The organism is Rhizobium sp. BR 317 (assembly GCF_047445835.1).
Classification (GTDB): Bacteria; Pseudomonadota; Alphaproteobacteria; order Rhizobiales; family Rhizobiaceae; genus Rhizobium; species Rhizobium paranaense.
The window spans coordinates 130001-176759 of sequence record NZ_JARWLB010000013.1 but is presented as its reverse complement, the minus strand read 5'-3'; the positions used below and the strand labels follow the sequence as shown (position 1 = coordinate 176759).

Genomic DNA, 46759 nt, shown 5'->3' with positions numbered 1-46759 from the left:
GGCGCGATCCGCCCCCATGGCAAGCGCGGTGCGCAGCGTCTCCTCGGCCTTCGCAGGCCCGATCGACACCACCACCACTTCCTCGGCCTTGCCGGCCTCCTTCAGGCGCAGCGCCTCCTCGACCGAAATCTCGTCGAACGGGTTCATCGACATCTTCACATTCGCAAGCTCAACGCCCGATCCATCCGGCTTCACCCGGATCTTGACGTTGTAATCCACTACCCGCTTAACAGGGACGAGAATCTTCATGGAATCCTTCCTTCAACACTGCGCCCACAGAACATGGCCTGTTCAGCGCCTCTCCGTTTGTCGAATGGCGACATGGATACGCGTTTTTACCCCAATTACAACGCTCGCATGACGCAGAATGGCAAATTGCTCTCGGGACATAAATAACGTTTACGTCAACGTCAATAGGATGGATGCCGGCAGGCACAATTTGCCTCACCCTACCGATTCTTACCCGGAACCCACAGCACATCGGCACGCCCCTGATCATTCGCGTGGCGCGCCGCGACAAACAGGAAATCCGAAAGACGGTTGACGTATTTCATGGCCGCCGCGCTGACGCGTTCGCCCTCGCTGCGCGACAGGGCCACCATCAGCCGCTCGGCGCGCCGCGCGATCGTGCGGGCGAGGTGGAGGTGCGCAGAGGCGGGGCTGCCGGCAGGCAGAATGAAGGATCTCAGCGGTTCGAGATGGGCATTGAGCGTATCGATATCCTGTTCGATGCGCTCGACCTGGCTTTCGATGATGCGCAGCGGCTCGTAGGAGAGTGGTTCGTCCGTTTCCGGTGTGGAGAGATCGGCGCCGAGATCGAAAAGGTCGTTCTGGATGCGCATCAGCATGGCATCCAGTTCGGGCATGTCGGCGGTATGCAGCCTGACAACGCCGATGACCGAGTTGGTTTCGTCGATCGTGCCATAGGCTTCGACGCGCAAATCGTGCTTCAGCCGGCGGGGGCCGGCGACAAGGCCAGTGGTGCCGGCATCGCCGGTTTTGGTGTAGATCTTGTTGAGCTTGACCATGGTGATCCCGCCGTCAGGTCGGACGGCCGCCGCCGGTCAGCCACAGCGTCAGCATGATCAGGATGACCGCGATTGCCTGCAGCAGCACGCGAAGCTGCATCAGCCGGTTGGAGAGATTCGGATTGTCGCCCTTCATCATGTTGAACAGGCCGCGAATGAGGACGATCACGACCAGGCCCATGACGATGATGGCGGCGATATAGGTAACGGTAGACATTGCTTCGGGCCTTCGTCTTTCAATCCAACCGGCGCATCAGACGATAGAAAAGGTTAGCCGGCAACAGCCTTTTCAGAAGAACACCCTGTTTTGCAGGCGTGGTCACAACATAATGCGGACGGGGATTCTTGGCGTTCAATGCGGATTTTAACACGTCATAGACCGCTTCGGGTCCCAATTTGTGCCTGTTGACCGGGCCTGTGCCATTCAGCCGCGCCAATTGCCGCCGATATTCGACAGCATGGGCCGAATGTTCGAGGTCGATATGCTCCTTGATCTTGGCGAGCGCATTGGCGGTAAAGCGCGAGGTGATCGGGCCGGGCTCGATCAGGCTGACATGGATGCCGCTATCCTGCAGCTCCATCCGGAGGGTGATCGTCAGGCCCTCCAGCGCGAATTTCGAAGCCGTGTAAGCGCCGCGGAAGCGATAGGGAACCAGGCCAAGAATGGAGGAAACATTGACGATGCGGCCTCGGCCCTGCCTGCGCATCAGCGGGATCACCTGCCGCGTCAGCTCATGCCAGCCGAAGAAATTCGTCTCGAACTGTTCGCGGAGCACATCCGTGGAAAGATCCTCGACCGCGCCCGGCTGGCCATAGGCGCCGTTGTTGAACAGGGCGTCGATACGGTCGCCGGTCCGTTCGCGCACGGTTGCGACCAGCGCCGAGATCGTTTCCGGCAGGGTATAGTCCATCAGCAGCGTTTCGATCCCATCGGCTTCGAGGGAAGCACGGTCGGCCTTCTTGCGCACGGTTGCGAAAACCCGCCAGCCGTCCGCCTTCAACGCGCGGGCGCAGAAAGCGCCGATGCCGGAAGAACAACCCGTGACGATGATGGTGCGTTGATCTGCCATGGAATGATTCCTGTACAAACGAAGAGTCGTTTCCCATATTCAAGGACCCGACACAATCGACAACCGGCAGACGAGAACCGGGCTCAAGCGGAGATGGAATGCCGATATTCGTTCGTACGCTCTATAGGGTCGTCTACGACGCGGTGTTTCATTTCGTCGAGGACGACGGTTTCGCGATGGCAAGCCATGTGGCGCTCTCGACGCTACTCGCTGTTTTTCCGTTTCTGATCTTCGGCACGGCGCTTGCGAGTTTCCTCGGAGCCAGCCAGTTTTCCTCGACGGCGGTGCATCTGATTTTCGATACCTGGCCGGAGGCGATCGCCAAGCCGTTGGCGGATCAGGTGGTGCAGGTGCTGACCATTCCGCGCGGCGGGCTGCTCACCATCTCCGTGCTGGCCGCGGCCTATTTCGCTTCCAACGGTGTGGAGGCGTTGCGCATCTCGCTCAACCGCGCCTACCGCGTGCCGGAAAACCGGCCCTGGTATTTCAATCGTCTTGCGAGCCTCGGCTATGTGCTGATCGCGGTTTTGATCTTTGCCCTCCTCAGCATCATGCTCGTCGCCGTGCCGCTGGTGCTGAATTATACGCGGGAGTGGGTGCCGCGGCTTGCCGATATTCTGGAGGTCGTCTTCAGTTGGCGCATCTATGGCACTGTCTTCCTGCTGCTTGCCGGGCTGCTGATCCTGCATCTGTGGCTGGCAGCCGGCCGGCGGCGGCTGTTGGATGTCATCCCCGGCGTGTTCCTGACATTGCTCTTCTGGTCGCTCGGCGCATTGATCTTTGCCTATTACCTCGCGACCTTCGCCAATTACACGGCCACCTATGCCGGTCTTGCCTCGGTCATGATCGTGCTGGTTTTCCTCTACATGCTCGCGGTGATCTTCATTCTGGGCGCGGAGTTCAATGCGGCGTTGATGAAGTTCAAGGTGCGGCGCATGCTCTTCGGCAAGGGCGGTCCCGAGGCGGATAAACAACGATTGGAAAACCAATCACAGGCCGAGGCGGCGGCGAAGCTCCGCCGGTGACCAGCCCTGCCGGCGCCATTCGGCAATGCCGGTATCGCCCTGGCTCTTCGAGAGCTTCTTGCCGTCTTCGCCGAGAATCAGCCGATGATGATGGTAGAGCGGCTGTGGCAGGTCGAGCAGGGCCTGCAGCAGGCGGTGGACCGCGGTGGCGTGAAAGAGGTCGAGACCGCGAATGACATGGGTCACGCCCTGTGCCGCATCGTCGACGACCACGGAGAGATGATAGCTTGACGGCGCATCGGAGCGCGACAGCACGACATCGCCCCAGGCAGAGGGATTGGCAAGAATATCGCCCCTCTCGCCATCGCCGTTTTCCTGCCAATGCAGCGCCCCCCCGACCTCGGTGATGGCTTTTTCCATGTCGAGCCGCCAGGCGTGTTTGAGGCCGGCGTCGAGCAAGCGCTTTCGCTCCGTGGTGCTACGCAGGCGATCGTCGGGCGGATAGAGCGGCGTGCCGTCCGGATCACGCGGCCACGGGCTGCCGCTGGCAAGGCCTGCCGCGACCCGTGCCTTCACTTCCCCGCGCGTCAGAAAGGCGGGGTAGACGAGGTCGCGCGCGATGAGCGACTGCAGGGCGGCTTGATAGGCCGGGAGGTGTTCGGACTGCCGGCGCACCGGTTTTTCCCAGGAGAGGCCCAGCCAGGCGAGATCGGCAAATATGCCCGCTTCGAATTCGGGTGTGCAGCGGGCCTGATCTATGTCTTCGATGCGCAGGAGGAAACGGCCGCCGGCCTGCTCCGCCATGTCGTGATTGAGGATCGCCGACAAGGCGTGGCCGAGATGCAGCGGGCCATTCGGGCTCGGCGCGAAACGGAAAATCGGCTTTTGACGGGGAATCGCGTTCATGCTTTCTTCTGCCACGAATTTTAATCCCGCACTACGAGAAGCCATGCACATCATCCGCGGCGAAGACGATATCAGGGAGGGGCTGGCGGCGCTGGTCGAGCTCGATCCGCGCCTGCGGCAGATTGTCTCCGAGGCGGGGCCTGTGCCGCTGCGCCTGCGCGAGCCGGGCTTCGAAGGGCTTGCCCATATCATCGTGTCGCAGGTCGTGTCGCGGGCGAGCGCCGATGCGATCTGGGGGCGGATGACGGCGAGGACCGGGCGGGTGACCGCCGAAGCCTATGCCGGGCTGGAGCCGGATGCCTGGCGTGGTTTCGGCCTGTCGCGAATCAAGGCGGATACGCTGGAGCGCGTTGCCGACGCCGTAGTCAGCGGCGGCCTCGATCTTCAGTCGCTGAGTGCCGAAAGCCCGGAAAAGGCGCTTTCCGGGCTGACTGCCATCAAGGGAATCGGCCCCTGGACGGCGGAGGTCTATCTGATGTTCTGCGGCGGTCACGCAGATGTGTTCCCGGTCGGCGACGTCGCCTTGCAGGCGGCTGTCGGCATGGCATTTGGGCATGAGGTCAGGCCCTTGCCCAAGGCTTTGGCCCGGGAAGCGACGGCTTGGATGCCCTGGCGCTCGGTCGCGGCCCGGCTCTTCTGGGCCTATTATGCCGTCAAAACCCGGCGTGACGCGCTGCCTATCGACTGATCGGACGCTCTCGTCGATTCGACGCTATGCACTGAATTTATTGGACTTCACAATCCTGTAACAACCGGCCTAATATACAGATACAGATGCCGAATCGATCAGGAGGGTTCCTTGACGATTGCAGTCTCGCCGCAGTCCTTGCCAGCGCTCGTGTTGAACGCTGACTATAGACCGCTAAGCTATTACCCCTTGTCGCTCTGGTCCTGGCAGGACGCGATCAAGGCGGTTTTCCTTGACCGTGTGAATATCATTGCTGAATACGATCAGTCCGTATCGTCGCCCAGCTTCTCGATGCGGCTGCCAAGCGTCGTCTGCCTCAAGACTTACGTCCAGCCCTCCCGCAACCCTGCCTTTACCCGGTTCAACGTCTTCCTGCGCGACCGGTTTGAATGCCAGTATTGCGGTAATCATGACGATCTGACCTTCGACCACGTCATCCCGCGCGCCCATGGCGGCGAGACGACTTGGGAAAATGTCGTCGCGGCCTGTTCCCCATGCAACCTGCGCAAGGGCAGCAAGCTGCCAAAGCAGGCCGGCATGTTCCCGGCGCAGAAGCCCTACCAGCCGACCGTGCAGGACCTGCACAACAACGGCCGCCTGTTCCCGCCGAACTATCTGCACGATAGCTGGCTCGACTATCTCTACTGGGATACGGAACTGCAGCCGTAAGGTTGATTGTCTTGGAAGGTCGGGCGAGTTCCGCTTTGCCGCGCTTATTTGCATGGCCCCTCACCCTAGCCCTCTCCCCGCAAGCGGGGCGAGGGGACGACAGCGCAAAATAATTGGCCTCACCATATGAACATAGGCGGCGTCGGGCATTGTAGAGCTCCCTCGCCCCGCATAGGCGGGGAGAGGGCTGGGGTGAGGGGCCAGGCACGTAGCTGCAACAGCCGCTCGCTCGCCTGACGAGCTCAGTTCAATCAACCCGCCTTCTTCACACCCATAAACGCAATCGCCGCCAGAATGACGCTGGCGATCACGTTCCAGCCGGCCATCGACAAGCCGAGGACGCGGAGTGCGGCTTCCGTGCAGGACGGGCCCTTGATGGTGCTGAGTTCGTTCAGCAGGTCGCCGGCATTCTGCGTCATGCTGCTGGCAGTCGTGGAGCAGGTCGTCGGGCCGGCCCAGAAGTGCCATTCGACGCCGGCGTGATAGACGCCGATGCCGCCGCCGACCACCATCAGGATGCCGGCAATGGCGAGCAGCGCGCGGGTGATCCACGAGGGCAAGCCGGCCACCGCCGTCAGAGCGGCAACGATCGCGACGGGAATGCCGTAATAATAGGGCTGGCGCTGCTCAAGGCAGAGCGCGCAGGGAATATAGCCGCCGATATATTGGAAGCCGAGCGCCGAGCCGATGACGATGATCATGCCGACGGCAAGCAGCGCGGAATAGGTGAGGCCGGCGCGAGAGGTCAAGGTCTTAGACATGCAAGGGCTCCGTGCTCAGTGCGCCAGCACATAATGGAAGAGGATATAGAGAAGAATGAGGACGACGGCGGCCGCCATGGTGATCTGGCCCAGGCGCTTCTCGATGAAATGCCGGATCGATTCGCCATAGCGGCGCAGCAAAAAGGCCAGGAAGAAGAAGCGGGCGCCGCGGGCGACGATGGCCGAGATGATGAACAGGCCGAGATCGATATGGGCGACGCCGGAAAGGATGGTGACCACCTTGATCGGCGGCAGATGCGCCAGGCCCGACGTGACGAGCAGCAGAACGACCCATCCGTAGGTGACGCCGGCGCTCATCTGGTTGAAGGCGTCGAGCTTGCCGTAGAAGATAAGGATAGGCTTGGCGATCGCCTCGAAGGCGTAATAGCCGAGCGCCCAGCCCGCAATGCCGCCGAGCACGGAAGCGACCGTCGCCGTCAGCGCATAGCGCCAGGCGCGCTCGGGCTTTGCGAGAGACATCGGCAGGAACAGGACGTCGGCGGGCACGAGGAAGATCGAGCTTTCAACGAAGGCGATAATGGCCAACCAAACTTCCGCCGATTTGCGGCGGGCCAGCGACATGGTCCAGTCGTAAAGTCTACGAAGCATTCTGCCCCCTTTTGCTGCGTTGCACACCTTTAGGGGGGAGGATTATGGCTGTAAATGGTCGGGGGATGACGGAAAGGGCACAAAATCAAAAATTTTCGTGATGGTGGGTGTTCGGCGCTGAGACTTTGCCCGGTCGTCAGTGCCCAAACCAAAATCCAACACCCTTGAAGTGCAGCGCATTGAATGCTCAATACTCGGTGTATCCAAGGGGGGCATCGATGCGTCACTTACTCTTTGCGGCGTTATTTTTGTTTTCTTCTCTCGCGGTCGGTCACGCAGCCCAAATAACCAGCGAGCCGGGTGTGAGCGGGATTGACCTAATTACTGTGAAGGGCGTGATCAACGTTGGTGATGACGCGGTGTTCCGCAGGTTGGCGACGGCATCTGATAAGGCCCTCGTCGTGCTGAACAGCGAGGGAGGCGCGCTCAGCGCGGGGATTGAGATAGGCCGCGCTATCCGCTTGCGTGGTTTTGCAACGGTGGTCGCGCAGCAGACATTATGTGCTTCTGCCTGTGCCCTCATATGGCTGGCCGGCTCTCCGCGCTTTCTCGATCGGGCATCGAAGATTGGCTTCCATGCTGCTTTTCGCTTGGCCGATGGAAAGGCGAGTGAAAGCGGGGTCGGCAATGCTCTGGTAGGTGCCTACCTTGATCAGATCGGGCTTCCAGAAGCGGCAATCATATATGTGACGACGGCCCCACCCGAGGGGATTGAATGGTTGACGCCAGAGAAAGCCACGCGGGTTGGCATAGCGTATCAGCCAATAGAACCGGAGACTGCAGCACGTGCACCGCGGTCGGAGTCGGAGAGTGTCTTTGACCCCATGACCACGGTAAGTGCCTTCTATTCTGCTCTGTCGGCGGCCGATGGAGAAAGGGCGTCAGCGCTGGTCGTGCCTGAAAAGCGCGGTAAAGGCCCCTTCAACGAACGGTCGATACAGGATTATTTTGGTGACATGTCGATGCCGTTAACTCTGCGCAGCGTCACTAGGTCAAACGATGAGGTTCGTGTCGCCTACGACTATGTAACGAATGCGGGGAGAACTTGCCATGGTCGCGCAGTCGTTCAGACTGTCTTTGTTTACGGAAAGACGCTCATTTCGCGCATCAAAGCTTTGGATGGTTGCTAAACTGGTCGAGCGCAGCGGTGTTCCGCTATTTGGCTGAACAGCATACCTTTTTAGCATAGGCATTTCCGTAAGTCGCAATGGAGTCGTCCGGGATAGAGCCATTTGCCTTCATCGTTTCCAGGAGGGTCTTCGCTTCATTGGGCTCAAACGTTCTGTCCAGCGCGATGGCGAACCATCCGTTTCTCGATATGTATGCAACAAGGGGCAGACCAGAGGAACGGACGTACTGCTCAGTCTGAGCCAGATTGTCAAAGCTCTTCACCTGCACGAATTGCCTGCCAAAAGGTGCTGCGTCGAATTGGTCCACCCAGACCCAATCGCGGAACATATACCCAACTCTTGAGCCCACCCTTACACGGTACCACTTGCCGGTGTCGCCAAGGATAGTGGCAGGCGAACCGTTGGCGAAATTCTCAACAGTTGGCGACGCCATCGTAGGGGTCGCCTTAAGAGGTGCCATCCCCTTGTAAGTCTGCACCTTCCCTGATCGCGCTGCGGGGATTGACAGGTCCAGGGTCGGTGCGAGGACCGGTGGAAGGCTTGCTACTGCCGGGGCAGTCTGTGCGTTCGGCCAGGATGTCGACGGAACTGCAGGAGTACCTGACGGATTGACCTGTGCAGAGGCGCTGGGCAGTGGTTTCGCCCCATTTAGGGCAACGCGATACTGTTCCATCTCGCTACCAGACAAATAGCGGATGTCGTCGCTGTCGTACTTCAAAGCGAGCTGCATCAGCGCGGGGTCAATGCCCATCTCAGTCATGTAGGTCATGACGTCGGCGGTGAGTTGCTGGACTGCGGAAACTGCGTCAGAGACATTCATCCCACTAGTGTCGGCAAATGACGACTTGTGCACGCCAATCGAGCCGGGGTCTGCAAAGCGAATGACACCGCCCATGAAGGCAAGCGCACACGCGGACTCGCACTCTCCGGCCCTCACTTGAACGGTCGCTAGCCGTAGCGAGCGGATCAATCTACCAAGCTCCATGGCTTTCAGGACATTGCCGCCCGGTGACTTGAAAAGGATCACGCGCGTATTGTTTGCTTGGACGGCCGTCACGAACTTTGACAAGTCTTCGTTTGCGTCAATCTCGCCAGCAACCAACAGGAAGTTTCCAGCCTCCGCGGTTTGTCCGGGAACATAAGAGAGGCTCGCCTGCGCGGTTCCACATCCTAGCATAAGCGCCATTAATGCGCCGGGCGCCCATCTCCACCAATACCGCCGGAACATAATACGCCCCCCACGCCATGCGACCTGACCCACCTTGATAGTGCGCCAGAGTAGGTTGAAGCGCAAGCTGCGTGTATTGGTGGAATATAATCGCCAAAAGGCTGCATATATCCTCCGGAAGTTTTAGCCGTGAGCGTCTTCGAATAAATCGCGACATCAGCCCGTGAACCGCATAACTCCTGTAAGCCACTAGCGGGTTCGGTAGAACGGCGTCAAAATAGGCGCGGCACCTGCCGCCTGTGTTCGAGGCTGCCGGTCTTTATCACGCATTTCACGGTAATTCTTTCGCACTCCATCCGCCTTCAGTACCGGCAGGACGAATTAGCGCGTTATTTCCAATGATATAGGGTTCTCAGTCTGTAAGATGGTGCCCCATGCCGGAGTCGAACCAGCACTTCTTTCGAAACTCGATTTTGAGTCGAGCGCGTCTACCAATTCCGCCAATGGGGCAACGGATCGCAACGAGGCGGGTGTCTAACATGTGATTGGCCGGACGCGCAAGACGGGTTGCGAAGGAATGCGTCTTGTTTTCCGGGACTTGCAATTCGGCCCATGGCGGCAGCGGACGCCATGGGCCGTTTTGTCTCTCGAGGCGCTGGCCTCAGTGGGCCATTGCCGGGGCCTTGTCCGTCGAGCCGGAGCGGCTGATCGTCAGTGCCAGGATGGCGGCGAGCACGCAGAAGGCGCCGGCGATGAAGAAGGCGGGCAGGTAGGTGCTGAGTTCGGTGCGCGACAGGCCTGCACCATAAGCCGCTGTGGCGGCGCCGAGCTGGTGGGCGGCGAAGACCCAGCCAAAGACGAGGCCGGCTTTTTCGCGGCCGAAGCGGTCGGCGGCGATCTTGACGGTCGGCGGTACGGTGGCGATCCAGTCGAGGCCGTAGAAGACGGCGAAGATCGACAGGCCATAGAAGGTGAAATTGCTGAAGGGCAGGTAGATCAGCGACAGGCCGCGCAGGCCGTAATACCAGAAGAGCAGCCAGCGATTGTCGAAGCGGTCGGACAGCCAGCCGGAGCCGATCGTGCCGAAGAAATCGAAGATGCCCATGACGGCCAGAACACTGGCGGCGGCCACCGGCACGATGCCGAAATCGCCGCAGAGTGTGACGAAATGCGTCTGGATCAGGCCATTGGTGGAAAGGCCGCAGATGAAGAAGGTGGCGGCGAGGATCCAGAAGGTGGAACTCGCGGACGCTTCTTTCAGGATGACGAGGGGCGAGGCCAAGGCCGCCTTGAGATTCTTGGTGGCGGGCGGTGTTGGCGAGACATGGATTTCACCGACGAGCGGCAGATTGACGTCGGCGGGACGGTCGCGCATCAGCAGCAGCACGACCAGAGCGGCAACGACGATCATGCCGCAAACGAAGAGCACGGTGGTACGCCAGCCATAGCGTTCCGTCAGCTCCGCCATCAGCGGTAGGAAAACGAGTTGGCCGGTGGCCGAACTCGCCGAGAGCATGCCGACGACGAGGCCGCGATGCTTGATGAACCACCGCGTCGACACCGTGGCGGCCAGCACCATGGCGGTGAGGCCGGTGCCGAAGCCGATGACGATGCCCCAGCAGAGCAGCAACTGCCAGACCTGCGTCATGAACAGCGAGCCGATGAAGCCGGCGCAGATGGTGATCAGCGCGAAGACGATGACCTTGCGGACACCGAAATGGTTCATGAAGGCAGCGGCGAACGGCCCCATCAGGCCGAAGAGCAGCAGGCGAACGGCAAGCGCGGAGGAGATGGAGGATGTGCTCCAGCCGAACTCATCTTCCAGCGGCTTGATGAGCACGCCAGGCGCGCCCATGGCACCGGCGGTGACCAGCATGGTCAAGAAGGTGGCGCCGACGACGACCCATCCATAGTGGATGTTGCGCCGGGCAAGCGTCGAAGCAAGGACTGTGGAAACCATGAGGTGCGTTCCGATAAAGTTGTGTGTCTTGACGTCTGGATCAGAAGGGTGGCGAAAGCGCTGGATCGCAGACGCCCAGGAGTGGCCGTGTCCGCTTCTAGCGCCATGCCGTTCTCCCGGCTTGAACGTTTGTGTAAAGGCATTTACATGATTGCTGTCATATTTGTTGCATATTGATGATGGTCATCATATAAATTGTCAATACAGATTTATTGATGCTCTGATGGAGTTTTTTGATGAGAGTGAGCCGGGAAAAATTCGCTGAGAATCGCGAGAAGATCCTTGCTGTCGCAGGCGAGCTCTTTCGCGAGAAGGGTTTCGACGGCATCGGCGTCGCCGACATCATGAAGGCGGCCGGGCTGACGCATGGCGGCTTCTACGGCCATTTCGAATCGAAGGACGAGCTGGCTTGCGAAGCCAGCAAGGCGCTGGTGGCGCGCTCGCAGGAGCGCTGGCAGCAGGTGGTCGAGGGAGCGCCGGAGGCGCCGCGCGATGCATTACTCACGCATTATCTCTCGCATCGCAACGTCGTCGAGCATGGCACCGGCTGCGTCTTTGCGGCGCTGACGCAGGAGGTCAGCCGTTACGGCCCCGAAATGCAGTCCACCTTCACCAACGGCCTGATGGGAATGGCGGCGATCCTGGAAGAGATCACGCCCGGAGAAACCCAGGAGGAGCGGCGGCGCAAGGCGCTTGCCGATCTCTCCACCATGGTCGGCGCGGTCATTCTTGCCCGCGCCATGGATACGCCCGCGCTTTCCGAGGAGCTTCTGGCCGCAACCCGGCAGGAGCTTGCCTCGCGCTAAAGACTGATTCGATCAGCCGCGGAAGGCGAGCAGACCGTTCGATTCGACGATCTCCGTGATTTTCCCGTCAGGGGCCGTGTCCAGCAGCTCGGCGCGCAACGCCGCCTCGAAATCCGCAAGCTTGTCGCCCAGCGCCTGCGGCGAGGTGGAGGACATCGAGAAAACGCGGCCGACGATATCCTCGATATCTTTTTGATATTCGCTGACAATGCCGATGCGCTCAAGGTTGTTGAAGGGCGAGGCGAGTAGCATGGCCTCATGCGGCGCCCAGGCCTTGCTCTTGCGCAACAGGCGCTGCTCATGGCGTTCCGGCGAAAAAGTTTCCGTCAGTTTATCAACGATGGTGCGCCAATCCGGGCTCGCCTCTATGTGTCTGTCGCCGAACAGTACGACGGCGCCGCCGGGCTCGATCAGCGTGTCGAGAGCCGTAAGCGTCGCCGGGCGATCCATCCAGTGGAAGGAGCGGCCCATGACGCAGAGATGCAGCCTGCCGATATCCGGCCCGAGATCATAGGAAGAACCCTGACGCAGGGTGATCTCGACGCCAGCGTCCTTCGCGCCGGCTTCGGCCGCGGCGAGCATTTCCGGCTCCGGGTCCATGGCGGTGACGGCGGCGCCCTGGAGGCGCGCAAAGGCGATGCCAAGCTGGCCGGGGCCGCAACCAAGGTCCAGCACATGGCCGCCGGCCTTCAGGCCGCTTCGCTCGGCGACACGGGCGATCAGGCTGTCCGGATAGGGGATGCGATAGCGCAGGTAATAGGCCGCGGTCGACTGAAAGCGCCGCGCTTCGAAGGGAGCTGTGATCATGGATTGCCATCCTCGGGGTGGGGGAATCTTGACCTGTTAAGCCTCACCGTGACCTTCTCGTGAAGTAACTTTTGCGCGATTTGCGGTGGGCTCAAGGCATCGTCATTGTCTGCGGTGGAAGGCCATTGCAGCTCAATTGGCTTCAGAGGGTGGGATTGCCCCTTACCCTAGCCCTCTCCCCGCAAGCGGGGCGAGGGGACTGCTCCGTATCTGTCGCTCTGTCCATTTATTCAGAAGGTGCTAATGGAATGCGATAACCCCCTCTCCCTGCATGGGCGGGGAGAGGGTTGAGGTGAGGGGCCGCTCAGGCAGGTACGTGCAACATCATTGGCCCAACCTGACCAGCTCCAAAATCTCCGGTCACTTAAACCCGGCAACCCCATGCGGGATATAGGGTGATTCCAGTGCCTCGATTTCCTGCGGCGTCAGTTTCACCGACAGCGAGGCGACGGCGTCGGCGATGTGGCCGGGCTTTGAGGCGCCGATGATTGGGGCGGTGACGGCGCTCTTCTGCAGGAGCCAGGCGGTGGCGACCTGGGCGCGGGCGACGCCACGGGCTTTGGCGATGGCGCCGACGGCTTCGACGACCTTACGGTCGGCCTCGACCGCCTGTGTGTAAAGTGTCTTGCCGAATTCGTCGGTTTGCGAGCGCGCCGTCGCCTCGTCCCAGTCGCGGGTGAGGCGGCCGCGGGCAAGCGGGCTCCAGGGGATGACGGCGATCTTCTGGTCTTCGCAGAAGGGCAGCATTTCGCGCTCTTCCTCGCGATAGAGCAGGTTCAGGTGGTTCTGCATGCTGACGAATTCGGTCCAGCCATTGAGGCGCGAGGTGTAGATCGCCTTGGCGAATTGCCAGGAATACATCGAGGAGGCGCCGATATAGCGGGCCTTGCCGGCCTTGACGACATCGTGCAGCGCTTCCAGCGTTTCCTCGATCGGCGTCGAATAGTCCCAGCGATGGATCTGGTAGAGATCGACATAGTCGGTACCGAGGCGGCGCAGGCTGTTGTCGATCTCATCGAAAATCGCCTTGCGCGACAGGCCGGCGCCGTTCGGGCCGGGGCGCATGCGGTTGAACACCTTCGTTGCGAGAACGATATCCTCGCGGCGCGCGAAAGCCTTGATGGCGCGGCCGACGATTTCCTCCGACGAGCCGTTGGAATAGGTGTTCGCCGTGTCGAGGAAGTTGATGCCTGCCTCGATCGCCTGCTTGAGCAGGGGGCGGCTGTCCTCCTCCTTCAGCGACCAGGCATGCGTGCCCTTGCCGGGATCGCCATAGGTCATGCAGCCCAGGCAGATGCGGGACACTTCAAGGCCGGTTTTGCCAAGCTTCACGTATTCCATCGGTAGTCTCCATCCTGTTTTAGGGTCCGATACGGAAACGCTCCGCCGCCGGACCGGAGGCAGAGTGGATGTGTCATCGAAGGCAGACTAGCGGAGCGCAGCTTCGCCGATTAGCTCAATAATTCGCAATAGGCTTTGAAGCAGTGCTAAATAAAGACGGCGATTTCCGCGGACGCTAAGGCAACAATCGCAATTGTTTTCCTTGAACCTGCGGCGCAACAGGTGTTAGCTGCACCGCAGCATTTTTCTGGACTTTGGTATGAAACTGCCCCCAAGCAACACCTATGATGCCCTTTATCGCGATTTTCGTTGGGACATTCCGGCGAAATTCAATATCGGGCGCGCGGTTTGCGATGACTGGGCTGAGCGGGAGCCGGACCGGGTCTGCCTTGAGCATTTCAACCCGGACGGCAGTCATCGGACGATGACCTATGGCGAGCTGCGGGACCGTTCCGCCGCTTTTGCCAATGCGTTGACGGCGCTCGGCGTGCGGCCGGGCGATCGGGTGGCGCTGCTTTTGCCGCAGAGTTTCGAGACCGTCATCGCGCATGTCGCCATCTACAAGATGGGAGCGATCGCACTGCCGCTGGCGCTGCTTTTCGGCGCCGAGGCGTTGGAATACCGGCTGGCGATTTCGGGAACCTCGGCGATCGTCACCAACCAGTTCGGCCTGTCGCGGCTGCGGCCGATCCGGGATCGCTTGCCGGACCTGGCGCATGTGATCAGTATCGACGGCGCCGGGGAGGGTGTCGCCGGCTTTGCAGAGTTGGTCGCCGCTCATCCGCCGCTTTTCGACGTGGCGGAAACCGGGCCGGACGCCCCGGCGCTGATGATTTTCACCTCGGGTACCACGGGACCGCCGAAGGGTGCCTTGCATGGCCATCGCGTTTTGCCGGGGCATATTCCGGGCATGCAGTTMGCCCATGAAGGTTTTCCTCAAGGAGGCGACAGGCTCTGGACGCCGTCGGATTGGGCCTGGGCGGGTGGGCTGCTGAACGCGCTGCTGCCGAGCCTCATGCTCGGCGTGCCCGTCGTCTCCTCGCCGGCGCAGAAATTCGATGCGCATATGGCCTTTCGCATCATGGCCGAGATGGGCGTGCGCAATGCCTTCATTCCGCCGACCGCCTTGCGGCTGCTGAAGTCGGTCAGCAATCCCCGGGCGCTTTACGATCTTAAATTGCGCACCGTCGGTTCGGCCGGTGAGGCGCTCGGGCGCGAGACCTATGAATGGGCGCGTTCCGCCCTCGGGGTCACCGTCAACGAGTTTTTCGGCCAGACGGAGTGCAATTTCGTTCTGTCCTCCAGCGCGGCCTTCGGCGTCAGCCGTGGCGGGGCGACCGGCAAGCAGGTGCCCGGTCATCGCGTTGCGATCGTCGACGTTGATGGCAGGGAGATGCCGGTTGGCGAGAGCGGGCAGATCGCCATTCAGCGGCCCGATCCGGTGATGTTCCTCGGCTATTGGCAGGACGAGAAGGCGACGGAGGCGAAATTCGTCGGTGACTGGCTGTTGACCGGCGATCTCGGCCGGCAGGATGCGGACGGCTACATTTCCTTTATCGGCCGCGACGACGATGTCATCACTTCGTCGGGCTATCGTATCGGTCCTAGCGAGATCGAGGACTGTCTCGGCGGTCATCCGGCCGTGCAACTGGCCGCCGCCGTCGGCAAGCCGGATGCGGTGCGCACGGAAATCGTCAAGGCCTATGTGGTTCTCGCGCCCGGCTTCGAGCCGAGCGAGGTGCTGGCCGCCGAGATCCGCGACTGGGTGAAAACGCGGCTTTCCATGCATGAATATCCGCGCGAGATCGAGTTTGTCGATGCCCTGCCGCTGACGACATCGGGCAAGGTCATCCGCCGCCTGCTGCGCGATCGTGCAGTGGCCGAGGCTCTGGAAGCAAACCGGATGTCTAGCGCTTCGTAAGCGACAATATCTTCTCGCGCAGCAGCTTCGCCATGTTGCGGGTGCTGCGGTACATGTGCAGTTGCGTTGCCACTTGGCGGACGTCGCGGTCGCCGTTCTGTGTCAGGCCGATGATCAGCGTGCCCATGTCTTCGCGCTCCTGCCAGAAGCGGCTCATGATCGGATGATCCGGCACGGCGCAGGAGTCGGAACGGACGATGTTGGCGTCGTCGAGATGCCATTCAGTCAGTTCGCCCATCAGCAGCTTGCCCGGCGAATAGCGGGCATAATCCTCGTTATAGGCTGTTTTCCAGGTATAGGCTTCGCCGCCCATCATCAGCACGATCATCGAGGCGATTGCCTTGCCGTTGAGGTCGATGGTGTGAATGCGTACGGCATCGACGGCGGCGAGGTTGGAGACGGCTTCGCGGGCGAAGGCCGCATGGTGGCGGTCCGTGACCAAGGCGCTGCGCTTCTTGCCCTTCCAGCCGCTCGCCTCCAACGCCATGAATTCTTCCATGCGCAGGTGAATGTCGCGGGGCTGGCGGGCGACGCTGTAGACGACCTCACCATGATTTTCCAGGAGGCGCCACTGGCGGCGCATTTCACGCAGATGCGCGTTCGAAATCGTTCGCTTGAGATAGGCGAGCGCGTCCTCGCTGCTGTCGAGCATCGGCCGTTGATAGGGATTGGCAACCGTGAGGGGCAGGTTGCGGCCGATGGCGACCGCTTTTGCCATCTGGGCGAAACGGCCGTTCAACCGGATATCCGGCAGTACCAGCGTGGTCGGCAGGCCCAGTTCACGTCGGGTCAGCGCCTCGAAGAGATTGTCGAGCGTCTCGCCGGCCTCTTCGGCATCCACCAGCGGCGTGCCGACCGGGCCGAAGGAATTCGACCAGACGCGGATAATCGAAGGACCGATCGCAAAACCCGGCTTGTCGACGGTAAAGGGCATCAGGAAGCGCATGCGGCTCCGGCTGCCATTTTCATCGCGCATCAAAGCGAGGCGGATCTGCCGATCCTCCAGGCGCGGCATGGCAGGCGCCAGGAAGCGACCGGAAAAGAAGACGTTCGGCTCCATGGCACGATTGGAGAGAAAATCCAGTTCGTCCTGCAGCTCATAGCCGAGCTTGCCGGGATAGAGGCAGAGTTCACGGCCGGCGCGTCCGACCTCGACGCGGGCCTCCGCCTTGGGTCGTTCGAAATGCAGCGCCGCGAGCGTGTGCGTCAGAGCGTTGACTTGGCTGTCTGTGCTTTCGGTAAAGGGAGGGCGCGCCATGGTCAGAGTGCCCCGTTCGTTGCTGGCGCCGTCGGCCGGCGGCTAAGGGCGAAGAGCACGATGCCGAACGCGCGGCGCACGGCGATATGCAGCAACACGGCCTCGACCATCATGGCGCTGGCCGCAGCAATGGCCGCGCCTTCGATGCCGAAATGCGGAATGAGAGCGACGTTGAGGCCGATATTAGCGATCAGCGCCGCGGCATAGAGATAGACGCAAAGCATCTGCCGGTCTGCCATCAGCAGCAGCACCTCGGCTGGACCGACGAGCGCCTTGGCGAGAACGCCGGCAAGCAGGATCGCGATGACCACCTGGCCTTCGGTAAAGGCCGCGCCGAAAAGCGAGAGCAGGAATTGCCCGGCCGCGAACACGACAAGACCGACGGCAAGAGCCGGGAAGAAGGTCCAGCGCGCGGCTTCCGTGGCGAAGGCTGCTAGTTTTTCCCGATCGTTCTCGGCCATGATGGCGGCAAAGCGCGGGCCGATGGCGGCCTTGACGGCGAAATAGATGAAATGCACCAGCGCCATGATCTTGGCAGCGGCGAAATAGACGGCGACCTCTGCGGGATCGAGGTAGATGCCGACCACGACGACATCGGAATTCGTCAGGAGATAACCGACGCCCTCGACCAGAAAGACCGGGAAAGCGACGGCAAACCAGGCACTGAATTCGATCGTTTTCGGGCCGTCGGGATAGTGGCGGCGCAGGCGAAAGGTGACGGCGAGATACTGGCAGCAGACGGTGACGAAAGCGGCGGCAAGGGCAGCCGCCATCGCCGTCACAGCACTATGGGCCGCGCCGGAAAGAATGGCCGTCAGCATGAACAGCAGGATCAGCGTCGGGCGGATGAGGAAGGTCGGGCTCAGCGCCATGACCGGCCAGTGATTGGCGCGCGCCGTCCCGTCCAGCACATCGCCGAGCGCGATCATCGGTACGGCGATCAGGCCGAGAAAGATCGGCGTGACGTAATAGTTTTCGACCATGCCGCTGAAAGCATAGAGCGCCGCCATGCCGATCAGCGCCAGCCCGCCGGCAACCGCCAGGACGAAGCGGCGGGCGGTGGCGGTCACACCGCGGATGGCATCGTGATCGCCGCTCGCATCATATTGCGGCAGGAAACGAATGATGGCGGTCGGGAAGCCGAGGCAGGCAAGATTGCCGAATAGGATCATCAGAACCCAGACGAAGACGAAGACGCCATATTCGAAACGGCCCATCATTCGGGCAAGGACGATCTGTGAGACGAAGGCAAGGGCGGCACCGGCAATGCGGATCGCGAAAGCGACCAGCGCCATGCGCTGCGAGACGACCTTTTCGTCATTGCCGGTGAAAAGGGGCGCGAGTTTGCGCAGATACGGCGACAGCACAGTCCGCAGCCCGGACGGCAGCATTTTCTCTGCTGTTTGAAAGACCGCCATGTCGATACGCAATACTTAAAACATGATTTAACCTAACGACAGTTTTCGCAGAGGGGGGTTAAGATTCGGTTCCTCGAATACACGAAAAGCGTGCGAAGACGGTGCCGGCGTATCAACAAAATGCCGCCCGAAGGCGACACTTATGGATCGATAGGATGCGAAGGCTTAAACAGGTCCTACGCCGTGTTGACGGAGTCGGTAAAGGTCTGCTTCGGACCGTCACCGTGTCATTTTGCGATTTTCTGAGGCGCATCCTTGTCCGCTACGAGCTGACCGCCCTTGGCCCAGTGTTCGCGAGGGACCTCGCTGATCAACACGTCCACGCTGTCCGTCGGGCAAGCAAGCGTCTCAGCGGTGACCTGAGTGACCTTGCGGACGAAATCACGCTTTTGTTCGAGGGTTCGGCCTGGATGCATTTCGAGGTGAATTGTTGGCATTGGAAAGCTCCTGTTTGGCTGCCGTCTCGACTTGAGAATGGCTGAGGCAAAGGAACTATGGCCGCTGGCTTCTCCGGAATAAACATGCTCTATGTTCATTCATTTAGAACCATTGGGTTTATAATATGGATAAGTTGTCCGCTATGACGATGTTCGTGCGGGTGGTTGAGCACGGCAGCTTCAGCGCCGCGGCCGACGCTGCCGGCGTGTCTCCCACCATGGCGGGTAAGCAGGTGCGGGCGATAGAAGCGCGCCTGGGAGCTCGCCTGCTGCATCGAACCACCCGGCGTCAGCAACTGACCGAAATCGGCCGACTATATTACGAGCGCTGCAAGCAAGTGCTGGCCGATGTGCAACTGGCTGACGCCAGTGCGAGCGAATTGCAATCCGAGCCTCGCGGCCTGCTGCGTATCGTCTCCCCCGTCACGTTCGGAAGTCACCGCCTGATGCCGGCACTTGCCGATTATCTCGCCATGTATCCCGCCGTGAGCGTGGACGTCATGCTGGACAACGGGGTGCCGGACCTGTCGCGAGAGGGGTGCGAACTCGCAATTCGGATAGGCGAGGTCGCCCAGGTCGATTTGGTGGCGCGCCCTTTGCAGCCGTATCGAAGGATAATGGCCGCGTCAGCGGCCTATCTGGAGCGGCGGGGTACGCCCGCGCATCCCAGAGATTTGTCCGTGCATGACTGCCTCGGCCTTTCTTATTGGCGTCGCCGCGACCAGTGGTATTTGTTCGGCCCGGATGGCGAATGGCGGCCGGATGTGAGCGGGCGATTGTCTGCCGACAATGGCGATGCGCTGCGCGTTGCGGCCTTGAATGGCGCTGGTATCGTCCTTCAGCCGGAAGTCATGCTTGCCGATGATCTTGCCAGAGGTCGCCTCGTGCAGGTGCTGCCGGAATGGACACCCGTCGCCTCACCGATGTACCTGTTATACGCCGTAGACCGTCGGCCGACGGCGAAGCTGCGCAGCATGATCGATTTCTTGCTGAAGCGTTTTGGCGCACATGCTGAGTAGTTATCGCCGCGGCATCCGACAAAATCGCGCATAAAAAATGCCGCCCGAAGGCGGCATTTTGATCATTGCAGAGATTGCGAAATCTCAAACCACTTCGTTGCTTTCAAAAGCCCCGTGGCAGTGCTTATACTTTTTGCCGGAGCCGCAGGGGCAGGTCTCGTTGCGGCCGATGCGGCCCCAGGTCGCCGGATTCTGCGGATCGCGGTTTTCCGGGGCAACGACGTTTTCGTTGACGAGGCTCAGCGGCGCAAATTCGTCTTCACCGGTCGTGGCATCGATATGGCGCGCCTGCATGGGCAGCGTCTGCGGCTCGGCCGGCTGCTGCACCAGTTCAACGCGCGACAACTGACCCGTGACGGCCTGGCGCAGGTTGTTCAGAAGCGACTGGAAGAGTTCGAAAGCCTCGGCCTTGTATTCCTGCAGCGGATCGCGCTGGGCGTAGCCGCGGAAGCCGATGACGGAGCGCAGATGGTCGAGGTTGACGATGTGCTCACGCCAGAGATTGTCTAGCGTCTGCAGCACGATGGAGCGCTCGACATAGGTCATGATCTCAGGGCCGAAGCGCTCGGCCTTTTCCGTGGCGGCCTTGTCTGCTGCTTCCGTCAGGCGGGTGCGGATATCGTCTTCGGCGATACCTTCTTCCTTGACCCAGTCATGCACCGGCATATCGAGATCGAAGAAGTTGGCGACCGCGGTCTTCAGGCCATCGGCATCCCACTGCTCGGCATAAGCGCGCTCGGGGATATACTTGGAAACCAGATCTTCGATGACCTCGTGGCGCATGTCGCCGACGGTTTCGGAGAGATCCGTCGCATCCATCAGCTCGACGCGCTGCTCGAAGATGACCTTGCGCTGATCGTTCAGCACGTCGTCATACTTCAGGACGTTCTTGCGGATATCGAAGTTGCGGGCTTCGACCTTCTTCTGGGCGCGTTCCAGCGCCTTGTTGATCCAGGGATGGACGATGGCTTCGCCTTCCTTGAGGCCGAGCTTCTGCAGCATGCCGTCCATACGATCGGAGCCGAAGATGCGCATCAGGTCATCCTGGAGCGACAGGTAGAATTTCGAGCGGCCGGGGTCGCCCTGACGGCCGGAACGGCCGCGCAACTGATTGTCGATGCGGCGGCTTTCATGGCGCTCGCTGGCGATAACGTAGAGACCGCCGGCGGTGAGCGCCTGCTGCTTGAGCTCCTTGATCTCTTCGGCGATCTTGGCGATTGCCGCATCGCGCTCCGGACCGGGCTCCATCCCGTCCAAATCGCGCTCGACGCGCATATCGAGGTTGCCGCCGAGCTGGATGTCGGTACCGCGGCCAGCCATGTTGGTGGCGATCGTGACCGCGCCGGGAACACCGGCCTGTGCAACGATATAGGCTTCCTGCTCGTGGTAGCGGGCGTTCAGAACCTGGAAGTTGCTGAAGCCCTGCTTGCGCATGAGGTCGGCAAGAAGCTCGGACTTTTCGATCGAGGTGGTGCCGACGAGCACCGGCTGGCCGCGCTTATGGGCGTCCAGAATTTCGGTGATGATCGCCTTATACTTCTCGTCGTGCGTACGGTAGACTTCGTCGTCCTCGTCGATACGCTGGATCGGCAAGTTGGTCGGCACTTCGACCACGTCGAGGCCGTAGATGTTGCCGAATTCTTCCGCTTCCGTCGACGCCGTACCGGTCATGCCGGCCAGCTTGCCGTACATGCGGAAGTAATTCTGGAAGGTGATCTGGGCCAGCGTCTGGTTTTCAGGCTGGATCTGCACCCGTTCCTTGGCCTCCAGCGCCTGGTGCTGGCCGTCCGAATAGCGGCGGCCCGGCATCATGCGGCCGGTGAATTCGTCGATAATGACGACTTCGTCGTTGCGGACGATATAGTCCTTGTCGCGCTGGAAGAGCTTGTGGGCCTTCAGGGCGTTGTTGACGTGGTGGACGATCGCAACGTTTTCGACGTCGTAGAGCGATTCAGCCTTCAGCAAGCCAGCGTCACGCAGCATGTTTTCCAGCTTTTCGGTGCCGTCTTCGGAGAAGTTGGCCGAGCGCTGCTTCTCGTCGATCTCGTAATCGTCCTTCGACAGGCGCGGAATGAAGGCGTCGATCGTGGTATAGAGATCGGAACGGTCGTCGAGCGGGCCGGAAATGATGAGCGGCGTGCGCGCCTCGTCGACGAGGATCGAGTCCACTTCGTCGACGATCGCAAAATTGTGACCGCGCTGCACCATCTGGCCGCGGTCGTATTTCATATTGTCGCGCAGATAGTCGAAGCCGAGTTCGTTGTTGGTGGCGTAAGTGATGTCGCAGGCATAGGCGTCGCGTCGTTCTTCATCCGACAGGCCGTGTATGATGACGCCGGTGCTCAGGCCGAGGAAGCCGTAAATGCGGCCCATGTGGCCACTGTCGCGCTGCGCCAGGTAGTCGTTGACGGTGACGACGTGAACGCCCTTGCCGGCAAGCGCGTTCAGGTAGACGGGCAGGGTCGCGACCAGTGTCTTGCCTTCACCCGTCTTCATTTCGGAGATCGCATTCGAATGCAGGATCATGCCGCCGATGAGCTGTACGTCAAAAGGTCGCATGCCGAGAACGCGCCGCGAGGCCTCGCGCACCACGGCAAAAGCGGGGACGAGAAGGTCGTCGAGCGTCTTGCCGTCGGCAAGCTGCTGGCGGAACTCGACCGTCTTCGCGGCCAAGGCTTCGTCAGACAAAGCGCGCATCTGTTCTTCGAGCGCGTTGATCGCAACGACATTCGGCTGGAATGACTTGACGCGACGGTCGTTGGACGAGCCAAACAACTTGCGGGCAATTCCACCTAGGCTGACCATATGACTGGTCCTTTCTGAGATTTCATCCTGTCGTTTTCTGCTTCATCCGCCACTGAAAAAATCGGGAGTATAGCACAAAACGCCCGGAAACTGTTCTGGACGCGAGGTTGCGTGACAGATAAGAGGGGGGTCGATTGATGTCAACGGGAATTGGCCGATACAGAAAGGCCACATTCTCCTGCTGAAGGCTTTTCCTACCGGATTCATTACTTGGAGCCGGTCGAGACCACCGAAAGGTTATTTTATGTTGAGCTACAACAAACTTGCTGCGGTTGCATTCGCAACATTCGTCACCTTGCAGGCGCCGGTGTTTGCCGCTGACGCCAAAGATCCCGTTGTCGCCAAGGTCGGCGATGTTGAAATCCATCAGTCCGAGCTCGATCTCGCGATCGCCAACCTCGACCCGCAGCTTGGCCAGCTTCCCGACGAACAGAAGAAGGTCGCGGCACTTTCGGCTTCGATCGACGTTAAGCTGCTCGCCAAGGACGCGGCTGCCGAAAAGCTCGACCAGACGCCGGACTTCCAGTCGCACATGGCCTATCTGCGCGATCGCGAGCTGCACAACGCCTATTTCAAGGCGCATGTCGCCGACGCGATCAAGGACGATGAGGTCAAGGCCCGCTACGACAAGGAAGTCGCCGCCCTGCCGAAGCAGGAAGAGGTCCACGCACGCCACATCCTGGTGAAGACCGAGGATGAAGCCAAGGCAATCATCAAGGAACTCGACGCCGGCAAGGATTTTGCCGAACTCGCCAAGGAAAAGTCGACCGACCCGAACAAGGGCGACGGCGGCGATCTCGGCTATTTCGCCCGCGGCCGCATGGTCAAGGAATTCGAAGACGCAGCCTTCGCGCTGCCGGTCGGCACCTACACCAAGACCCCTGTGAAGTCCGACTTCGGCTGGCACGTCATCAAGGTCGAAGACAAGCGCGTCGCTCCGCCGCCGCCGTTCGACCAGGTGAAGGATCAGGTTCGTCAGCTCGTCATGCGCGACAAGTATCTTGAACTCCTGAACAAGGCTAAGCAGGAATCGAAGGTCGTCATCAATGACCCGGCGCTGAGCAAGGCCTATGATGATGCGCAGAAGCAGCAGGATCAGGCGCCGGCAGACGACGTGGTTGCCCCTGACGCTCAGCCGCAGCAGTAAGTCGCAGCAGTCAAACCATCAGGGCCCGGTTTTTTCCGGGCCCTTCACTGGAGCCGGATGATTTTCTTCGGCATCATGCTCGTTCAGGTGGCCTCATGTCCGGTTCTGTCTCCCCGCTCGCTCCCAAATCCTTCGTTTCCATGCCGGCTTTGCGCGGCGTGCGCATGACCACGGCATCCGCCGGTATCAAATACAAGAACCGGACCGACGTCCTGCTCATGGTTTTCGACAGGCCGGCGGCCGTCGCGGGTGTCTTTACCCGCTCGAGGTGCCCGTCGGCTCCCGTCGATTTCTGCCGGTCGAACCTGCCGCACGGCAGCGCCCGGGCCGTCGTCGTCAATTCCGGCAATGCCAATGCTTTCACCGGCCTCAAGGGCCGCCAGGCGACCGAGCTCACCGCCAAGTCGGCGGCCGCTGCCGTCGGCTGCGACGAAAATGAAGTCTACCTCGCCTCGACAGGCGTGATCGGCGAGCCGCTGGATGCGACCAAGTTCGCCGGCGTGCTCGACACCATGGCCAAGGATGCGACCAGCGATTTCTGGTTCGAAGCCGCCAAGGCGATCATGACGACGGATACCTATCCGAAGGTTGCCACCCGCAGCGCCGAGATCGGCGGCGTCAAAGTCACCATCAACGGCATCGCCAAGGGTGCCGGCATGATCGCGCCCGATATGGCGACCATGCTGTCCTTCGTCGTCACCGATGCCGACATCTCTTCCGCTGCCTTGCAGACCCTTCTGTCGGAAGGCGTCGACCCAAGTTTCAATTCGATGACGGTCGACAGCGATACGTCGACGTCGGATACGCTGATGTTGTTCGCCACCGGTGCTGCCGCCGCTGACGGTCAGGCGCATATCGAACGCGCCGATGATCCCAAGCTTGTTGCTTTCCGCACGGCGCTGAACGAGCTCCTGAAGGATCTCGCCATCCAGGTGGTTCGCGACGGCGAAGGCGCCACCAAGATGCTCGAGATTACCGTGACCGGCGCCGAGAATGACGCGGCTGCCAAGCGTATTGCGCTCTCGATCGCCAATTCGCCGCTGGTCAAGACCGCTGCTGCCGGCGAAGACGCCAATTGGGGCCGCGTCGTCATGGCCGTCGGCAAGGCCGGCGAAATGGCCGACCGCGACAGGCTCGCCATCTGGTTCGGTGACGTCCGCGTCGCCGTCAATGGCGAACGCGATGCCTCCTATTCCGAGGAAGCAGCTTCCAACGTGATGAAGCAGCAGGATATTCCTGTGAAAGTCGACCTTGGGCTCGGCAATGGCCGGGCGACGGTCTGGACCTGCGACCTCACCAAGGAATATGTTGCCATCAATGGCGACTACCGGAGCTGATATCCTTCCGATGCATGCGCAGTCTACGATGAACAAGCTGCCTTTGGTGCGCAGGCTCGAAGCCGTTGGTTTCCGGGCATGGCCTGCCTCGTCCGTGCAGTATGATGGCAGTTGGCAGGTGCGGTTGACGGCGGGCCATCCGTCGAAACGGCTGAACTGCGTCGTGCCGCTCGATCCCTCTGACAGCCGCGATCTCGATATCCGGCTGACGAAGGCGCAGCGCAAGTTCGAAGCCTATGGCCGGCCAATGGTGGTGCGCGAGACGCCGCTGGCCTCGCCAATGCTGATCGAGCTGTTGCAGCGCCATGGCTGGACGCGGTTTGAAGAAACCATCGTCATGACCGCCGATCTGATCGATCTCGAGCTTCCCGATACGCTGGATCATCTGCCGAGCCATGATGTCGGCCGGTATGTCGACGCGAGCCTCTTGGTGGATAAAGCCKATCCTATTCTCAAGCCTGCCCTGGCCGAGGTGGTGAGCGGGATCAAGCCGCCGTCGGGCCTTTTCGTCATCGAGAATGACGAGGCCGGACCGGTGGCGACGACACTTTGCGTGCAGGATAACGACCTCGCCGGCATCATGTCGGTGTCGGTGGCGGCTGAGCACCGGCGCAAGGGATTGGCGATCGAGATCCTGACGTCGGCGCTGCGGTGGGCGCGCATGCGCAGCGCCCGGACCGCTTGGCTTCAGGTCGGCGCCTCCAACGAACCGGCATTGGCGCTCTATGCCCGTTTCGGTTTTCGCGAGGCCTATCGTTATTGCTACTGGCGCCCTGCGGGTGAAGCATGAGCGAGGCCGGTCGTAAGATCATTCTGGTCGCTGCCTGCGCGCTCATCGACACCGATGGCCGCATTCTTCTGGCGCAGCGGCCGGAAGGCAAATCGCTGGCCGGTCTTTGGGAATTTCCAGGCGGCAAGGTCGAGCCCGGCGAGACGCCGGAAGAGACCTTGGTGCGCGAACTTCAGGAAGAACTCGGCATCCAGACGAAGATCGCGTGCTTGGCGCCGCTGACCTTTGCTAGCCATACCTACGAAACCTTCCACCTGCTGATGCCTCTTTACATCTGCCGGCGTTACGAGGGGTTCCCGCACGGCCGCGAGGGCCAGGCGATCAAGTGGGTGCGGCCGCAGGCGCTGCGCGACTATCCAATGCCGCCGGCCGACGAGCCGCTGATCCCCTTCTTGCAAGATCTTCTGTAAAGCATCCTGAGCGATGGCGCGCCTACCGCGCCATTCTATAAACCTGTCTTCGAAGCTGGGTCTGCATCGACTTCGGCATCTTTTGATCGGCGCGCCACTTGCAGATATTTTCAGGCATTTCATGCGAAGTTGTGCAGCGTCTCGTCCATAACGGTATCGTTACCGCGGTTGCTGTTTCCGAAATTACAACCAGCTAAACATGGTTAACTGCAATTAAGTCTTCGATATCAATTGCTTAGTTCTTTTCAGGCTTTGCCCCGCGACTCAACGCATATCTAATTTACATGTGGATATTAAGGGATCGTTTATGACCTTCTGGCATTGAATGATCTCAATCAAGCGGTTGGGTGTGCGTTAGAGAAGGCTTGACATTATGGACGACGATTTCTGGAAAGCTGTTCAGGAAAAAGAACAGTCATATTCCTCGTCGCGCAAGACGGGCGCGTTGAATATCGCCTTGCTGTTTGGAACGGCGGCGGTCGCGCTTTCGCTTATCCTGACGCCAATGCTTTCCGACAAATCCAAGTCCAGCGTGCTCGCCAGCGCGCCCGATTTCGACAATATTACGACCGGCTCTATCCCGCAGACTGAAAACGGCAAGCGTTACACGATCCGCCGTAGCGTGCTGCAGCAGGAGCCCGGTTCGGTCTGCATCGTTCAAGGCTATGGCGCCGACAGCGGCTGCTGACTGTTATATTGGTAAAGCCTATCGGGTCCATGAAGGCGCCGGATACGCTCGTTTTCAGATGTTGGGGGTTTGAAGCGTATGCGTTCCGTACGGCGTTTTTTTCGTGACGAGACCGGTGCCACGGTCGTCGAATATGGCCTGATCGTCGCGCTGATGTCGGTGGCGATCATCAGTGGCGTCGGCGCCTTCGGCACCAGCCTGTCGGCGATGTTCAATTACATCTCCAACACGGTCGCTAATTCGCCGGCTAATTGACGGGTTCGCCCAGGTCAGCGAACCGGGTCCGATCCATTCACTGTTTCAGCTTGTGCTCTTCGACTTTCAGCGCATCGGCAAGCCGTGCCTTGGCTGAGCCGGGTTGCAGCGGCTTCTGCTGGCTTTCATGCGGCGTCCAGCCGGACGCGTAGATGATCGAGAAAGTCGCCCTTATTCTCCCATCGGGATCGGAATAGCGCTCGGCATAGAGTTCGGCTGCGCGCAGGAAGAAAGCGCGCGTCAGCGGCTTGCGGCTGCGGTCGGCCAGCGGATTGGTCATGCCCATGGCACGCAGGTCCCGCATCAGCGCAAAGAGATTGTCGTAGCGCACCGTATATGTCTCGGCGTCGATCACCGGCAAAGTGAAGCCCGCACGCTGCAGCAAGCCGCCGACATCGCGAACATCGGCAAAAGGAATGACGCGTGGGCTGGCGCCACCGGTCAGCTCGATCTCCGTCGCGAGCAGCACGTCGCGCAGTTCCTGCAGTGTACCGGAGCCGGGGATCGCAGCCAGAAACAGGCCATCGGCCTTCAGCGCGCGGCGGATCTGGATGAAGACACCCGGCGTATCGTTGGTAAGGTGCAGGCTGAGCGGCGACAGCACCAGGTTGACGGATTCCGCTTCCAGCGGCAGCTCTTCCAACGGAGCTTTGATCAGATCCTCGCCGCTCACGGCAAAGCCGGTCTCGCTTTCGATACGCTTGATATGGCCGATCTTGCCGGTCGCGAAGGCCTCACGAGCGGCAATCCCGGTTGCGCCGTGCAGTTCGACCGCCTCGTCAAAATGTCGCTCGATGACGGCAAGCCGTTCGGCCAGTTCGCGGGCGGCGATCTCCAGCAGGAAAGCCGCCCTGTGGTCTCCCTGGGCAAGCGCACGGTGCCTGCGGGCGGCGAGCAGCGATTGGTCGAAGACGATTTCCATGACGGTTTCCTGCGATCACTATTTCATTGATGGGGCCGAGCGGCCACGCGCGTTTTCCTTCGCAAAGGCGCCGGGAAAAAGCTAGTGTCAACCATATGGGGATGATGGGACGCGAAATCACGGTATCGATGCTGCGGGCCGGCTTGATAAAGCCGTGGTCGGCGCTGGCCGATCTCATCTATCCGCCGGCTTGCGCCGGCTGCGGCACGTCGACGGGGGCGCATCGCAGCCTTTGCCCCGCCTGCTGGTCCGGCATCCGCTTCATCGAGCGGCCCTATTGTGAGGTGCTGGGCAGTCCGTTTTTCCACGATCTCGGCACGGGGATTTTGAGCGCCGAGGCGATCGCCGATCCGCCTGTGTTCGATCGGCTGCGCTCGGCTGCCATTCACGACGGGGTGGTGCGCGATCTCGTGCTGGGATTGAAGTATCGCGACCGCACCGATCTGGCGCCAATGATGGCCGGCTGGATGCTGCGCGCCAGTGACGGCACCGTTGCCGCCTGCGATGCCATCATTCCGGTGCCGCTGCATCGGGCGCGGCTGTTCTCGCGCAAATACAATCAGGCGGCGGAACTTGCTTGCCACCTGGCGCGGCTTTCGGACAAACCGCTGCTGGCAGCGACATTGTTGCGCGTCAAGCGGACGACGCAGCAGGTCGGCCTCGGGGCGAGGGCGCGTCAGGACAATGTGCGGGGCGCTTTCGCCATTCCCGAAGGCCGGGCCGGCGATGTCTTTGGCCGCCGCATCGTGCTGGTAGATGATGTCTATACGACCGGCGCGACCGTTGCAGCGGCGACGAAAATGCTGAAAAAAGCCGGCGCGGCTGACGTAACGGTTTTAACCTTTGCAAGGGCTGTCGGCGATCTTATATGACAGTAAACCTGTCTTTTTCGGAGTGGATCATGGCATCCGTCGTTATTTATACGCGTGAATTCTGTGGCTATTGCGCCCGGGCAAAAGCGCTGCTCGACTCCAAGGGCGTCGATTATGTCGAACACAACGCCACTTATTCGCCCGAGCTGCGCCAGGAGATGATTTCGAAGGCGAAGGGTCGTTCGACCTTCCCGCAGATTTTCATCAATGGCGAGCATGTCGGCGGATGTGATGATATTCATGCGCTCGACCGGGCCGGCAAGCTCGATACGCTGCTTGCCGCCTGAACCGGACAAAACGGGGAGAGAACAATGACCTTCAAGGCTGCCGCCATTCAGATGTGCTCCGGTGTCGATCCGGTGAAGAACGCTGCCGATATGGCGCGGCTGGTTCGCGAGGCGGCGGCTAAAGGCGCCGTTTACGTGCAGACGCCGGAAATKACCGGGGCGGTGCAGAAGGATCGGCCGGGTCTGCGCGCGGTGCTGCGCGACGAAGCCAATGATATCATCGTCAAGACGGCCGCTGAGCTGGCTCAGGAACTCGGCATTCACCTGCATGTCGGCTCGACCGCGATCGCGCTCGACGACGGCAAGATCGCCAATCGTGGCTTCCTCTTCGGCCCTGATGGTAGGCTGCTCAGCCGCTACGACAAGATCCACATGTTCGACGTCGATCTCGATAATGGCGAGAGCTGGCGCGAAAGCGCGGTCTATCGTCCCGGCTCCGAGGCGCGCATCGTGTCGCTGCCCTTTGCCGAGCTCGGCTTCTCCATTTGCTACGACGTGCGCTTTCCGCAGCTCTTCCGCGCCCAGGCTGTCGCCGGTGCTCAGGTGATGACGGTGCCTGCCGCCTTCACCAGGCAGACGGGCGAGGCGCATTGGGAAATCCTGCTTCGGGCGCGCGCCATCGAAAACGGCATGTTCGTCATCGCCGCCGCTCAGGCAGGTACGCATGAGGATGGCCGCGAGACCTTCGGCCATTCGATGATCATCGATCCCTGGGGCAAGGTGCTGGCATCGGCCGGCGGCACGGGCGAGGCGGTCGTTATCGCCGAGATCGACGTCGCGGCTGTCAAAGCTGCTCACGACAAGATCCCCAATCTGAAGAATGCGCGCGAGTTTTCGCTGGAAAAGATCGCGACGCCGGCGGCTGGAGGCGTCGCTGCTTGATCCGCTATTCGCTGAGATGTGACAGTGCCCATGAGTTCGAGGGCTGGTTTTCGGAAAGCGCCGATTTCGACCGGCAGGTCGCAAGCGGTTTCCTGACCTGCCCCGTCTGCAATTCGGGTGTGATCTCCAAACTCCTGATGGCGCCGTCGGTTTCCACCGGGCGCAAGAAGGAGGAGTTGCAGACGCTTGCCATGGATACTGCGCGCAAGGAGGCCTTGAACAAGCTCAAGGAGGCCGTCGACGCCATCAAGGCCAATGCCGAGGACGTCGGCACGAAATTCCCCGAAGAGGCCCGCAAGATCCACTATGGCGAGGCGGACGCCAGGGGCATCATCGGCAAGGCGACGCCGGATGAGGCGCAGGCGCTGGTCGAAGAGGGTATCGAGATCGCCGCTATCCCGGTATTGCCGGACGACATCAACTGATGCCCAGCGGCAAGCATCTCGCCATGTATAATTTCGGGCTGCATGTTGCGCCCTATAGCAGCCCCGCAGTCGAAGGATTTCGCCTGCGGGAAGCGGCAAATTTCGAGGCAGCCGCCCGCGCCCATGGCTTCATCGGCCGCTCCGGTTACGATGGAGACCCGGGACCGGCATGTTGGGGTAAGCAGGTTTTCCCGCGCTTCATCGAAGGCAGCGGCTTTGCGACAGCGCCGTCTTCCCTGTCTCTTTGGACCGATATCGAATCACTGATGGCTTTCAGCTATGACGGCGTTCACGCCGATGCACTGAAGCACGCGCGGCACTGGAACGTGAAACAACGTTGGCCGGCGCTGGTTCTGTGGTGGGTGGATGCCGATGTCATTCCGGAATGGAAAGACGGTGCCGAGCGTCTGGAGCGGCTTCACGACGAAGGGCCGAGCGCGGCGGCGTTTTCATTCAAGCAGCCCTATGCTGCCACTGGCCATCCGGCGACGATCGATCGTAGCAGGGTGAAGGAAATTGCAGCAAAAAATGCGATGGGCCAGAGCGATTTGCTGGCGCATGTCCTGGCGCTGAAAGCTTAGCGGACACCCCCGGTCACCGGCGAAGAAGATTTCACCCCGCCCGCTTTGCCAGCAGCATGTAGTTCACGTCCATGTCCTTCGACAGGTTCCATCGGTCCTGCAGCGGCGAATAGAAGACGCCGGTGCGGGCGATGATGTCGAGGCCGTTTGCGCCGAGCGGCTTCTCTATCTCTTCCGGGCGGACAAGCTTCTCATATTGATGCGTGCCGCGCGGCAGCCAGCGCAGGACGTTTTCGGCGGCGAAGATGGCCAATGCCGCTGCTTTCATCGTCCGATTGATGGTGGCGACGAACATCAGGCCGCCGGGGCGCACCATCTTGGCGCAGGTCGAAAGGAAAAATTCGACGTCGGCAACGTGCTCCACCACTTCCATGTTCAGCACGATATCGAATGTCTCGCCGGCCTCAGCCAGTTGCTCGGCTGTGACGGCGCGGTAGTCGACGGGAACGCCGGAGGCTTTCGCATGGGTCGAGGCAATGCCGATGTTCTTTTCGGAAGGGTCGGCGCCGACGACCGAGGCCCCCATGCGCGCCACCGGCTCCGACAGCAATCCGCCGCCACAGCCGATATCGAGTACGCGCAGGCCCTCCAGTGGCCGTGCGCTCTTCGGATCGCGGCCGAAATTCTCGCAGGCATGGTCGCGGATATAGGCGAGCCGCACCGGATTGAACTTATGCAGCGGCTTGAACTTGCCGGTCGGGCTCCACCATTCCGCCGCCATCGCTGAAAAGCGGTCCACTTCGCTCTGGTCGATCGTGCTTTTCGCCGCTTCGGTCATGGTCTTGCTCCTTGGTCTACGCCGCGTCACCCGCCTGCCAATTGAGCAGGTGACGCCCTGGTAGATGTGAAGTCGGACGATCGGAAGCCGATGTCAAGGGTCCGGCTGCCTCAACGGCTATGGGCCGCTATGCTCAGCGCGCCGGAACGAGCATCCGGCGCAGCGTTCCGTCTTTCAAGAGGAACTGATGGTAGAGGGCGCCGGCGGCATGCAGGCCGATGAGGATGATGAATGCGGGCTTGCCCAGGCCGTGAATATCGCCAAAGGGATCGGAGAAATAATAGGCCAGCAGGCCGGTCAGGGGAACGAGCAGCAGAAGCGCGTAGAACAGCCAATGTGCCGCGGCGGCAAGTTTTACCAGCAGCGCGGAAGCGCCGGCGGGCTTGGGTGTTCCGAACGCGACGCGCAAGGCAAGGCGCAAAAGGACGAGCAACAGGACTGCGACACCCACCCAATAATGCGCCGTGCCCAAAGACATATCCGCCGGCGAAACGGTGTTTCCCCTTACCTGCGCGTCGACCACCGTAGTCATGCTCTCCCCGAACAGGAGCTGAAACAGGACCAGCGCTGCAATGATCCAATGCAATGAGATCTGGGTGGTGGAATAGCCAAGGGCGCGATTTGAAGTCATGAGGGTTGCTCTCTGAAGTTGACGTGCGCGGACTATCCTTTCCGTATCTGACATGGGCCTGAAGCAGGCTTTGCCCGCTTCAATTTTCATGAGGCTCGGTGTTTCCGACGCTTCACGCTGTTCAAGACATCGGCCAGCAACGCGAGGACAAGTGCCACCGCACCGCAAAGGAAGATGATGCCGTAGTTTTCGCCGGTGTGGATGAAGAGATAGGAATAGCCATAGCCGCCAAGCGCCTGGAAAAGAGCGAAAGCCGTCGTTGCCCGGCTCCAGGCGGCGCGTTGGGCGACGTGGCTATGCGGCAGGATTTCCTGGATGCGGCCGAGCACCAGCGGCACGATGCCTGGCGTGAAGATGCCAAGCAGCACCGTGGCAAAGCCGACCAGCCAGGGATTGCCGGATGTGGCCAGCGTGGCGGCGCCGACAGCCTGTAGCAGCAGAGCGCCGCGATAGGCTGGGGCAAAGCCGATGCGGTCTGCGGCATAGCCAGTTAGTACCGGGCCGGTGATGGCAGCAACGCCATAGAGCACCCAGCAGGCCGCTCCGATGTCGGCACCACGGCCGAGACCACGGGCGACGTAGTCGACCAACAGCACCATGACGGGCACGAGGCCGAGGGCATTGGCGGCATATTGGCCATAGAGGATACGCAGCGACCATTCGGCCTTTGCTGTGGGATGGTGGGCCGCGGCGTGCGCCGCCGGTGCCGGCGGATTGGTCGCAGGCCAGCCGAACCAACTGACGGCGGTCAGGATGAGTGACAGGACCCCTAAGCCGATCCAGGTTTCGCGAAGACCGATGCGCAGCAGTGCGGGCACCAGGGTTCCCGAGGCGGCGATGCCGAGACCGAGGCCGAGGAAAATCATGCCGCTGACGAAGCCGCGTCGGGGGACCGGGATGTGCGGCAGGATGGTGGTCGCGACGAGCACCATGATGGCGCCGCCGGCAAGACCGGAGAGGAAGCGCCAGACAAAAAACCAGGTGACGGAGACCGGAAAGGCGCAGGCGAAGAAGGCCGCGGTCGCGGCGACCATCAGCAGCCGCAGCGCCAGACGATTGCCGAGACCGGCAGCCAGGGGCCGGCCGAGCAAGGCACCGGCGAGGTATCCGGCAAAATTGGCCGCACCCAGCGTCACCGTATCGCCGGCCGAAAACCAATGTGCGCTGATGAGCGGCGGGATCAGCGGCGTATAGGCGAAGCGGGCGAGACCGATCGCAACGAGGCTCCCGCAGAGGCCGGCGATGGTGGCATACCAGGCGGCAGCGGTGAGAGGCGCAGGTTCCGTGACGGAGGGAGAGACGTTCGAACGGCGTAAGGGGGCAGACATGGCACAAAGCTTTTCTGTTCGGAGCGAGCTTGCCGCGTCCGGTTCGGTGTTTCGTGAAGAGAGGGTTCTATGGCGGAGGCTTATCCGTCCGGCCTGCTTTCGGGCAGCGGCCAGGGCAAGGTCAGCATGGCCATTGCCGGCCGCAGGATACCATTCAGCAATTCGCGCTCTGGCCGGACACGGACAAGCGCGCGCAAACCGAACTGCACCGAGAGCAGCAATTTGGCGAGGTCCTCCGGCGGCAGGTCTACGGGAATTTCACCGCTTGCCTGAGCGGCGACGACCGACCGAAGAAAAAAGGCTTCGATCTCGGCCGTCTCGTCGGCGACGACACGCCGCATTTCCAGATCGTCGGAACGTGCCTCCAGGGTGGTGTTGACCAGCATGCAGCCGCGATGCTCGGTATCGGCCAGGGAACGCTCGACGACTTCCTGGAAGTAGCCGACAATGCGAAGCCCCGGCGAGTAAATTGCCTCCATCCGTGTGATGCGGGCATGGAGGTTCCGATCGAGATAATGCTTCAGCGCCTTCAGATAGAGGCCGCGCTTGTCTCCGAAAGCATTGTAGAGGCTTGCATGCGTCAGCCCCATGCGGTCGGTCAGATCGCGGGTCGAGGTTGCTTCGTAACCCTTCGACCAGAATATCTCGCCCGCCGCCTCTAGAACGCTGTCCTCATCGAATTGCCGGGGTCTTGCCATCGGGAAATTCTCGCAACCTGTTCAAAGGCGATTTATTATGGAGCGTCTGCTCTAAAACGGGATATAGAGCATACGCTCTAAAATGGCAAGTCGATCGGCTATACTGCGCTGTTAACGAAGGCGCGTTCCTCAACAATCCAGTCGTGCTTAAAAGTGGGCTATTGAAGTGGAGGCGCGAAAGCCGACTGAGCCGCGCTATTGCACCCGCCCGCCAAACTCGTTAAGAGACGCCCCCATTGAGATCAGGCTTTTCCGGCTAATGGACTGGAAGGGCGATTTTGCATGCCGGGCTCGTAGCGTATCGGCCGCCCGGCGCTGGTACTGGTAGAGGCACATGGCACGTATCGTGATGAAATTCGGCGGGACATCCGTCGCGGATCTGGACCGTATCAAGAATGTCGCCCGCCATGTGAAACGTGAGGTCGACGCGGGCCATGAAGTGGCAGTCGTCGTCTCCGCCATGTCTGGCAAGACCAACGAGCTGGTTGGCTGGGTGCAGAACACGCCTAAGGTCGCCGGCGCCGATCACTCGATTTACGATGCCCGCGAATATGATGCCGTCGTCGCTTCCGGCGAGCAGGTGACCTCCGGGTTGCTGGCGATCGCACTGCAGGCGATGGGCATCAACGCCCGCTCCTGGCAGGGCTGGCAGATTCCGATCAGGACCGACAACGCTCACGGCGCGGCGCGCATTCTCGAAATCGACGGCGGCGAAATGGTCCGCCGCATGCAAGAGGGCCAAGTGGCCGTCGTCGCCGGCTTCCAGGGTCTTGGCCCCGACAACCGCGTCTCGACGCTCGGCCGCGGTGGTTMCGATACCTCGGCAGTGGCGATCGCCGCGGCCGTGAAGGCTGATCGCTGCGATATCTATACCGACGTCGACGGCGTCTACACGACCGATCCGCGCATCGAACCGAAGGCGCGGCGTCTGAAGAAGATCGCCTTCGAAGAAATGCTGGAAATGGCCTCGCTTGGCGCAAAGGTGCTGCAGGTGCGCTCGGTCGAGCTGGCCATGGTCTTTAAGGTTCGCACCTTCGTGCGCTCCTCTTTCGAGGATCCCGATGCTCCGGGCATGGGCGATCTGTTGAACCCGCCCGGAACGCTGATTTGTGACGAGGAAGAAATCGTGGAACAGGAAGTAGTCACCGGCATTGCCTATGCCAAGGATGAAGCCCAGATCTCGCTGCGCCGTCTCGCCGACCGGCCGGGCGTCTCCGCTGCGATCTTCGGGCCGTTGGCCGAAAGCCACATCAACGTCGACATGATCGTCCAGAACATCTCCGAGGACGGTTCCAAGACCGATATGACCTTCACGGTTCCTTCGGGCGATGTCGAAAAGGCGCTGCGCGTTCTTGGCGAAAACAAGGACAAGATCGGCTACGACGTCATCCAAAACGAATCAGGTCTCGTCAAAGTCTCCGTCATCGGCATCGGCATGCGTTCGCATGCTGGCGTTGCAGCGACCGCTTTCCGTGCACTTGCCGAAAAAGGCATCAACATCAAGGCTATTACGACGTCGGAAATCAAGATTTCCATCCTGATCGACGGTCCTTATGCAGAACTGGCAGTCAGGACTTTGCATTCCTGCTACGGTCTGGATAAGAGTTGATTCAGGACTGCTGACGACGGACCGCGACGGAGGTGAGTTTCGGCCGGCCCTGACGTGGGCAAGTCAGGCATGACATCTTGATTTCGGGAGCTAGAGACGCAATGAGAGACCTTTCCGGCGGTCCACGCGTTCTGCTCAAGCGGCTGCGCGAACTCATGGCGGAGCCGCTGGAGCCGCAAGAGCGTCTTGACCGGATCGTCCGCCAGATCGCCAGCAACATGGTCGCGGAAGTTTGCTCGGTCTACGTGTTGCGCGCCGATGGTGTGCTCGAGCTTTACGCCACCGAAGGTCTGAAAAAAGAAGCCGTCCACCTGTCGCAATTGAAGATGGGCCAGGGCCTGGTCGGCACGATCGCCGCTTCCGCCCAGCCGCTCAATCTCTCCGACGCGCAATCGCATCCCGCCTTCCGCTACCTGCCGGAAACCGGTGAAGAGGTCTACCACTCCTTCCTCGGCGTGCCGATCCTGCGCACGGGCCGCTCGCTCGGCGTTCTCGTTGTACAGAACAAGGCGAGCCGCAACTATCGCGAAGAGGAGCTGGAAGCGCTCGAAACGACGGCGATGGTACTGGCCGAGATGATCGCCACCGGCGAGCTGAAAAAGATCACCAAGCCGGGCCTCGAACTCGATCTTACCCGCTCGGTCACCATTGATGGCGACACCTACAATGAAGGCATCGGCCTCGGCTATGTCGTGCTGCATGAGCCGCGCATCGTCGTTACCAATCTTCTGAACGAGGATACCGAAAAGGAAATCCGCCGCCTGGCGGACGCGCTCGGTTCCCTGCGCATCTCGATCGACGACATGCTGTCGCGCCGTGACGTTTCAATGGAAGGCGAGCACCGCGAGGTCCTGGAGACCTACCGCATGTTCGCCCACGACCAGGGCTGGGTACGCAAGCTGGAGGAGGCTGTCCGCAACGGCCTGACCGCGGAAGCCGCGGTCGAGAAGGTGCAGAGCGACACCAAGGCGCGGATGATGCGCCTGACCGATCCTTATCTGCGCGAGCGTATGCATGACTTCGAGGATCTGGCGAACCGGCTGCTCAGGCAGTTGATCGGCTATTCCGGCCGCACCGTGGCCGAGGGTTTCCCGAACGATGCGATCATCTTTGCGCGCGCCATGGGTGCTGCCGAGCTGCTCKACTATCCCCGCGCCAATATTCGTGGTCTGGTGCTGGAAGAGGGCGCGGTCACCAGCCATGTCGTCATCGTCGCCCGCGCCATGGGCATTCCGGTCGTCGGCCAGGCGGCGGGGGTGGTGGCGCTCGCCGAAAATGGCGATCCTGTGATCATCGATGGCGATGGCGGCCATGTCCACCTGCGGCCGATGGCCGATCATCAGCGCTCCTACGAGGAAAAGGTGCGCTTTCGCGCCCGCCGGCAGGAACAGTTCCGGGCGCTGCGTGCGGTCGAACCGGTCACCAAGGACGGGCAGCGCATTTCGCTCATGATGAATGCCGGTCTGCTGGTCGATCTCCCGCAGCTTGCCGAATCCGGCGCGGAAGGCATCGGCCTGTTCCGCACGGAACTGCAGTTCATGATCGCCTCGACCATGCCGAAGGCGGAGGAGCAGGAAGCCTTCTACCGCAATGTCATGAAGCAGGCCGGTGGTCACGTCGTCACCTTCAGGACGCTCGATATCGGCGGCGACAAGGTCGTGCCCTATTTCCGCGCCCATGAGGAAGAAAATCCGGCGCTCGGTTGGCGCGCCATTCGCCTGTCGCTCGATCGGCCCGGCCTGCTGCGCACACAGTTGCGCGCCATGCTGAAGGCGGCGGCAGATGGCGAATTGAAGATGATGGTGCCGATGGTCACGGAAGTCTCCGAGATTGAAGCGGTGCGCGAACTCGTGCAGAAGGAAGTGCAGCATCTGTCGCGCTTCGGCCATAGCCTGCCGCGCAAGTTCCAGTTCGGCGCGATGCTGGAGGTGCCGGCGCTGTTGTGGCAGTTGGACGAGCTGATGGCGGCGGTCGACTTCGTATCGGTCGGCTCCAACGATCTCTTCCAGTTTTCGATGGCGGTCGATCGCGGTAATGCACGCGTCTCCGACCGTTTCGATCCGCTCGGACGCCCGTTCCTGCGCATTCTGCGCGACATCGTGCGCGCCGGCGAGCGCAACAAGACGCCGGTAACGCTTTGCGGCGAACTCGCCGGCAAGACGATTTCGGCCATGGCGCTGCTGGGTGTCGGTTTCCGCTCGGTGTCGATGTCGCCGGCATCCATCGGTCCGGTCAAGGCGATGCTGCTGGGTCTCGATCTCCAGGCATTGACCGCGGTCATGGAAGAAGCGCTGAACGACACGCATCCGAAGACCTCGATGCGCGAGATCCTTGTCCGCTTCGCCGAGAGCCACAATATTCCATTGTAGACCAGAACGAATAAGAAGAATCGGAGTGTGGGGTGGCGAATCTTCCCATTGAAAAAATGCGCGAATTGGAGCGCCGTTTCGGTGAGATCGAAGCGCGCATGTCGGCTGGTCCGTCGGCGGACGTCTATGTGAAGCTTGCTTCCGAATATTCCGAATTGCAGCCGGTCGTCACCAAGATCCGCGACTATGAGAAGGCGATCGCCGAGGCTTCCGATCTCGAAACCATGCTGACCGACAAGTCGGTCGACCGCGAGATGCGCGATCTCGCCGAGATGGAGTTGCCGGAGGTCAAGGAGCGGATCGAGACACTGGAGAAAGACATCCAGATCCTGCTGCTGCCAAAGGATGCCGCCGACGAGAAGAGTGCKATCCTGGAAATACGCGCCGGCACCGGCGGTTCCGAAGCAGCACTTTTCGCGGGCGATCTTTTCCGGATGTATGAGCGCTTCTCGGCCAATAACGGCTGGAAGGTCGAAATTCTCTCTGCCAGCGACGGTGAAGCAGGCGGCTACAAGGAAATCATCGCGACCATTAGCGGCAAGGGCGTGTTCTCGCGGCTGAAATTCGAATCCGGCGTGCATCGCGTGCAGCGCGTGCCGGAAACCGAGGCGGGCGGGCGTATCCACACCTCGGCGGCGACCGTGGCCGTGCTGCCGGAAGCCGAGGAAATCGACATCGAAATCCGCCCCGAGGATATCCGCATCGATACCATGCGCTCCTCCGGTGCCGGTGGTCAGCACGTCAACACGACGGACTCGGCGGTACGCATCACCCATCTTCCCTCGGGGATCGTGGTGACGAGTTCGGAAAAATCGCAGCATCAAAACCGCGCCAAGGCAATGCAGGTGCTGCGGTCGCGCCTCTTCGACATGGAGCGTCAGCGCGCCGACAGCGAACGGTCCGCTGATCGCAAGAGCCAGGTTGGTTCCGGCGACCGCTCCGAGCGTATTCGCACCTATAATTTCCCGCAGGGCCGGATTACCGATCATCGCATCAACCTGACGCTCTATAAGCTCGACCGGATGATGGAAGGCGAGATTGACGAGGTGGTCGATGCGCTTTTGGCGGATTACCAGGCGAGCCAGCTCGCCCAGCTCGGCGAACAGGCATGAGCAGCGGGCAGGGACCGACCGTCGCGGAGCTTTTCCAGGAGATACGTGCCCGCTTCATCGAGGCGGATCTCGATGATCCGGCCACCGAGGCGCGCATCCTCGTCGGCGGTCTTCTCGATCTTTCATCGACGGAACTCGTTACCTGCGGCTCCGATAGGGTGGCACAGGAGCGCGTCGAAACGGCCCGTGCGGCGGTGGCGCGACGGCTCAATCACGAGCCGGTGCATCGTATCCTGGGCGAACGGGAATTTTATGGCCTGCCGTTGAAGCTCTCGCCGGCGACGCTGGAGCCGCGGCCGGATACGGAAATCTTGGTCGATACGGTACTTCCGCATGCGCGACGTCTTGTATTAGAGCATGGGAATATCCATATACTCGACATCGGAACGGGAACCGGGGCCATCTGCCTCGCTTTGCTCCACGAATGTCCGCAGGCGACAGGTATTGGTTCCGATATTTCCAGCGAAGCTTTGGAAACGGCGCGGGCGAATGCAGCGCGCAATGGCTTGGCGGCACGGTTTGATACTGTGCAAGGAAGCTGGTTTGAAGCCATCCACGGTCGATTTCATGTGATTGTCTCAAATCCGCCCTATATTGAGTCCAGTGTCATTTCCACTCTCGCTCCAGAAGTAAAGAATTTCGATCCTCCGGCAGCTCTCGACGGTGGCGTTGATGGGCTGGATGCATATAGAGCGATCGCAAGAGATGCGGCGCGGTTTCTATACCGAGATGGTATCGTCGGAGTGGAAATCGGCCATAATCAGCGCAAAACAGTGACTTCGGTTTTTGAAGGAGCAGGATTTTTTCTCATTGATGCAGTTCGGGACTACGGTCACAATGACCGAGTTCTCGTGTTTAAACATCATGATTGACGCGACAATTTGCTGCAGGTTCATGGGACCTTGTTGTTATCGCAAAGAAAAGGCTTGGATTTCCTGAGGAAGCAATATAGGTTGCGCTCACGCGTTGGGCGGCTGGGAATAGGCGAGACGATTCGCCTGTCTTGGACAGCCTCGGGGAACCACTCTCTGATAAGAGTGACAAAGGTTGAAGATAACCCAATGCGTGATCAGTTAATCTGACGTAGTCGAGCGGCAGACGGGCGCTTAAGGCGCAGTTTGCTTGCGGCACGCAGGCCCTGGCTTGGAAGGTTCCGGCCACGGCGGCAGGTGCCGTGCATAATTTCATCCCAACTAAGAGAATTCAGGTGAAGGATCTATGAGGCCAGGACAGCAGAACAAGCGCGGTCGGGGGCGTGGTAACAACAACGGCGGCGGCGGCGGAAATAACAATAATAATAATTTCAACCGCAAGGGCTCGAACCCACTGACCAGGACTTATGACAGCTCTGGTCCGGACGTGAAAATTCGCGGAACCGCGCAGCATATCGCCGAGAAGTATTCGGCTCTCGCTCGCGACGCGCAAAGCTCCGGCGACCGCGTCATGGCGGAAAACTATCTCCAACACGCTGAACACTATAACAGGATCATTGCCAGCGCTCAGGCGCAGATGCAGGAACGCTATCAGCGCGACGAGCATCATAACTACAATGATCGCGACAATGCCGACCGCGACATCGATGATATCGATACGAACGAGATGGACGACCAGCCGCAGATGGCTCCGCCTCCGGCACGTCAGCAGCCTGCTCCCGCCGTTGCCGCAGCCCCCGCTCCCGAGCCGGAAGTTATCGATGGCACTGGCCCGCAGCCGGTGATCGAGGGTATCCCGGCCGAGGTGGCGATCGAAGAAGAGACGCCCGCCGCTGCGACCGAGCGCCAGCCGCGTCGCCGCAACGCCGGCAATCGTCCCCGCCGCCAGCCGCGCCGCAACGCCGATGGCGAAGGCAAGGGCGAAGCTGCTGCGACCGAAGCTCCGGCTTTGGCCGACGCCGCATCGGAATAAGAACGGCTTCGAGTGAACAGGTGGTCCCAGCAATCGCGGAGCACCGATTCCAATTCTGCAAAACCCCGGTGTGAAGCCGGGGTTTTTCATTTCCGTTGCCCTTTAAACTTTTCAAAACTCCTCCCATATTCTTCGCAGTTGCTTCGCCGCAAATCTCAATAAGTGGCGGGCGGGGTCTGCCTTTTCAGGGGGCTCAATCTCAGTCATCGGTCTGCGCCAATAAGGGCAGGGCGATCCATGGAGGTCCGATATGAATATTGAAAAATACTCCGAGCGGGTGCGTGGCTTTTTGCAATCCGCGCAGACCAATGCGCTGGCGCAGGGTCACCAGCAATTCACTCCCGAACATGTGCTGAAGGTGCTTCTGGACGACGATCAGGGCATGGCCGCGTCGTTGATCGAGCGCGCCGGCGGCGACGCCAAGGCCGCACGTCTTGCCAACGATGCCGCGCTGGCCAAATTGCCGAAAGTGTCCGGTGGCGACGGCCAGGTCTATCTTGCACAGCCGCTTGCCAAGGTGTTTACCGCGGCTGAAGACGCCGCCAAAAAGGCCGGAGACAGTTTCGTTACCGTCGAACGCCTGTTGCAGGCCCTGGCGATGGAGCCCTCGGCTTCGACGTCAACCACTCTGAAGAATGCAGGCGTTACGCCGGTAGGGCTCAATCAGGTCATCAACGACATTCGCAAGGGCCGCACCGCTGATTCCGCCAATGCGGAACAGGGCTTCGATTCCTTGAAGAAATATGCCCGCGACCTTACCGCCGAGGCTCGTGAGGGCAAGCTCGATCCGGTGATTGGTCGCGACGACGAAATCCGACGCACCATCCAGGTCCTGTCCCGGCGCACGAAGAACAATCCGGTTCTGATCGGCGAACCCGGCGTCGGCAAGACGGCAATCGTCGAAGGTTTGGCGTTGCGCATCGTCAATGGCGACGTGCCGGAATCGCTGAAGGACAAGAAGCTGATGGCGCTCGACATGGGTGCCCTGATTGCCGGCGCGAAATTCCGCGGCGAGTTCGAGGAGCGGCTGAAGGCCGTGCTCAACGAAGTGCAGTCGGAAAACGGCGAGATCATCCTCTTCATCGACGAGATGCATACCTTGGTCGGCGCCGGCAAGGCCGATGGCGCCATGGATGCCTCGAACCTCTTGAAGCCAGCGCTTGCCCGCGGTGAGCTGCATTGCGTCGGCGCGACCACGCTTGATGAATACCGCAAGCACGTCGAGAAGGATCCGGCGCTTGCCCGTCGTTTCCAGCCGGTCATGGTTGAGGAGCCGACGGTCGAGGACACGATCTCGATCCTGCGCGGCTTGAAGGAAAAATACGAGCAGCATCACAAGGTCCGCATCGCCGATGCGGCCCTGGTGGCCGCCGCGACCTTATCGAACCGCTACATCACCGACCGCTTCCTGCCGGACAAGGCCATCGACCTCATGGACGAAGCCGCCGCGCGCCTGCGCATGCAGGTGGATTCGAAGCCGGAAGAGCTCGATGAACTCGATCGCCGCATCATCCAGCTCAAGATCGAGCGCGAGGCGCTGAAGAAGGAGACCGACCAGTCCTCGGCCGACCGGCTGAAGCGGTTGGAGACCGACCTTACCGCACTGGAAGAGGAAGCCGATGCGCTGACCGCGCGTTGGCAGGCCGAGAAGCAGAAGCTGGGCCTCGCCGCCGATCTGAAGAAAAAGCTCGACGAGGCCCGTAACGAGCTGGCGATCGCCCAGCGCAAGGGTGAATTCCAACGTGCCGGCGAGCTTGCTTATGGGGTGATCCCCAATCTGGAGAAGGATCTCCAGGCTGCCGAAGAGCAGGATGGCGGTCGCGATTCCATGGTGCAGGAAGTCGTCACTGCCGACAACATCGCCCATGTCGTCTCCCGCTGGACCGGGATTCCCGTCGACAAGATGCTGGAAGGCGAGCGCGACAAGCTGCTCCGGATGGAAGACGAACTGGCGAAGTGGGTCGTCGGCCAGGGTGATGCCGTCCAGGCGGTATCGCGCGCCGTTCGCCGTTCGCGCGCCGGTCTGCAAGATCCGAACCGGCCGATCGGTTCGTTCATCTTCCTCGGCCCGACCGGCGTCGGCAAGACCGAACTGACCAAGGCGCTTGCCCGCTTCCTCTTCGACGACGAGACGGCGATGGTGCGCATGGATATGTCCGAGTACATGGAGAAGCACTCCGTTGCCCGGCTGATCGGTGCCCCTCCCGGCTATGTCGGCTACGAGGAAGGCGGCGCGCTGACCGAATCCGTCCGCCGCCGGCCCTATCAGGTCGTGCTGTTCGACGAGATCGAGAAGGCCCATCCCGATGTCTTCAACGTCCTGCTCCAGGTTCTGGACGACGGGCGCTTGACGGACGGTCAGGGCCGCACGGTCGATTTCCGCAATACCATGATCATCATGACCTCGAACCTCGGCGCCGAATACCTGACCCAATTGAAGGAAGGGGATGACAGCGATCTAGTGCGCGAGCAGGTGATGGATGTGGTGCGGGCGCATTTCCGGCCGGAGTTCCTGAACCGCGTCGACGAGATCATCCTGTTCCATCGTCTGAAGCGCGAAGAAATGGGGACGATCGTCAACATCCAACTGCAGCGGCTTTTGACCTTGTTGTCCGAACGCAAGATCACGCTCGAACTCGACGACGACGCCCGCACCTGGCTCGCCAACAAGGGTTACGATCCGGTCTATGGCGCAAGGCCGCTGAAGCGGGTCATTCAGAAATATGTCCAGGACCCGCTCGCCGAGCAGATCCTCTCCGGTCAGGTGCCGGATGGATCGGCGGTCAAGGTCACCAGCGGGACGGACAGGCTGCTGTTCCGCCCGCGCCAGCCGGTCAGCGCAGCGGCATAAGTGGCTGCATCAACCATGAAATGGCGGCTTTCGGGCCGCCATTTCGTTTTTCCGACCTGTTCGTAATCGTCGTCTTGCCGCGGCAATCCGCTTCTGTGATGTTGCCGTGGACTTTGGAGGATGTTCGGAGACGGGATCATGCTTGTTATCTTCGGCGGTTTGCCGGGCAGCGGAAAAACCACGATCGCGCTCTTGCTGGCGGAGCGGCTGCAAGCTGTGCATGTTCGGGTGGATACGATCGAGCAGGCATTGAGAGATTCGGGCATGTTGAAGGCCGAAGTCGGCCCTGCCGGCTATATCGCGGCCTATGGGGTCGCCGAAGACAATCTCCGTCTGGGAAGAACGGTGATCGCGGATTCGGTCAATCCCATCCAAGTAACGCGGGATGCCTGGCTGCAGGTCGCAAAACGGGCCGGTAGGCGCGCCATCGAAGTGGAAGTCGTCTGTTCCGACAAGGCCGAGCATCGCCGGCGCGCCGAAACCCGCGCGACCGATGTCGAAGGCCTCGTAAAACCGTCATGGGATGAGATCGTCAACCGAACCTATGACGATTGGAGCGGACGACAGATCGTCGTCGATACCGCCTACAAACGTGCGGATGATGCCGCTACCGAGCTGGTCGCCCTACTGAGGCGCGATCTCGCGTAGAGCGGTTCAGCGTTTCACGGAAGCGCTTTCCCGCTCTATCCCTCTGTCTTTACGCATTCCGGACGGAAAACCGCTTCGCACTTTTCCTGGAAGTGCTCTGGAAAATCCCGACAGGGATGTCAATCCTTGCTCGCAACCTGTTTGGACTTGTCGTCGCTCAGGAGCGTGTCGATACGCTTGCGCTCGTCCTGGAATTTGGCGAGCGTGTCGCCGTCCAAGGACTTGCCGCCGGGCAGGCGGACACGCAAGGGATCAACCTTGGTGCCGTTGACGATCAGCTCGTAATGCAGGTGCGGCCCGGTTGCGAGACCGGTCGAGCCGATGAAGCCGATGACCTGGCCCTGTACCACCTTCGCGCCTGGTACGATGCCCTTGGCTATGGCGCTTTGATGGTTGTAGGAGGAGACGTAGCCGTTGGCGTGGCGGATCAATGTCTGGTTGCCGAAGCCGCCGGAATCCCAGCCAGCCTTTTCGACGATGCCGTTGCCGGCAGCGATGATCGGTGTGCCGCGTGGTGCAGCCCAATCGGCGCCGGTATGCATGCGCGCAAATCCGAGGATGGGGTGGCGGCGCATGCCGAAGCCGGATTTGAAGATGCCGGTCGGGACAGGATTGCGCAGCAGGAATTGGCGGATGCTCTTGCCGTTTTCGTCGAAGTAATCGATCGAGTGATCGTCCGGATCTTCGAAACGATAGAAACGGGTGACGGTGTCGCCGAATTTGGCGTTGACGTAGAGCAGTTCGGAATCGGCTGTCGCCTGGCCGTTTTCGTCGGTGACGGAGAAGAAGGCCTCCAGTGAATCCGTCGGCTTTAGCTGCGCCTGGAAATCGACGTTGCTGGCGAGCAGTTTGACGATCTGCGCCACCATCTCCCTGGTCATGCCATAGGAAAGGGCAGCACGATATATGCCGTCATAGACGCTCGGCAGGTCTCGGCCGGCCGTGGCCACGGGCGCGTCGTTGTCAAAGGCGGTGGCGATGGCGTCAAGCATCGGAGGCTCGCTACCGGCAACGAAATCGCCATGATCGTTCTCGGCGACGGTCAAGACATGCTTGGTGCCGCGATAGATGCTCGCACGGATGATCTTTGCCTGCTCGCCCTTTTGTAGGATGCCGATGCGCAGCACGTCGCCGGCGGAAAGATCGGACGAGCCGAACAGTGGCTCGATCTTGGCCGCGATGTCGCTGGCATCCGTTTTGAGGTAGCCGGCATTGGTGAGCGCCGTCTCAATGGGCGTATCTTCGCGCACCGGAATGATGTCGTCGGCAAATTCCTGTGTCTGCGGCGTGACCGCTTCGGGAGCGGATACCGACATGTTCTCTTCGACGATGCGGGCGGCAAGCCCGGCTGTCAGATCKACATCAGCGTCATCCGTCGCAAACCGGCGCGGATCGACATAGTAGAGCGCGGAAAGCTGCGTGTTGCCGTCAATCAGCACGGAACCGTTGGAACGAACATTCGCTTCGA

The 46759-nt window shown here is 60.8% G+C and carries 46 protein-coding genes and 1 tRNA gene (1 of these 47 only partly in view); 25 read left to right on the top strand and 22 right to left on the bottom strand.

Features of this window, described 5'->3' with window-relative positions; translation table 11 throughout:
• From QD357_RS20870 to QD357_RS20855, 4 genes are all read right to left on the bottom strand, one after another.
• Positions 1-249, bottom strand: a 249-nt coding sequence (locus QD357_RS20870; protein ID WP_414124913.1) for an electron transfer flavoprotein subunit beta/FixA family protein, incomplete at its 3' end; no start/stop codon positions are given.
• Positions 250-449: 200 nt separating this feature from the next.
• Entirely contained in the window at positions 450-1028 is a 579-nt protein-coding gene (locus tag QD357_RS20865) for a cob(I)yrinic acid a,c-diamide adenosyltransferase (protein WP_183937757.1), read from the bottom strand.
• A gap of 13 nt (positions 1029-1041) precedes the next feature.
• Positions 1042-1245, bottom strand: coding sequence for a twin transmembrane helix small protein (locus tag QD357_RS20860; RefSeq protein WP_183937759.1), 204 nt, complete (start codon positions 1243-1245; stop codon positions 1042-1044).
• 19 nt (positions 1246-1264) lie between these two features.
• A complete protein-coding gene (locus QD357_RS20855; RefSeq protein ID WP_183937761.1) occupies positions 1265-2098 on the bottom strand; it encodes an SDR family oxidoreductase in 834 nt (277 codons plus the stop codon).
• Between the two features lie 98 nt (positions 2099-2196).
• Here QD357_RS20855 and QD357_RS20850 point away from each other — a divergent pair, with 98 nt between their 5' ends.
• Positions 2197-3123 (top strand): YihY/virulence factor BrkB family protein, encoded by a 927-nt coding sequence (locus tag QD357_RS20850; RefSeq protein WP_107109431.1) that lies wholly within the window; start codon positions 2197-2199, stop codon positions 3121-3123.
• On the opposite strand, the gene gluQRS is transcribed toward QD357_RS20850, so the two are convergent.
• Positions 3088-3969 carry a tRNA glutamyl-Q(34) synthetase GluQRS gene (gluQRS, locus tag QD357_RS20845; protein WP_107109430.1) on the bottom strand — a complete coding sequence of 294 codons (882 nt, stop codon included), beginning with the start codon at positions 3967-3969 and terminating at the stop codon, positions 3088-3090. The two genes, QD357_RS20850 and gluQRS, sit on opposite strands and share 36 nt — an antisense overlap.
• Positions 3970-4012: 43 nt before the next feature.
• On the opposite strand from gluQRS, the gene QD357_RS20840 reads away from it, so the two are divergent.
• Together QD357_RS20840 and QD357_RS20835 are read left to right on the top strand one after the other, a co-directional pair.
• Complete coding sequence (locus QD357_RS20840; protein WP_107109429.1) at positions 4013-4657, top strand: DNA-3-methyladenine glycosylase family protein; 645 nt, start codon at positions 4013-4015, stop codon at positions 4655-4657.
• 111 nt (positions 4658-4768) lie between these two features.
• Positions 4769-5326: an HNH endonuclease gene (locus QD357_RS20835; RefSeq protein ID WP_028754837.1), complete on the top strand. Its 558-nt coding sequence runs from the start codon at positions 4769-4771 to the stop codon at positions 5324-5326.
• A gap of 251 nt (positions 5327-5577) precedes the next feature.
• Here the strand turns inward: QD357_RS20835 and QD357_RS20830 are convergent, their stop codons facing one another.
• Positions 5578-6087, bottom strand: coding sequence for a disulfide bond formation protein B (locus tag QD357_RS20830; RefSeq protein WP_107109428.1), 510 nt, complete (start codon positions 6085-6087; stop codon positions 5578-5580).
• Positions 6088-6102: 15 nt separating this feature from the next.
• Positions 6103-6696 (bottom strand): YqaA family protein, encoded by a 594-nt coding sequence (locus tag QD357_RS20825; RefSeq protein ID WP_107109427.1) that lies wholly within the window; start codon positions 6694-6696, stop codon positions 6103-6105.
• A 218-nt stretch (positions 6697-6914) separates the two neighbouring features.
• Here QD357_RS20825 and QD357_RS20820 point away from each other — a divergent pair, with 218 nt between their 5' ends.
• The gene (locus tag QD357_RS20820) at positions 6915-7826 is read left to right on the top strand and encodes a hypothetical protein (protein ID WP_107109426.1); all 912 of its coding nucleotides are present in this window, start codon (positions 6915-6917) and stop codon (positions 7824-7826) included.
• Positions 7827-7851: 25 nt separating this feature from the next.
• Here the strand turns inward: QD357_RS20820 and QD357_RS20815 are convergent, their stop codons facing one another.
• From QD357_RS20815 to QD357_RS20805, 3 genes are all read right to left on the bottom strand, one after another.
• Positions 7852-8928, bottom strand: coding sequence for a hypothetical protein (locus QD357_RS20815; protein WP_414124912.1), 1077 nt, complete (start codon positions 8926-8928; stop codon positions 7852-7854).
• A 491-nt stretch (positions 8929-9419) separates the two neighbouring features.
• Positions 9420-9504, bottom strand: a tRNA-Leu gene (locus tag QD357_RS20810).
• A 151-nt stretch (positions 9505-9655) separates the two neighbouring features.
• Entirely contained in the window at positions 9656-10954 is a 1299-nt protein-coding gene (locus tag QD357_RS20805) for an MFS transporter (RefSeq protein ID WP_107109424.1), read from the bottom strand.
• A 236-nt stretch (positions 10955-11190) separates the two neighbouring features.
• Here QD357_RS20805 and QD357_RS20800 point away from each other — a divergent pair, with 236 nt between their 5' ends.
• Positions 11191-11760 (top strand): TetR/AcrR family transcriptional regulator, encoded by a 570-nt coding sequence (locus QD357_RS20800; RefSeq protein ID WP_107109423.1) that lies wholly within the window; start codon positions 11191-11193, stop codon positions 11758-11760.
• Between the two features lie 12 nt (positions 11761-11772).
• Here the strand turns inward: QD357_RS20800 and QD357_RS20795 are convergent, their stop codons facing one another.
• Positions 11773-12567, bottom strand: a complete 795-nt coding sequence (locus QD357_RS20795; protein ID WP_107109422.1) for a class I SAM-dependent methyltransferase — start codon at positions 12565-12567, stop codon at positions 11773-11775.
• 360 nt (positions 12568-12927) lie between these two features.
• Complete coding sequence (locus QD357_RS20790; protein WP_107109421.1) at positions 12928-13908, bottom strand: aldo/keto reductase; 981 nt, start codon at positions 13906-13908, stop codon at positions 12928-12930.
• Positions 13909-14167: 259 nt separating this feature from the next.
• Here QD357_RS20790 and QD357_RS20785 point away from each other — a divergent pair, with 259 nt between their 5' ends.
• A complete protein-coding gene (locus QD357_RS20785) occupies positions 14168-15829 on the top strand; it encodes an AMP-binding protein (RefSeq protein WP_414124911.1) in 1662 nt (553 codons plus the stop codon).
• On the opposite strand, the gene QD357_RS20780 is transcribed toward QD357_RS20785, so the two are convergent.
• From QD357_RS20780 to QD357_RS20770, 3 genes are all read right to left on the bottom strand, one after another.
• A complete protein-coding gene (locus tag QD357_RS20780; RefSeq protein WP_107109419.1) occupies positions 15816-17087 on the bottom strand; it encodes a GNAT family N-acetyltransferase in 1272 nt (423 codons plus the stop codon). The two genes, QD357_RS20785 and QD357_RS20780, sit on opposite strands and share 14 nt — an antisense overlap.
• A 2-nt stretch (positions 17088-17089) precedes the next feature.
• Positions 17090-18505: a lipopolysaccharide biosynthesis protein gene (locus QD357_RS20775; protein ID WP_107109488.1), complete on the bottom strand. Its 1416-nt coding sequence runs from the start codon at positions 18503-18505 to the stop codon at positions 17090-17092.
• A gap of 227 nt (positions 18506-18732) precedes the next feature.
• Entirely contained in the window at positions 18733-19041 is a 309-nt protein-coding gene (locus QD357_RS20770) for a 4-oxalocrotonate tautomerase (RefSeq protein ID WP_280951175.1), read from the bottom strand.
• Between the two features lie 26 nt (positions 19042-19067).
• On the opposite strand from QD357_RS20770, the gene QD357_RS20765 reads away from it, so the two are divergent.
• Positions 19068-19961 carry a LysR family transcriptional regulator gene (locus tag QD357_RS20765; protein ID WP_107109417.1) on the top strand — a complete coding sequence of 298 codons (894 nt, stop codon included), beginning with the start codon at positions 19068-19070 and terminating at the stop codon, positions 19959-19961.
• A gap of 84 nt (positions 19962-20045) precedes the next feature.
• On the opposite strand, the gene secA is transcribed toward QD357_RS20765, so the two are convergent.
• Positions 20046-22766, bottom strand: a complete 2721-nt coding sequence (secA, locus tag QD357_RS20760; RefSeq protein ID WP_107109416.1) for a preprotein translocase subunit SecA — start codon at positions 22764-22766, stop codon at positions 20046-20048.
• Positions 22767-23010: 244 nt separating this feature from the next.
• Here secA and QD357_RS20755 point away from each other — a divergent pair, with 244 nt between their 5' ends.
• The 6 genes from QD357_RS20755 (at position 23011) to QD357_RS20730 (ending at position 27393) form a co-directional block, all read left to right on the top strand.
• A complete protein-coding gene (locus tag QD357_RS20755; protein WP_107109415.1) occupies positions 23011-23913 on the top strand; it encodes a peptidylprolyl isomerase in 903 nt (300 codons plus the stop codon).
• 95 nt (positions 23914-24008) lie between these two features.
• Positions 24009-25250: a bifunctional glutamate N-acetyltransferase/amino-acid acetyltransferase ArgJ gene (argJ, locus tag QD357_RS20750; RefSeq protein WP_107109414.1), complete on the top strand. Its 1242-nt coding sequence runs from the start codon at positions 24009-24011 to the stop codon at positions 25248-25250.
• Positions 25231-26040: a GNAT family N-acetyltransferase gene (locus QD357_RS20745; protein WP_414124910.1), complete on the top strand. Its 810-nt coding sequence runs from the start codon at positions 25231-25233 to the stop codon at positions 26038-26040. Before argJ ends, QD357_RS20745 begins: the two co-directional genes overlap by 20 nt.
• Positions 26037-26450, top strand: coding sequence for an 8-oxo-dGTP diphosphatase MutT (mutT, locus tag QD357_RS20740; RefSeq protein WP_107109413.1), 414 nt, complete (start codon positions 26037-26039; stop codon positions 26448-26450). The genes QD357_RS20745 and mutT overlap by 4 nt, the downstream gene beginning before the upstream one ends.
• 373 nt (positions 26451-26823) lie before the next feature.
• Positions 26824-27138 carry a hypothetical protein gene (locus QD357_RS20735; protein WP_028754944.1) on the top strand — a complete coding sequence of 105 codons (315 nt, stop codon included), beginning with the start codon at positions 26824-26826 and terminating at the stop codon, positions 27136-27138.
• A 78-nt stretch (positions 27139-27216) separates the two neighbouring features.
• The gene (locus QD357_RS20730) at positions 27217-27393 is read left to right on the top strand and encodes a Flp family type IVb pilin (protein ID WP_107109412.1); all 177 of its coding nucleotides are present in this window, start codon (positions 27217-27219) and stop codon (positions 27391-27393) included.
• Between the two features lie 37 nt (positions 27394-27430).
• Here QD357_RS20730 and QD357_RS20725 read toward each other — a convergent pair whose 3' ends face one another.
• A complete protein-coding gene (locus QD357_RS20725; RefSeq protein WP_107109411.1) occupies positions 27431-28315 on the bottom strand; it encodes a methyltransferase domain-containing protein in 885 nt (294 codons plus the stop codon).
• 95 nt (positions 28316-28410) lie between these two features.
• Between QD357_RS20725 and QD357_RS20720 the strand changes: the two genes are divergently transcribed.
• Genes QD357_RS20720 through QD357_RS20700 form a run of 5 tightly spaced genes read left to right on the top strand, consistent with a single transcriptional unit; the run spans position 28411 to position 31362 of the window.
• Positions 28411-29187, top strand: a complete 777-nt coding sequence (locus QD357_RS20720; RefSeq protein ID WP_107109410.1) for a ComF family protein — start codon at positions 28411-28413, stop codon at positions 29185-29187.
• 29 nt (positions 29188-29216) lie between these two features.
• Positions 29217-29474, top strand: a complete 258-nt coding sequence (grxC, locus tag QD357_RS20715) for a glutaredoxin 3 (protein WP_107109409.1) — start codon at positions 29217-29219, stop codon at positions 29472-29474.
• Between the two features lie 24 nt (positions 29475-29498).
• Positions 29499-30356: a carbon-nitrogen hydrolase family protein gene (locus QD357_RS20710; RefSeq protein WP_414124909.1), complete on the top strand. Its 858-nt coding sequence runs from the start codon at positions 29499-29501 to the stop codon at positions 30354-30356.
• A complete protein-coding gene (locus tag QD357_RS20705; protein WP_107109407.1) occupies positions 30353-30781 on the top strand; it encodes a DUF1178 family protein in 429 nt (142 codons plus the stop codon). Before QD357_RS20710 ends, QD357_RS20705 begins: the two co-directional genes overlap by 4 nt.
• Positions 30781-31362, top strand: coding sequence for a DUF3291 domain-containing protein (locus tag QD357_RS20700; RefSeq protein WP_107109406.1), 582 nt, complete (start codon positions 30781-30783; stop codon positions 31360-31362). Before QD357_RS20705 ends, QD357_RS20700 begins: the two co-directional genes overlap by 1 nt.
• Positions 31363-31393: 31 nt before the next feature.
• Here the strand turns inward: QD357_RS20700 and ubiG are convergent, their stop codons facing one another.
• From ubiG to QD357_RS20680, 4 genes are all read right to left on the bottom strand, one after another.
• Positions 31394-32140, bottom strand: a complete 747-nt coding sequence (ubiG, locus tag QD357_RS20695) for a bifunctional 2-polyprenyl-6-hydroxyphenol methylase/3-demethylubiquinol 3-O-methyltransferase UbiG (protein ID WP_107109405.1) — start codon at positions 32138-32140, stop codon at positions 31394-31396.
• Positions 32141-32273: 133 nt separating this feature from the next.
• Positions 32274-32771: a cytochrome b gene (locus tag QD357_RS20690; protein ID WP_107109404.1), complete on the bottom strand. Its 498-nt coding sequence runs from the start codon at positions 32769-32771 to the stop codon at positions 32274-32276.
• Positions 32772-32857: 86 nt separating this feature from the next.
• Positions 32858-34099 (bottom strand): YbfB/YjiJ family MFS transporter, encoded by a 1242-nt coding sequence (locus QD357_RS20685; RefSeq protein WP_107109403.1) that lies wholly within the window; start codon positions 34097-34099, stop codon positions 32858-32860.
• A gap of 80 nt (positions 34100-34179) precedes the next feature.
• The gene (locus QD357_RS20680) at positions 34180-34797 is read right to left on the bottom strand and encodes a TetR/AcrR family transcriptional regulator (protein WP_107109402.1); all 618 of its coding nucleotides are present in this window, start codon (positions 34795-34797) and stop codon (positions 34180-34182) included.
• A 334-nt stretch (positions 34798-35131) separates the two neighbouring features.
• Between QD357_RS20680 and QD357_RS20675 the strand changes: the two genes are divergently transcribed.
• The 7 genes from QD357_RS20675 (at position 35132) to QD357_RS20645 (ending at position 45291) form a co-directional block, all read left to right on the top strand.
• Positions 35132-36406 carry an aspartate kinase gene (locus QD357_RS20675; protein ID WP_414124908.1) on the top strand — a complete coding sequence of 425 codons (1275 nt, stop codon included), beginning with the start codon at positions 35132-35134 and terminating at the stop codon, positions 36404-36406.
• A gap of 101 nt (positions 36407-36507) precedes the next feature.
• Entirely contained in the window at positions 36508-38775 is a 2268-nt protein-coding gene (ptsP, locus tag QD357_RS20670; protein ID WP_414124907.1) for a phosphoenolpyruvate--protein phosphotransferase, read from the top strand.
• Positions 38776-38807: 32 nt separating this feature from the next.
• Entirely contained in the window at positions 38808-39887 is a 1080-nt protein-coding gene (gene prfA / locus QD357_RS20665; RefSeq protein ID WP_107109400.1) for a peptide chain release factor 1, read from the top strand.
• Complete coding sequence (gene prmC, locus QD357_RS20660) at positions 39884-40759, top strand: peptide chain release factor N(5)-glutamine methyltransferase (protein WP_107109399.1); 876 nt, start codon at positions 39884-39886, stop codon at positions 40757-40759. Before prfA ends, prmC begins: the two co-directional genes overlap by 4 nt.
• 346 nt (positions 40760-41105) lie before the next feature.
• Positions 41106-41792 carry a DUF4167 domain-containing protein gene (locus tag QD357_RS20655; protein WP_107109398.1) on the top strand — a complete coding sequence of 229 codons (687 nt, stop codon included), beginning with the start codon at positions 41106-41108 and terminating at the stop codon, positions 41790-41792.
• Between the two features lie 250 nt (positions 41793-42042).
• Entirely contained in the window at positions 42043-44643 is a 2601-nt protein-coding gene (gene clpB, locus QD357_RS20650) for an ATP-dependent chaperone ClpB (protein ID WP_107109397.1), read from the top strand.
• 138 nt (positions 44644-44781) lie between these two features.
• The gene (locus QD357_RS20645) at positions 44782-45291 is read left to right on the top strand and encodes an AAA family ATPase (RefSeq protein ID WP_107109396.1); all 510 of its coding nucleotides are present in this window, start codon (positions 44782-44784) and stop codon (positions 45289-45291) included.
• Positions 45292-45410: 119 nt separating this feature from the next.
• On the opposite strand, the gene QD357_RS20640 is transcribed toward QD357_RS20645, so the two are convergent.
• Positions 45411-46759: the 3' portion of a M23 family metallopeptidase gene (locus QD357_RS20640; RefSeq protein ID WP_107109395.1), read on the bottom strand. It continues 598 nt past the right edge of the window; the window shows 1349 of its 1947 coding nt (coding positions 599-1947); its start codon lies off the right edge, out of view — the gene reads right to left on this strand; it ends in the stop codon at positions 45411-45413.

Coding starts and splice junctions, on each gene's coding strand:
- QD357_RS20865 (WP_183937757.1), bottom strand. CDS start 1,028: ATGGTCAAGCTCAACAAGATCTACACCAAAACCGGCGATGCCGGCACC.
- QD357_RS20860 (WP_183937759.1), bottom strand. CDS start 1,245: ATGTCTACCGTTACCTATATCGCCGCCATCATCGTCATGGGCCTGGTC.
- QD357_RS20855 (WP_183937761.1), bottom strand. CDS start 2,098: ATGGCAGATCAACGCACCATCATCGTCACGGGTTGTTCTTCCGGCATC.
- QD357_RS20850 (WP_107109431.1), top strand. CDS start 2,197: ATGCCGATATTCGTTCGTACGCTCTATAGGGTCGTCTACGACGCGGTG.
- gluQRS (WP_107109430.1), bottom strand. CDS start 3,969: ATGAACGCGATTCCCCGTCAAAAGCCGATTTTCCGTTTCGCGCCGAGC.
- QD357_RS20840 (WP_107109429.1), top strand. CDS start 4,013: ATGCACATCATCCGCGGCGAAGACGATATCAGGGAGGGGCTGGCGGCG.
- QD357_RS20830 (WP_107109428.1), bottom strand. CDS start 6,087: ATGTCTAAGACCTTGACCTCTCGCGCCGGCCTCACCTATTCCGCGCTG.
- QD357_RS20825 (WP_107109427.1), bottom strand. CDS start 6,696: ATGCTTCGTAGACTTTACGACTGGACCATGTCGCTGGCCCGCCGCAAA.
- QD357_RS20820 (WP_107109426.1), top strand. CDS start 6,915: ATGCGTCACTTACTCTTTGCGGCGTTATTTTTGTTTTCTTCTCTCGCG.
- QD357_RS20805 (WP_107109424.1), bottom strand. CDS start 10,954: ATGGTTTCCACAGTCCTTGCTTCGACGCTTGCCCGGCGCAACATCCAC.
- QD357_RS20800 (WP_107109423.1), top strand. CDS start 11,191: ATGAGAGTGAGCCGGGAAAAATTCGCTGAGAATCGCGAGAAGATCCTT.
- QD357_RS20795 (WP_107109422.1), bottom strand. CDS start 12,567: ATGATCACAGCTCCCTTCGAAGCGCGGCGCTTTCAGTCGACCGCGGCC.
- QD357_RS20790 (WP_107109421.1), bottom strand. CDS start 13,908: ATGGAATACGTGAAGCTTGGCAAAACCGGCCTTGAAGTGTCCCGCATC.
- QD357_RS20780 (WP_107109419.1), bottom strand. CDS start 17,087: ATGGCGCGCCCTCCCTTTACCGAAAGCACAGACAGCCAAGTCAACGCT.
- QD357_RS20775 (WP_107109488.1), bottom strand. CDS start 18,505: ATGGCGGTCTTTCAAACAGCAGAGAAAATGCTGCCGTCCGGGCTGCGG.
- QD357_RS20770 (WP_280951175.1), bottom strand. CDS start 19,041: ATGAACATAGAGCATGTTTATTCCGGAGAAGCCAGCGGCCATAGTTCC.
- QD357_RS20765 (WP_107109417.1), top strand. CDS start 19,068: ATGGATAAGTTGTCCGCTATGACGATGTTCGTGCGGGTGGTTGAGCAC.
- secA (WP_107109416.1), bottom strand. CDS start 22,766: ATGGTCAGCCTAGGTGGAATTGCCCGCAAGTTGTTTGGCTCGTCCAAC.
- QD357_RS20755 (WP_107109415.1), top strand. CDS start 23,011: ATGTTGAGCTACAACAAACTTGCTGCGGTTGCATTCGCAACATTCGTC.
- argJ (WP_107109414.1), top strand. CDS start 24,009: ATGTCCGGTTCTGTCTCCCCGCTCGCTCCCAAATCCTTCGTTTCCATG.
- mutT (WP_107109413.1), top strand. CDS start 26,037: ATGAGCGAGGCCGGTCGTAAGATCATTCTGGTCGCTGCCTGCGCGCTC.
- QD357_RS20735 (WP_028754944.1), top strand. CDS start 26,824: ATGGACGACGATTTCTGGAAAGCTGTTCAGGAAAAAGAACAGTCATAT.
- QD357_RS20730 (WP_107109412.1), top strand. CDS start 27,217: ATGCGTTCCGTACGGCGTTTTTTTCGTGACGAGACCGGTGCCACGGTC.
- QD357_RS20725 (WP_107109411.1), bottom strand. CDS start 28,315: ATGGAAATCGTCTTCGACCAATCGCTGCTCGCCGCCCGCAGGCACCGT.
- QD357_RS20720 (WP_107109410.1), top strand. CDS start 28,411: ATGGGGATGATGGGACGCGAAATCACGGTATCGATGCTGCGGGCCGGC.
- grxC (WP_107109409.1), top strand. CDS start 29,217: ATGGCATCCGTCGTTATTTATACGCGTGAATTCTGTGGCTATTGCGCC.
- QD357_RS20700 (WP_107109406.1), top strand. CDS start 30,781: ATGCCCAGCGGCAAGCATCTCGCCATGTATAATTTCGGGCTGCATGTT.
- ubiG (WP_107109405.1), bottom strand. CDS start 32,140: ATGACCGAAGCGGCGAAAAGCACGATCGACCAGAGCGAAGTGGACCGC.
- QD357_RS20690 (WP_107109404.1), bottom strand. CDS start 32,771: ATGACTTCAAATCGCGCCCTTGGCTATTCCACCACCCAGATCTCATTG.
- QD357_RS20685 (WP_107109403.1), bottom strand. CDS start 34,099: ATGTCTGCCCCCTTACGCCGTTCGAACGTCTCTCCCTCCGTCACGGAA.
- QD357_RS20680 (WP_107109402.1), bottom strand. CDS start 34,797: ATGGCAAGACCCCGGCAATTCGATGAGGACAGCGTTCTAGAGGCGGCG.
- prmC (WP_107109399.1), top strand. CDS start 39,884: ATGAGCAGCGGGCAGGGACCGACCGTCGCGGAGCTTTTCCAGGAGATA.
- QD357_RS20655 (WP_107109398.1), top strand. CDS start 41,106: ATGAGGCCAGGACAGCAGAACAAGCGCGGTCGGGGGCGTGGTAACAAC.
- clpB (WP_107109397.1), top strand. CDS start 42,043: ATGAATATTGAAAAATACTCCGAGCGGGTGCGTGGCTTTTTGCAATCC.
- QD357_RS20645 (WP_107109396.1), top strand. CDS start 44,782: ATGCTTGTTATCTTCGGCGGTTTGCCGGGCAGCGGAAAAACCACGATC.